This is a genomic window from Paenalcaligenes sp. GW821-LYS-B07-1 (genome assembly GCF_058803365.1).
Map to the genome: position 1 here is coordinate 2,915,524 of NZ_CM179516.1, position 57,408 is coordinate 2,972,931.

Below are 57,408 nucleotides of genomic sequence, written 5' to 3' on the forward strand. Positions count from 1 at the left end.
GCGTGGACGCCTAGCTTCAACTTGCTGGGTTACGAATCGTTGATTATGCAGCGTAGTGAAATCAGTTCGATTTCCCACGCGATCAAAGACTGTTTGCGTTGCGGTAAATGTAAGCCGGTCTGTGCCACCCACGTGCCACGCGCTAACTTGTTGTACTCACCACGCAATAAAATTCTGGCTACATCACTGCTGATCGAAGCCTTCTTGTACGAAGAGCAAACGCGTCGCGGTATTAGCCTAAAACACTGGGAAGACTTTGAAGGCGTAGCCGACCACTGTACGCTGTGCCACAAATGCTTTACCCCCTGTCCGGTAGACATTGACTTTGGTGACGTCACCATGGCGATGCGCGCCTTGCTGAACCGCATGGGCAAGAAATCGTCCAACCCCGGCTCATCGGCTGCCATGTTCTTCTTGAACGCCAAAGACCCACGTGTGATCAACACTACACGTAAAGTCTTGGAAGTGGGCTACAAAGCCCAGCGTATGGCGAACAACTTGCTCAGCAATGCGGCGCATAAACAAACCGAAGCACCTCCAGCGTCGGTGACTAAGCCTAGCATTCGTGAACAAGTCATCCACTTTGTGAACAAGAAAATGCCCGGTGGTTTGCCTAAGCAAACTGCACGTAAGCTCTTGGACATTGAAGATGCCGACTACGTACCTATTATTCGCAACCCAGCCACCAGCGCTGATAGCGAAGCGGTGTTTTACTTCCCTGGCTGTGGTTCTGAGCGTCTGTTCTCACAAGTTGGTTTAGCTACTCAAGCCATGCTGTGGCACGCTGGTGTACAAACCGTATTGCCTCCTGGTTACTTGTGCTGTGGTTACCCACAACGCGGTAGCGGCCAGAAAGACAAAGCTGACCAGATGATTACCGATAACCGCGTGCTGTTCCACCGCATGGCCACCACGCTGAACTACTTGGATATCAAAACCGTCGTTGTGAGCTGTGGTACCTGTTACGACCAGCTCTCTATGTACGAATTTGAGAACATCTTCCCCGGCTGCCGCCTGATTGATATTCACGAATTCCTGCTGGAAAAAGGTATTCAGCTAGAAGGTATCAACGGTACACGCTACATGTACCACGATCCTTGCCATACCCCAATGAAACGTCAGGATCCTATGAAAACCGTTAAAGCCTTGGTGGGCGACCAAACCATCAAGAGCGACAGATGTTGCGGTGAGTCGGGTACCTTAGCGGTCACACGCCCTGACATCTCTACCCAGATCCGTTTCCGTAAACAGGAAGAACTACAGAAAAACCAAGACAGCATCCGTGCTGACGGTTTTAGTGGCGAAGTCAAAATGCTGACTTCCTGTCCATCGTGTCTGCAAGGTTTGTCCCGTTACCAAGACGACACTGGCGTAGAAGCTGACTACATCGTAGTAGAAATGGCTAAGCATATTTTGGGCGCAGACTGGCTACCTAACTACGTGAAATCGGCCAATAACGGCGGTATTGAACGCGTACTGGTGTAATCACCTCCTTTCCCAGAATAGCCTCTGTGAGTTTTCTGGGAAATTATGCACAAAATGAGCATTATGCAGAGAAATGCAGGTAGACTGTAGTTCTCTGCATGATGCATTTGGTGTGTAGTTCACGATGAATGTCCCGTTTTCTCCAGTAATTACGTCGTTGCTGGAAACTGATCTCTACAAATTTACGATGTGGCAGGCCATGCTGCATCGCCATCCAGCCACTCAAGCACGCTATGAGTTCTTGTGCCGTAACCAGACTGCCTATCCTATGGCTGAGCTGGCAGAAGAAGTAGAGGCGCAACTAAATCACCTGTGCAGCCTGCACTTCAGCCAAGAAGAGTTAGACTATCTGAGCCAACTGCGCTACTTGAAGTCTGACTTCATCGATTTCCTGTCACTATTTCGCTTTCAACGCCGTTTTATCCGCGTAGAAACCGATGGCGAACGCCTGATCATCATTGCCGAAGGCCCACAAGTACACGTGATGGGCTTTGAAATCTTTGTGCTCGCCATTGTGAACGAGCTGTACTTCAGACGCTTTGATCCGCTGACATTGCTGACTGAGGGCCGCCAACGTCTGGCAGACAAAATCCAACGCCTGAAACGCTTTGGCCAAGAAAAACAAGAAACCTTCAGTTTTGACGTATCGGATTTTGGCTTACGTAGACGCTACAGTGCCGCATGGCACGATGAAGTCATCGGCACCTTGGCTCGCCAAGTACCTGAGTTTTTCAAAGGTACCTCTAACGTTTACTTAGCTAGAAAACACAACTTGGTGCCCATCGGCACCATGGCACACGAATACTTCCAATCCTTCCAAGCTTTTGGTTCTGTGCGCTTACGCGACTTTCAAAAAGCAGCCATGGAAGACTGGGTACAAGAATACCGTGGTGACTTGGGTATAGCGCTTACCGACACCGTAGGCATGCAAGCCTTCCTCAACGATTTCGACCTGTATTTCGCCAAACTGTTTGATGGTTTGCGCCATGACTCTGGCGATCCATACTGGTGGGGCGATCTAGCCATTCAACACTACCGAAAACTGCGTATAGACCCTAAATCTAAACGTCTGGTATTTTCGGATGGCCTGACTATAGACAGCGCCATTGAACTGTATAGATACTTCGGTAGCCGCATACAGGTTGGTTTTGGTATAGGTACCAGCCTCACCAACGACATGGGCACACAACCCCTAAACATCGTTATGAAACTGGTCAGCTGCAACGGTGCATCTACCGCAAAACTGTCTGACTCTGCAGGTAAAACCATGTGCGACGATGAAACCTTCCTCGCCTACCTGCGTCAGGTGTTTAACCACTACCAGTAAGTACGTGCTGGCTTTTCCATTAAGCGCTTATGTCTACACATCAAGTTTTTTTGGATTCGCTGTACCAGTTGCTGCAACAGCAGCGACTGGCTTCATTAGGCACCTTAACTAACCAAGGGCTGCCTTTTGTGTCCATGGTGCCCTTCGCACTAGACGCAGAACATGGCCGACTGCTGATACATATCAGCGACATGGCCGCACACACACGCTACCTCAAAGAGCGTCCGCAAGCCTCGCTGATGATTTGCCAAACACCGACTGAAGATGCCGGTGTGCACGATCTGCCCAGAGTCACACTACAAGTAGAAGCCACCCTACTAGAGCGCAACACCCCAGAACGTGAAGCTGCCCGCGACACCTACTTGGCACGCTTCCCTGATGTTGCCTTTATGACAGACTTCACCGACTTCCATTTCTTTGCACTTACCGTACAGCGTGTACGACACGTAGCAGGATTTGGTGCTGCCCGCACACTCAATGCGGAAGACGTTTGCGCTCGTATACGCCAAGGTGCGTGAGGTGTTGGCGATGAATGTGGCACCGACGTACTCACCACTGGCTGATGTAGCTAGCACTGCGAAAAGTATTTTTTAATTTGACCACCAAATAAAAAAATACTTTCCTCCGTTTTCCCTTCATCGCTTACAACGGTTTTTAGTGTGGTTGCCATTGAGGCTAATGCGTACTTCTGTGACAGATAAAAGAGCCCCCCCTTACTGGCCCTTTAAGAACCCGATGAACGCTATGCAAGATGCCACAAACAACAAACCCCCGGCAAAACCAGGGGTTTAGTAGCTAACATCAGATCAGCCAGCCTACACCGGCAACCTTTATGTATTACTGACCGGGTAACGCATCCGGATCAGGTAGCGACTCATCAAACTCACACACGGTGTACACCGGCAAGCCTGTTTCGCGCACACCCGCTGAACCGCCCAAATCAGGCAGATCAATGATGGCAGCCGCTTCAATCACGTTAGCACCCAAACGTTGCAACAAACGAGATGCTGCAATCATGGTGCCGCCAGTAGCGATCAGGTCATCAATCAGCAAGACGCGTTGGCCGGGACGTACTGAGTCAGTATGCATTTCAACGGATGCATTACCGTACTCCAAGGAGTACTCTTCAGCGACGGTCTGGAAAGGCAATTTGCCTTTTTTTCGTACGGGAACAAAACCCAGATTCAGTTCGTAGGCCAATACAGACCCAACAATAAAACCACGCGCATCAATGCCAGCAACTAGGTCCAGACGCTGACGCATGTAGCGGTATACGAATAAATCAATCAGTACACGGAACGCTTGAGGATCTTGCAACACAGGCGTAATGTCACGGAACATCACGCCTGGCTTTGGCCAGTCCGGTACGCTGCGTATCGTGTTACGGATGTAATTAGCGGGATCAGTATGCATGTTTCTACTAACTCTAGACACAAAAAAGGCCACAGCGCAGGATGCACTGCCGGCACATCTGCAGTGTACACAATAGCACCAGATAAAACCGGGAACGTATCCTAAAAGGAACGTTCCCTAGGCGACCCGCTGCAATGTCTCACCTTGCACTTGCCATTCTTGTTCAAAGCATCCCTCAGGCACTTCGTCATGACTCACCATGATGACGCTACGCGTACCGGCAAACTGCAACACGTCTTGTAGCAAGGCATGCGCGTTGGTTCTATCGAGGCCGCTGGTAGGTTCATCTAAGAACCACACACTCGCCGAAGCCAACACAATACGCGCCAAACACAGCCTGCGCGCTTGGCCTGTAGATAAGGTATTACCGCCTTCACCTATCCAACTGTCTAAGCCTTCTGGCAAGCTGCGCACGAAGTCAGCGAGACGTACACGCTGTAGCGCATCCCACAGTTGTTCATCTGTGGCATTTGCACAGCCCAACGTCAGGTTATAACGTAGGCTACCCATGAACACCGTAGAGTGCTGCGACAGCAAGGCAAACCGTTGGAAACGCTGATCTGTAGGACTTTGCTGCACATCAACTCCACCGTACAGCACTCCCCCAACCAACGCTGGTTGCACACCCATCAAGGTTTGCAGCAATGTGGTTTTTCCTGAGCCACTGACGCCACGTATTAAACACCTACCACCTTGTGGAATGCGTAATGTCACGTCTTTCAACAACGGTACTTTCACATCAAAACCCACATGCAGACTCTGCGTAAACAGCACGCCGTGATCAGGTAACGGGGTAGAACCAGAAGGCATTTTCTCGCCAGCACTACGCAGCATACCCAAACGCGACGCCGCCGCACTAGCTACCCCCAAACCGGCTGCACCACGCATCAAGGGGGCCATAATTTCGAACAGCCCCAACGCCCCCAGCAGCAACCCCACCCACATTGGGCCGGTAAGTAGTTCTTTGCTGTACGCATCCAAACCAATCACCACCAACGCCACCAAGGTCAGTGCCATGCAACACTGCTGCCACAAGCTGCCCAAGCTAGCCATAGCAGCCAATTTTTCGCGTTGCTTAGATAACGACTGGCTTAACTGTTCAAAACTCGCTTGTGCTTTGTCAGTGGCATTAAACACCACCACATCCACGTGTGCTGCAATCGTATCGTGTAACACGCTACGGGCTTGGGCTACTTGTGCCGCCAATTGCATCCCACCCGCCGCCGCTCTACGTGCTACTACATAAGGCACTAATACAGCAGCGATCAAAATAACCAACGCCAGAGCCACCCCGCCCCACGGCATTTGGGAGCCGGTTAAGAGCGCATACATACCACCGCCTAGCAATGCGGTGCACGTTGGTACTACCAACAGCAAATACACACTATCCAAACGCTCTACGTCGTTCACCAAGCGAGCTACCAAGTCACCATCACGGTACTTAGCCAACTCAGACGGTGGTAGTTGCATCAATTGCGCAAAAGTTTGTGCGCGTATTTCTGCTTGCAATTCCAACGTAACCGTGTGGCCTGCAATACGCTCTACGTAGCGCGAGGCAATACGCCACATGGATAAACCACGTACCAATGCCGACGGACCAAACAAATTAAAGCTGGTCATAGAAGCAGCAAGAAACGCTCCTGTCAGAAACCAACCTGCTACGGCAAGCAGCCCCACCCCAGCGACGACAGTTCCCAGCGCCACCAAGATGCTGCCCACTACTAACCAACGACGTCGCAACAACCAATCACGACACAATCCCCACCATAGCGTCATGATTGCACTCCTACCAAGGTTTGATCTTGCAGACTCCATTGCTGCTGCAAACGCGCCGCGACAGCTGGATCGTGTGTGGCAACAATCAATGCTCTGTCAGCACAAAACGCCAAGATGGCATCTAGTACTTTGTCGCGGGTGTGGGTATCTAAGTGAGCGGTAGGCTCATCCATTAATACCAATTCCGGATCGCACAAGAACAACCTAGCTAAGGCAATACGCTGCAACTGCCCACCCGACAAACCGTAACCTCGCGTACCTAACAAGGTTTGTAACCCTGCATGTTGTGCACGCAGCACCTGTGCCATATCTACCTTTTCTAAGGCTTGCCACAGTTGTTCTTCGGTAGCATCTGGCGCTGCCAACTTAAGCACTTGCTCTACGGTTTCACCCGATAAAAAAGGATGCGCACTCAATAAGCACACGCCTGGCAAAAACCCTTGTTCATCATCCGTTTGTTTGTCGGCAGTATATAACCGCACCTCACCACCGTGGCGAGTACGCAGCCCCAATAAACTTTCCAGCAGTGTTGTTTTACCACTGCCACTACTACCTTGCAGCGCAACGGATTCGCCCTTGTTCACGGTAAAAGACACCGATTTCAACAATACTGCATTCGTCCCCGGCGCCACTAAACTAAAGCCTTCTGTTTGCAATATAGGCGTATCGCCCAACGCATCAGTCATAGGGAAACGTACACTCACGCCCTCCCACTTTTCAGTAGACACCTCTGTACTGGTGTGATCTGCCTTTTTAGATGGCACAGCGGGCAGTGTTTTAAAAATGCCTTCTAAGGAAGTAACCGCCGATTTAGCCTGAGCGCGGTCGTGATAACTAGCAGCCATCTGACGCAATGGTTGGTATACCTCGGGCGCTAAAAACAAACAGAACAAACCTTGCTGTAGCGTCATACCGCTAAAGCTCTCGCCCAACATGCCTAAATAGCTCAGACCTATATATACCGCCACACCCGCTACACCGAGTGCGGCGAACAGTTCCAACACCGCCGAGGACAAGAAGGCAATACGCAACACCTTCATGGTGGTTTTGCCTAAGTCTTGGCTCGCTTGTTGCACTGCCTCTACTTCTTCCTTGGCTCTACCAAACAGTACCAAGGTAAACACGCCTTTGACGCGGTCGCCAAAAACGCCAGATAAACGTTGTAAGGCTTGATGGTATTTTTGGTTGGCAGCTTCTGCTCCCCAGCCTACCAGTGCCATAAAGACGGGAATCAATGGGGCGGTTAGCAATAACAGCAGCCCCACAACAATATCAACGCCCATCGCTACAACAGCTAACAGCAACGGTAAAAACACCGCCGCCACGGCTGCGGACATGTAGCGTTGCAAATAGCCCTCTAAGGCTTCCACGTGGTCTATTAATGCGGTGGTCAGTTCACCCGATGGATGCTGTCGAGACCACGCCGGCCCCTTATTCAGCAAACGCTGCATCAAGGTAGTTCGTAGCCAATGTTTAATGTGTTCGGCACCTGAGTTAGCCGCACGCTCACCAGACCAGACCAGTAAGGCTCTGACTAATAAGAGTCCTGCCACGATACTGATGGCGGGCCATAACTGCTGTAGCGCGGCATGACCAATCACGGCTCGGTCCAAAACATCTGCCAGCCACCAGGCCTGAAACAAAAATAGCACCCCTGCTAACAAAGGTGCACATAATGCCCAGAGCATACGTCTGGGGGCTAGTCGCCACGATTGCGCTAGCCACCCCCCGCTACGTTTCGTGCGGGGGGAAGAAACAGCCAATGGTTTAGTCACAGTTACTCATTAGACAGCGTTGACGTATCGTTCTGTTGTCTACTCTGTGAATTCACTACCCTTAATTCAAACCACATGGCATTCAGGATAGAGAACGCACAAGCTAGACTCAAACCCAATATCCAAGAAAAGTACCACATAATACAGCCCTCGCAAATCAATAGGAATGGGGAGCGTTATGCACGCTGTCTGCCGTTACCTTGCCACGCATGACACTGTATACCCAGCTAGTGTATGCAATGATCATTGGTAAGAAGATGCAAGTAACCAACAGCATCACCCATAGTGTGAGGTGGCTCGCGGACGCATCGTAGATCGTTAAGCCGGCATCGGGTTGAGACGACGATGGCAACAAGAAGGGAAACAACGCGAAACCAAAGGTCAGCACAACAGCGATCACAGACACTGACGAGCAGAACACTGCTAACAGTGCGCCGCGCGGAACTAAGAAAATGGCAACCAGTGCTGCCAATACCGCAATCATGGGGGCTAACCACATCCAACTGTAAAGGCTGAAGTTCAACATCCAACCACCCGCTGCTGTCACTTCTACTGTTTTACTCAATGGGTTAGAGAATGCGCCAGGTTCAATAGCAGAAGTCACCACTTGACCTTCTAAGCCTGTAGCTACCCACACACCAGCACCAATAAAAAGCAGCAGCATTAGCAAACCAGTAACTCGTGCGCAACGTACCGCACGCTGCGCAATCAGCCCTTCGGTTTTCCACGACAGCACAACAGCACCTTGGAAAGCCAACAGCAAGATACTGACCACACCAGTCAACAAGGCAAAGGGAGTAAACAAGCCAAAGAAACTACCGGTATATAACGGACGCAACGTTTCCGGATCAAAGCCAAATGGCACGCCCAACAACACGTTACCAATCGCCACCCCAAACACCAGTGCAGACACCACGCCACTCAAGCACCAGATCGCATCCCAACGGTTACGCCACTGCTGCGACTCCATCTTGCTGCGGTATTTAATCGCTACTGGACGTACAATCAGCGCGACTAACAGCAGCAGCATCGCAAGGTAGAAACCCGAGAATGCCATCGCATACAGCACTGGCCATGCGGCAAAGATCGCACCACCGCCTAGAATCAACCATACTTGGTTACCTTCCCAAACAGGGCCGATCACGTTGTACAGCACACGTCGTTCATCATCGGTTTTGGCTACAGCTGGCAATAGCATCGCCACACCAATGTCCGCCCCGTCCATCACTGCGAACAGTGCTAACAATACGCCTAGCAGCAACCACCAAATAATGCGCAGGGTATCGTAATCAAACAAAATAAATGAATCCATGGTTTTCCCCTTATTACTCCGCGCCTAGCACACTATTCTGTGGTGTGAGAGGTACATTAGGCTCAGGACTGTGCTCATCTGGACCTTTACGGATGGAGTGCAACATCACCTTGACACCAATCACAGCCAACGTGGTGTACAGACCCATAAAGACAGCCATACTGATCACCAGATCTGTCACGCTCAAGCCCGAGGCAGCGTAGTAAGTAGGCAGTACCCCTTCAATAATCCATGGCTGACGACCAAACTCGGCCACAAACCAACCACACTCAATCGCAATCCATGGCAGAGGAATAGTCCATAGCGCCACTTTGAGGAAACGTTTGCTATTGGTGATGCGGTCTTTGGAAGCCAAGAAGAAAGCCACAGCAAAGAAAACAATAAAGTAGAAACCCAATGCCACCATGACTCTGAAACTCCAGAACAGCGGCGCCACCTGTGGAACGGTATCCCACGCAGCTTGTGCAATTTGCTCATCGGTTACTTGAGCCATATCGCTGACATGACGTTTAAGCAGCAGGGCGTAACCTAGGTCTTGCCAGTGAGCATCAAACACAGCACGTGCTTCACTATCGGTTTTATCAGCACGCACTTTTTGCAAAGCGTCATAGGCTAACAAACCATTGCGTATACGTACTTGTGCATGAGCAACTAAGTCATTAATACCTGCCATTTCGGTACTCAAGGAACGTGTACCGATAATGCCCATCGCCCATGGAATATCCAGCGCTACAAGGTTTTCACGTTTTTCCTGATCTGGAATCGCAAATAATTTGAAGCTAGCAGGTGCAGGCTCTGTTTCCCACATCGCTTCCATCGCCGCTACTTTCATTTGTTGGTGTTCTGTAGTGAGGTAACCACTTTCGTCCCCCAGCACAACCACAGACAAGGAAGCAGCCAAACCGAAACTCGCAGCAACAGTCAGGGATCTACGTGCGATTTCCAGGTGACGTCCGCGCAAAACGTACCAAGCACTTACCCCTACCACAAACGCTGCGCCCAACACATAGCCGGAGCTAACCGTGTGTACAAACTTCGCCTGTGCCACAGGGTTAAACAGCACATCAGCAAAGTTGGTCATTTCCATACGCATGGTTTCAGGATTGAAAATAGCGCCTACTGGGTTTTGCATCCAGCCATTAGCAATCAGAATCCACAGTGCGGAGAAGTTCGCCCCAAAAGCCACTAACCATGTCACTACCAAGTGGCTTACTTTGGACAGCCTATCCCAGCCAAAGAAGAACAACCCCACAAAGGTTGCTTCCAAGAAGAAGGCCATCAAGCCCTCAATGGCCAGCGGCGCACCAAAAATGTCACCCACGTAATGACTGTAGTATGCCCAGTTCATCCCGAACTGGAACTCCATCACTACCCCGGTCCCCACCCCTAGCGCAAAGTTGATACCAAACAGCTTGCCCCAGAACATGGTCATGCGGCGCCAAATGGCTTTACCTGTCATGACGTACACGCTCTCCATAATGGCAAGCAAGAACGATAACCCTAAGGTTAAGGGAACAAAAAGAAAGTGAAACATTGCAGTGGAGGCAAACTGCCACCTCGACAATGACACCACGTCTAAATCAATCATGTTGATCTCCGGATAACTTCACACTTTTTCGGACCTTGCCCACTAGGCCCAACACCTTCTGTACCTTGGAGCCAAGTTTCATCAAGCTCTGCAAGGTTTCTGGCGGCAAATTCTGGATCTCGTCAAACCAGCCCGTAGCCAGCTCTATCAGTTCCAACATTGCCGCAATTCGTTGATGTTCGTATTCCTCACGCGCGCCGTCTGGTTGCTCCATCAGCATGGAACGCAACAGGGTCAGCGTAGGATCAATCTCGCGCTTACGTTTTTCCTCAACCAAGATGCGAAAAATTTCCCAAACATCTTTGGGTGATTCAAAGTAATCCCGGCGATCACCCACTTTATGGGTCAGCAACACCAGTCGCCAAGACTGCAACTCATGCAGACTCATGCTCACATTGGAGCGTGAGATTTTTAAGGTTTCTGCGATCTCTTCTGCGTGCAAAGGCTCAGGAGACAAAAACAACAATGCGTAAATCTGCCCTACGGTTCGATTTACGCCCCAGCGCCCACCCATTTCACCGAAATGCAAAATAAAGCGTTCGGCCTGCGGGTCCAATACCATCTCTAACTCCTGAAGTTTCAGTAATTACTGAAATTGCAATAATTACCGAATCATAGTCCTATGCACTGGCCTATTCAAGCCTCAAGCTTTAAATCATTACTTCTCCGCAAGCAGGCAAAGACCGGCTAAAATACGCGATTAGGGTAGAATTTTGCTATGAGAGCCTTCATCACACCGGATCCAAAACGCGTTATTGCTTCGGCTCAGCGCACATTCGATATAGAGACTCATGCTTTGCAAGCATTGCGAGGCAGGCTGAATGACAGCCTCGTCAAAGCGGTAGGTCTGTTGCTGAATTGCAAAGGTAGAGTGGTAGTCACAGGCATTGGCAAATCTGGCCATATTGCGCGGAAAATCGCTGCAACCTTAGCGTCCACCGGTACCCCTGCTTTCTTCATGCACGCAGCAGAGGCCCTGCATGGCGACTTGGGCATGATTACCGAAGACGACTTGGTGATTGCCTTATCCTATTCAGGCAAAGCGCAAGAGCTCATCACTATACTTACCGTGACTCGACGTCTAGGCATCAAATTGATTGCCATGACAGGTAACGACCAGTCCGAATTAGCACAAAGTGCAGACCTACATTTAGATGTACATATAGATCAGGAAGCCTGCCCTCTGAATTTAGCTCCTACTGCCAGCACCACCGCCTGCTTAGTGTTAGGCGACGCGTTAGCAGTAGCCTGTTTAGAGGCTCGTGGTTTTAGCACTGAAGACTTTGCCCGTTCCCACCCCGGTGGCGCACTAGGCAAACAATTACTGACGTTTGTTCGTGACGTCATGCGCCAAGGCGATGCGCTACCTATAGTACATACCGACACGCTAGTTACCGATGCTTTGGCAGAAATGTCAGCCAAAGGTATGGGTATGACCATCGTGGTTGACGCCCAACGCCATCCTGTGGGTATTTTTACCGACGGCGACCTACGTAGGCTAATTACTAAGCAAGGCGATATACGCGAGGCTACCGTTTCCGCCGGTATGACCCCCACACCGCGTCAAATCTCTGCCCAAGCTTTGGCTATAGAAGCTGCCCGCATGATGGACGATAACCGTATTCATCAAGTACTTATCACAGACCAGCAAGGCCAACTACTTGGCGCACTGCATATGCATGACTTGCTGGCTGCGAAGGTGATCTAACATGTCTCAAAACACACTACTCACCGCTCCACACCCTGTAGAAGCCTTGATCTTGGCTCGTGTAGATGCGTCACTGCAGCAACGTCTCAAAGCTATCCGACTGATGGTATTTGATGTTGATGGTGTACTGACTGATGGCCGCCTCTGGTATGGCGAGCACGGTGAAGCCCTCAAAGCCTTCCATGCTTTGGATGGTTTGGGTCTTCGTTTGCTCAAAGAAAACGGCGTACATGTCGCGTTAGTAACAGGCCGACAAGGTGCCATTGTTGCCCGACGCGCTGCCGATCTGGGCATTGCTGAAGTACACCAAGGTATTAGCGACAAACTGCCAGTGATCCAAGAAATCGCCACCAAAATGGGGATGAATCTTTCTGAAATCGGCTACATGGGCGATGACATTATTGATTTGATGGCGATGCAACGTGTGGGCTTTGCCGCGAGCGTACCGAATGCGCCCCCTTACATTTCACAAGTTGCCCATTGGGTAGCAACGCAAGCCGGTGGCTCAGGCGCTGTGCGCGAGTGCTGTGATCTGGTTTTGGCAGCACAAGGCAAACTGGGTGCTTGCTTACAACCCAGAACCTTTAACACTGCAGGTTCCATTCAGTAAGGCTTAGCATGCGCGAAAAACTGCCTTCACTCGTTGCGATGATACTGCTGACCATTTTGGTCGTAGGCACATGGTGGGCGGCCGACTATACGCACCGTTCCATTGAAGTAGATCCCCCACGACGTTTCACGCACGAACCTGACTCATGGGCAAAGAACTTTATCTTGGTGCGTAGTGACGAAGAAGGGCGTGCATTAAACCGTCTGGAAGGCAAACACATGGTGCACTTCCCTGACGACGACTCTTACGAAATCACTGATGCTCGTGCAGTTAGTAATCAAGTAGACTCCCCCATTATCATTGCCACGGCAAACACCGCCATCATGGATCAAGACGGTAGCCGCATCACCTTGGTAGGCGATGCCCATGCTCAACGTTTGCCTGATGCCGAACGTAAGCCCTTAGATGTACGCAGTGAAGTGCTGGTGATTCTGCCAGATGAAGACGTAGTACATACTGAAGAACCTGCCTTGGTCGTTAATGGTAATTCCACCATGCGCGGCACCGGCATGCGCTACAACAACACCACACGTCAGCTTGAGGTGTTTTCCGCCTCAGATGTCAAAATATCCGGCCAAGACCGACAAGAACGTCAGTCTTCCTCCAACCCTTGAAGACCTCTATGATTCCTGCACTTTCTACTCTTACGCTACGTCGCTCGCACCCATTACTTTGGTGTGCCGGAGTTGTTTTGGCGCTAGGTACTACGATGGCTGTGGCGCAAACTACGCCCCCTGCAGAAGAGCCTGACACGCTGATTTTGTCCGACACCCTGCACTACGATGACATCAAGCGCGAGAGTGTTTTTGTGGGCAACGTCACCATGACTCGCGGCAATATGACGCTATCGTCTGACCGTTTAACCATGCGTGAAGATGCTGACGGTTTTCAATATGGTACGGCCACAGTAGAACAGGCTGATCGCGTACACCTGCGTCAAGAAAAACCTGAAAAATTTGAGAACATCAAATCAGAAAGCCTGCGTGCCGAATACGATGGCAAGGCCAAACAACTGATTCTGATCGGCCAAGCTGTGGTTACTCGCTATGTATGCGGTCAACCTCAAGACAACATTCGTGGCGAACGTATCGTGTACCACCAAGATACCGACACCTACGAAGCCTTCGGTGGCCCGCAATCTGCTGGCCCTAACCAGCGCGTGCGCTCTGTGACGCGTCACCGTTCCAAATCTGATGCCGCGCTGGCCGAGTGCACTAACAAATCCTCTGCTGCCGCCAAACGCTAATCACGCATTATGGAAAACACAGTTTCTACCCCTCATGAGTCCACTGGCCACCTGATCGCCATTGGGTTAAGCAAAACCTACGGCAAGCGTACTGTCGTAAAAGATGTGTCCATTACCGTAAACAGCGGTGAAGTAGTGGGCTTGCTAGGGCCTAACGGGGCAGGTAAAACCACCAGTTTCTACATGATCGTAGGGATTGTGGCCGCTGACCGTGGCCGTATCGAAATTGATGGCACCCCTATTGCTGCGCTGCCTATGCACAAGCGCGCTCAGTTGGGGTTGTCGTACTTGCCTCAGGATGCCTCCGTATTTAGGCGCCTGACGGTAGAACAAAACATTCGCGCTGTTCTAGAACTGCAAGTTGACCGCCAAACAGGCAAGCGCTTTAACAAGGCTCAAATCAACGAGCAGCTAGAACGCCTAATTGATGAACTACAGATCGGCCACATCCGCACCAATACCGCATTGTCGTTATCCGGCGGTGAGCGTAGACGTGTAGAAATCGCCCGTGCATTGGCCACACAACCCCGTTTCATCTTGTTAGATGAACCATTTGCTGGTGTAGACCCTATTGCTGTGATCGAAATTCAGCGCATTGTGCAATATTTGAAATCCCGCCAAATCGGGGTACTCATTACTGACCACAACGTACGCGAAACACTGGGTATCTGTGACCGTGCTTATATTATTAGCGACGGTACTGTACTAACCAGCGGCCATCCTGACGAGATCATTAATAACGAAGCCGTACGTCAGGTATACCTGGGTCAGCACTTCAAAATGTAGGTACGGGAAAACACGGATTTTTGACCAGAATCATGCTCAAAGGCGTTGACTTATGTATACTGAAGTCATCAATAACAGATATGGAGAACACGCCTTACCTACTGTCCTTCGCACACGTACGCTGTGCATATTGACCTCACAGGAGAGCTTTATATGAGTCTGAGCATTACTGGTCGCAACGTAGAAATCACTCCAGCCATCCGCGAATACGTGGAAAACAAAATTGGGCGCGTCGCCAAACATTTTGATAGCGTCATCGGCATTCAGGTAGTTCTTTCAGTTGAGCGCGTACAGCAAAAAGCAGAGGTTACCCTGCGTCTAGCAGGCAAAGACCTACACAGCGAAGCTGCCGAAGAATCCATGTATGCTGCCATCGACGTATTGGCTGACAAGGTTGAAAGGCAAATTATCAAAGCCAAGGACAAAGTTGGTAATCACGCACACACGCCACATAAGCGTATGGAATCCGCCTCACTGTAAAGGCGCTTGCGTCAGAGTTCCTTTATAATCAGTAAGCCTATACGTTTCTGTATCTACCTAGCCCCGTAACATGGGGCTTTATTATTTCCGCAGTTTCGTATTAAATGGCGCTTAACTCTCATTAATGTGACGGTGCTCACCCGCACTAGTCTCTGTACTGTAAATCATGAACTTACTGTCGCGAATTCTGCCTCCCTCAAATGTTGTACTGGATCTGGTAGCCACCAGTAAAAAACGTGCATTTGAGCAAGCAGGTTTGTTATTCGAAAACAATCAGGGCATCGCACGCACGGTTGTTTTTCAAAGTCTTTTCTCACGCGAACGCCTAGGATCGACCGCGCTGGGTCACAACGTTGCCGTTCCACATGGCCGTATTAAAGATCTTAAAGAGCCGCTAGCGGCTTTTATTCGTTTATCAGAACCCGTTCGTTTCGACGCCTGCGATGGCCGCACTGCGAGTCTGTTGTTTATTCTGTTGGTTCCCGAAAATGCAACTCAGGTACACCTGGACTTGCTGGCTGAAATTGCCCGCCTGATGTCCGACCCTGATCTGCGCCACGCGCTGAACACAGAAACGGATCCTGCTGTCATCCACCAACTTCTCACCAGCCATGTGGATAAACCAGACCATGTTGACGATACAGGAACTTGTTAGCGATACCACTGAACGTCTGAGTTTCAAATGGCTGGCTGGTGAATTATCCGCCGCCCATATTCTGCTGGATCCCGGCATGGCTGCCGCCGATCTGCTTGGGCACTTGAACTTGATTCACCCAGCCCGTATTCAAGTCTTTGGTCTGGAAGAGCTGTCGTATTACCACCGCTTTGATGTAAAGCGACGTCAACACCATCTGGAAGAACTGGCTCAAGGCGGCGTACCTGCCATCATCATTGCTAGCAATGCGCCTGCTCCTGAAGACTTGGTGAGTTTTTGCGCACATCACCACGTTCCTCTACTGGCCTCCCCCTTGGATGCCGCCGAGATCATTGATCTACTGCGTGTGTACCTTAATAAGCGTCTGGCACCCAGCACCATTTTGCATGGTGTGTTCTTGGACGTTCTAGGTTTAGGCGTATTGATTACTGGCGAGTCCGGCTTGGGTAAAAGCGAGCTGGCACTGGAATTGATTTCTCGCGGACACGGTTTAGTAGCCGATGACGCGGTAGAAGTGTTTCGCACCGCCCCTAGCGTGATCGAAGGTCAATGCCCTGCTCTACTGCAAAACCTGCTGGAAGTGCGTGGTTTGGGCCTGCTGGATATACGTACTATCTTCGGTGAAACCTCTGTACGCCGCAAAATGAACCTCAAGCTCATTGTGCATTTGATGCGCGCTAACCCCGCCGACTTCGAGCGTTTGCCTATGCAAGATCGCACTCAATCCATTTTGGGTGTGGATATCTTACAAGTAATGCTGCAAGTGGCGGCGGGTCGAAACTTGGCCGTGTTGGTAGAAGCCGCTGTACGAAACACCATCCTGAAGATTCGTGGCATTGATACCATGCGTGATTTTATTGAGCGTCAGGCTCAAGCCATACAGGAAAGCAGTCAACAGCGCGTAGTATAGAATTGGTATGATAGTTGGACAGTCCTGGTGTAATGCCGGCCATTTTCTCCTTCTGTATGTCGCTGACCATCCATGCTGAAAGTCGTACTTATCACCGGGATTTCCGGTTCTGGTAAATCCGTTGCCCTACGTTTGCTCGAGGACACCGGCTACACCTGCGTAGACAATTTGCCGGTGCCCTTCCTGCAAGAATTCATCGCTCGTTCCGTTGAAACCCAGTTAGAGCGCGTCGCTATTGCAATTGACGTACGTGCCCCTGGTGATTTGAACAGCTTGCCTGGCATCCTCACGCAGCTACGTAATAGCGGTGTGGCATTGCGCGTTATTTTCCTAGATGCTAACGACCATACGCTGAAACAGCGCTATTCTGAGTCCCGCCGTCGCCACCCTCTGACTGACCGCCTTCGTCAAGACAATCAAGCCCCTTCGCTGCAAGCGTGTATTGATGCCGAGCGCCAAATGATGGCGGCTCTGCGCGAACAAGAACACGTGATAGACACCAGTGATTTGGCCCCAGGGCAATTGCGCGCTTGGGTACGCGATCTGGTTCAAGCCGACCGCTCCCCTGTGGTGCTCACATTTGAGTCTTTTGCCTACAAACGTGGTGTACCTGGTGATGCCGACTTAGTGTTTGATGTGCGTTGTTTGCCTAACCCACACTATGACGCTGAACTGCGTCATCTTACAGGTCGTGACGAACCCGTTGCTCAATGGCTAGACCGTTTTGGCAGCGTCCAAAACATGGTGGATGATATTGCCAGTTTTGTTGAACGCTGGCTGCCTCTTTACATGCAAGACACGCGAAACTACCTGACTGTAGCCATTGGCTGTACAGGCGGCCAACACCGTTCTGTCTATGTGGTGGAACAATTGGCCAGACGCTTCTCGCATCACTCGCCTTTGTTAGTACGCCATCGCAACCAACCACCCATCAATCCGGTGCCATGATACGCAGCAAACTTTTCTTCGTTCTTTTACTTAGCGCCATCCTTGCTGGATGCGGCACCACAAGCAAACGTGGCGGTGGTTACTATCAAGATGATGGCCCTGATATTAACCCACCCAAAAACCTGCAATCTATCCCCAATGCGCAGCCCCGCATTGAGCAACACGCCCCTGCCAACATGCGCCCTTACACAGTAATGGGCAAACAATATGTACCTATGACAGGCGATCAGCCCTTTAGACAAACGGGCACCGCCTCATGGTATGGCAAAAAATTCCACGGCCGGAAAACGGCGAATGGCGAAATCTACGACATGTATGCCATGACTGCCGCCCACCCCACACTGCCCTTGCCTAGCTACGCTAAGGTCACACGCCCCCAAACCGGACAGAGCATCATCGTACGTATTAACGACCGAGGGCCATTTCATGGCGGGCGAATTATTGACCTATCCTATGTTGCGGCCACAAAACTGGGGCTTATAGGGCCAGGCAGTGGTGCTGTGATTGTAGAGGCCATTACCCACGACGATATACGCACTGGTGCCTATGGCCAAGGTAGTCCCACACCAGTCACTACACAAAGTCCTGCTACGCTACAACCCGTTCAGCATGATTACCAAAGCGCGCCCTCCACAGGCAAGCTCACCACTATTAGTGAAAACAGTGGTGTGCCACAGGTATATCTACAATTTGGCGCATTCTCTGCACAGCAAAGCGCAAATTCGCTGGTGGATCATCTAAATCAGAAAATTAGCAGTGTGGAATTTCGTGAAGCCCACGTAGCACCGGCCAATGATTTGTATCGTGTACAAATAGGCCCTTACAACAGCCGCACCGAAGCTCTGGATGCTGGCCGTCGCATTGAGCAAGAGACCGGCATCGTATCCAGTTTGGCTATACGATAATTAGCCCTGTTCTTTTAAGTGTAATGCGCAGTCGTAGAGCGCATCACGCTTATACGAACTGGCTTGCCCCGCAAGCTTCACCACATCTTTCACCGATAACTGAGTGAGCAATACACGCATCCATTGTTGCGTAACCTCGTCAATATCAGACTCTTCTACAGCGCTCGCCAGAGCATTAGCATGCACCACCAACACAAACTCACCTTGCTCGTGGTGACTGTCAGCATCTAACCAAGCCTCAACCTCAGTCAACGCTAAGGTATGCACTTGCTCAAAGCGCTTAGTAAGCTCTCGTGCCACGCTCACCTGACGATCAGGGCCATACACTTCCAGCATATCTAGCAAGGTGGCACGTAAACGGTGCGGCCCTTCAAACATGAGCACAGGGCCATCAAACCTATCCCATTGCTGCAGCCATTTACGTCTGGCCATAGATTTAGGTGGCACAAAACCTGCAAAAGCAAAAGAGGGGTTTTCGTCTGTGGTTACACCCGTTGCCATCAGCGCAGTAATCACAGCGGAAGGACCCGGTAACGGCAATACCCTATAACCCGCCTCGCGTACTTTACGCACAATACGTGAACCGGGATCGCTCACGGCTGGCGCTCCCGCATCGGACACCAACGCCACTCGTTGACCCGCTTCTAGCTTTGCCACAATTTGCTGAGCAGCTTGTTCTTCGTTGTGACGGTGAGCGGCCATCAAAGGCGTATCCACCCCCCATGCTTGCAGCAACGGGCGAGTAGAACGAGTATCTTCGGCGGCAATCACATCACAACGACGCAAAGCTTGCCAGGCACGCAAGCTCATATCCGTCAGATTGCCTATAGGCGTCGCTACGACATACAGGCAGGATTCAGGCCAAGACTGCTCTTCTGTACGTTGCAACAGGCTCTGAACTGTCACTCCCATGCCCTGTTCTATCTTGATCTCATCCATACTACGTAGTCACCTTCTCAAATTATCCTTCACCATGAGCCAGCTACTTACCCCTGCCGCTCTGGCACGTCTTGCTCAACGCCGTGCACTGCAACGACGCACCCGAGGTGGTGCCACCCAACCTAAGCGCCTTCAGTTGTCCCCAACCCAGCGTGTGGGACAACGCTATGAAGATCGCGCCGCACAGTATTTGCACGAACAAGGGCTCTGCATACTGGCTCGCAATGTTTCTAGCCCTTTCGGGGAAATAGACATCATCGCTACCGATCAGCGCACGCTGATGTTCGTTGAAGTTCGCTATCGCCACCACGCTCACTTTGACGGAGCAGCCGCCAGTGTAAACCGAAGCAAACAACAACGTATCCGCCTATCTGCATCTTTCCTGCTTTCCCACCTTTGCCAACAACATTTCGGTGGAAAATTGCCACCTTGCCGCTTCGATGTTGTGGCTTTTACTGACTCAGAACTACTCTGGATTCCTGATGCGTTTACATAAGGTTGCGATTTTTTGTGTTTTCACACTATAACCTGCAGAAACCGCCCCCACTCTATGCGAGGGCATCCCCCATTACGCAGATAGAAGTGTCATAATCGTGGGAACCATTGCTACGGCATTCACCTCAATTCTTGATCATGCGATAATCAACATCATGGATCTGATCGCCAAAATGACTCAGCACTTCGACGATTCCGCCGAAGCGCTTTATCTCAGCGCACAGGAGCTCACTGAGCCTCTGGCTGCCTCTGTAGAACTTTTATTTGCCACACTGACCAACAATGGCAAAGCGCTTGCCTGCGGTAATGGTGGCTCGGCTGCTGATGCCCAGCATTTTATTGCTGAACTGGTAGGGCGCTTTGAACGCGATCGCCTGCCATTGGCGGGTATAGCCCTGAACACCGACACCTCTATTCTGACCGCTGTAGGTAACGATTACGGCTTTGATGCTGTGTTCGAACGCCAAGTCGCCGCCCTTGGGCAAACCGGCGACATTCTGGTGGCAATTTCCACCAGCGGTAACTCAGAAAACGTGATGCGTGCTATTCAGGTTGCCCACGAACGTGATCTGGTCGTGATTGCCCTCACCGGTAAAGGCGGTGGCAAAATCGGTAAGATGTTACGTGACACCGATATTCACCTGTGTGTTCCACACGAACGCACCATGCGTATTCAAGAAGTACACATGCTCATGCTACATGCAATGTGTGATGGTATTGATGCGCTCCTACTCGGAGATGTTGAATAATGTTTTTTTCTGTTCGTACTACCCGCCTTTCTCTTATCGCTCTAGGTTTAGCTGGCAGCATCACGCTTAGTGGTTGTGCTGCTATTGCTGTAGGTGGCGTTGCCGCTACAACGGCTAGCGTCGCAACCGACAGACGTACAGCTGGCGAGCAGGTTGAAGACCAGAGCATTGAACTGAAAGCGGGCGCCGAAGCCCGTAAACTGGTTGGCGAACAGGATGCACGCATCAACACCAACTCCTACGCTGGGCATCTGCTGTTGGTAGGTGATGTACCTACCGAAGAACTGCGCCAGCAAGCTGAAGCAAACGTTAGCAAAGTAGCCAAAGTACGCAAGGTCTACAACTACCTGCGCGTGGGTGATGTCACATCGCTAAGCGTGCGCTCGAACGATAGTTGGCTCACCACCAAAGTGCGTACGGCATTGATCAACACCAAAGAAGTACCTAGCCGTACTATCAGTGTCACCACCGAGCGTGGTGTGGTTTACCTGCAAGGTAAAGTCACTACCACCGAAGGCGAACGCGCAGCCTTAGCTGCTGCCGGCGTAGAGGGCGTGAACAAGGTTGTTAAGCTGTTTGAATATGTTAGTCCTGCCAGTGTGCAGCAAGAACAGAACCAAACCAGCACAAACAACTCTAACACCAGTAGCAATACCTCTACTCCACCCGCCTCATCCGGCTCGCTGGATAATGGCCCTGTCGCGATACCTGTTCAATGAGCAAGCTGTTTTCATTACTGTCTAAATTAATGCTGGTTGGCGTGCTAGGCTTCCTAGCCGCCTGTGGTGACTCTGACTCCGATTCCAGTACTAAAGCCCCTGATGTCACCTTCCACACACTGGAAGGCGAAGACATCAGCATGGCCTCCTTACAAGGTAAGGTAGTACTGGTGAAATTTTGGGCAACAGACTGTACTACCTGTGTAGCGCAAATGCCTGACACCAGCAAATACGCCACTGACTATGCCGATCAAGGCTTTGAAGTCATTGGTGTAGCTATGAAGCACGATCCCGAAGAATATGTACGCAACTTTACCAGCACACGTCAACTGCCCTTTACCGTTGCGCGCGATGCAGATGGCAACATTGCCAAAGCCTTTGGCGATGTACGCTTAACCCCCACGGCTTTCCTAATTGATAAAAAAGGGAACATCCTACGGCGTTATGTGGGAAATTACGACAAGCAAACCTTCATCAATACCCTTGAAAAAGCACTTGCCGGTTAAAATTTCCGTCATTTGGTAGTACAGTATTCATTCAGACCCCGGGCGCTAACGCTTCCCGGGTTTTCTTTCATCTTTGCATGTGAACACCGAGATGACCACTTCCAGCGAATCACCAAGTTCCTCCCCCACCATTAAAGCGGAAGTTCTTTCCGAGGCCCTGCCCTACATCCGTCGATTCCACGGTAAAACGGTAGTGATTAAGTATGGCGGCAACGCCATGACTGAAGAAGCATTGCAGCGCAGTTTTGCCCACGACGTGGTGCTACTGAAGCTAGTTGGCCTGAACCCTATTGTGATCCATGGTGGTGGACCACAAATTAACGACGCCTTAAAACGCGTTGGCAAAGAAGGTACCTTTATTCAAGGTATGCGCGTCACCGATGCCGAAACCATGGAAGTGGTGGAATGGGTGCTGGGTGGCCAAGTGCAACAAGACATCGTTATGATGATCAACGAAGCTGGCGGTAAAGCGGTGGGCTTAACCGGTAAAGACGGCTGCTTGATCCAAGTGAAGAAAAAATATCTGCCTGATGCAAACGATCCTGACAACATGATCGACATTGGTTTTGTGGGCGACATTACCCGCATCGAACCCGCCGTAGTTAAAGCCTTGCAAGATGACCAATTCATCCCCGTAATTTCCTCTATTGGTTACGGTGAAGACGGTCGTGCCTACAACATCAACGCAGACGTTGTAGCGGGGAAAATGGCTGAAGTGCTGGGTGCAGAAAAGCTGATTATGCTGACTAACACCCCTGGTGTACTGAACAAAAATGGTGAGTTGCTGCGTCGTTTGTCAGCACAAACTATTGATGAGCTGTTCCAAGACGGTACGATTTCCGGTGGTATGCTGCCGAAGATATCCTCTGCTCTGGATGCGGCCCGCAACGGTGTGAACTCTGTGCACGTGATTGATGGTCGTGTACCGCACTGCTTGCTGTTGGAAATCCTGACCGATCGTGGTGTAGGCACCATGATTAGCGCGCACTAATGCTGCATCCTCCGCAACGCCCGCTGCGTACGCGCAGTGGGCGGCATTATCCGCAAACAACGGCCCCACATACTGTCTGGCTCTTTGATCTGGACAACACCCTGCACAATGCCTCGCACGGTATCTTCCAAGCCATTGATCGCAGCATGACCGAAGCCGTAGCTGAGTTTGTGCGTGTAGACATGGATGAAGCCAATGCGTTACGTCAGAAGTACTGGAAGCGCTATGGCGCCACCATGATTGGCCTACACCGGCATCATGGCATAGACGCACATGCTTTCTTACACCGTAGCCATAACTTTGATTTGCAGCCGCTGCTGTCTGCTGAAGATGACATCATCCATCAGTTAAACCGCTTGCCTGGCCGCAAAATAGTGCTCACTAATGCACCAGAGCATTACGCACGCGACGTCTTACAGCTATTAGGTATGCAATCACTGTTTGATGAGATTTGGGCAATTGAGCATATGCAGTTGCAAGGCCGCTTCAGGCCCAAGCCTTCACTGGCATTGATGCAACAGCTACAAGCTCGTTTTGCCATCCCCGCTGAACAGTTTGTCTTAGTAGAAGACACCCTGCGCAATCTAAAAAGCGCCAAGCAATTAGGCATGCAAACCGTGCACATTTTCAACCCCGGCACACCGCATTCGGCGCTGCACCGTGGTAGAAATAGTTATGTGGATTTACGCATTCAAAGCATACGAGATTTGGCTCAACGCCATCGTAAGCTAAAACTGGTGGAGTACAGCAGCCGTTAATCTGGCTGCCCGCATACCTCGCAACCAGGGTCTTGCTGGAAGCGTATGCTGTGCCATTTGGCGGTTAACGCGTCAAAGCTCAGCAAACGCCCTACCAGCGGCTCACCGAACTCACCCAACACCTTCAGTGCCTCTGCTGCTTGCATACAGCCTATGGTACCTACAACAGGTCCAAACACCCCTGTAGTCGCACAACGCAGCTCTTCCACATCATCCGCTTCAGGAAATAAGCAGCTATAGCAGGGTGCAGTAGGTTGGCGCAGATCGTACACGCTGATCTGCCCTGAGAAACGTATACCTGCTCCCGACACCAGTGGCTTACGGTGACGCAAGCAACTACGGTTAATTGCATGGCGCGTAGCGAAGTTATCGGTACAATCCAGCACTACATCAGCCGCCATTACCAACGGCTGCAGCGCGTCTTCGTCTAAGCGCTGGCATACCGTATTAATCGTAATAGAAGGGTTCAGTGCAGTCAGACTGAGCTTGGCAGATTCTGCCTTATGCATGCCTATGCGATCAGTGGTGTGCAGAATTTGACGTTGTAGGTTACTTAACTCTACTTCGTCGTCATCCACCAATGTTAGGGTACCCACACCGGCTGCTGCCAGATAAAAGGCAGCGGGAGAACCCAGCCCACCAGCCCCCACGATGAGGGCATGTGAGGACACTATACGTTCCTGCGCTTCCACGCCAAATTCATTTAAGAGAATATGGCGTGCATAGCGCATCAAATGCTGATCATTCATTGCTGACTCAGCTTAAGGCTTGGCCGGCTCTAGTCCGTGAGGCGTGACTTTAAACCGCTCTGCCCCATCACTATTGCGCGTCGGCGCTACTCTTTTTTTTTGAGCATCGTCAGACTCAGCATCAGCTGGTGTCTCAACCACAGCGCTTGGGTCTGATTTTTTTACTTCACGGCCTTCCAAGAAGTTAACAGCCTGCATTAACTGGAAGTCGTCAGCACCACCGAACTCAAACATTTTAGGCTCAGCCACGTATTCTTGTGTGTCTTTCTGCTCATCTTCGTTGTCGCCGCTTTCATTATGCAAGTGACGCTGCAAATCAGCCTCACGTGGCAAGCGGAACAAATTACCTTGCGCAGTATCGTCTACCAAGATATCTGGCTCTACACCCGTAACCTGAATACTGCGGCCTTGTGGTGTGTAGTACAACGCTGTAGTCAGCTTGATACCGGAATCTTCGCCCAAAGGCAGCACGCTTTGCACTGAACCTTTACCGAAGGATCGGCCACCCAAAATCGTTGCACGATTGTGATCTTGCAACGCACCAGCCACAATCTCAGACGCCGACGCCGAACCTGCATTCACCAACACAACGATTGGGATTTCACGCAACCAACCCAGCGAGCGCAAGGCATCTGGATCACCACGCAAATCACTCAATACCGATGCCATAGGTTTAGCAAAGTATTCGCGGTTAGAGGATGGAATACGGCCTTTGGTAGAAACCACCAATTTGCCTGGTTCCACAAACGCAGAGGTCACACCAATAGCGCTTTCCAACAAACCACCTGGGTCGTTACGCAAATCTAGTACCAGACCACGTGGCGTGGAGCCTTCGCTCAAAGTGCGCAACTGGCGAATCAAGTCAGCGGCCGTACGTTCTTGGAACTGTGCAATACGCACGTACATCAAGTCGTTATCCAGCTTCTTACCACGCACGCTCTGTACTTTGATCAGATCGCGAACAATGGTGACGTCTATAGGCTTATCTTGCCCGGCACGTTGAATCGTCAATTTCACAGAGCTTTGTGGTTCACCGCGCATCAACTTAATGGCGTCGTTCAAGCTCATGTCTTTGGTAGGTTGACCATCAATTTGCGTGATGATATCGCCTGCCATGATGCCGGCTTTCGCTGCTGGGGAGTCTTCAATAGGAGAAATCACCTTAGGGCGACCATCTTCACTACCGATTTCAATACCCAAGCCACCAAAACCACCCTGCGTCATATTTTCCATTTCTTGGAATGCTTCGGCATCCAAATAAGTGGAGTGAGGGTCTAGTTCAGAGAACATGCCACGGATCGCATCGCCAATCAGTGCTTGATCGGAGACGGGCTCTACGTAGCTGCTTTTGATGGCTGAAAACACATTGGCGAACTGTTGCAGTTCACGCAATGGTAGCGGCTCACCTCTTTGGGCCACTGCACTGACGGTTAGGCTGATCAGCACTCCACCCAATGCACCTAAGCCTATTAATCCAATTCCGCGAAGCCTGCGATTAGCCATGTATTTCCTGTAATCTCGAATTATTTGGTATTGCCCTATGGGGCAGCGCTCGCACTATTTTTAAAGCTTGAGCAACAGACACTTCCTGCGTAGAGGTAAAGAATACCGCCATCTGCCTAGCCCCGCAACCATAGTTGAGGGTTAACGGGCTGCCCATTTTGACGGATTTCAAAGTACAAGCCGGGCTCAACTTGCCCCCCTGTTGCTCCTACTCTCGCTACCTCTTCACCAACGCTTACAACATCACCCACTTGCTTCAATAAGCTTTGATTATGCCCATAAACGGTGAGCAAACCGTTGCCGTGATCAATAATTAACAAATTCCCGTAACCGTTCAACCAGTTGGCATATACCACCTGCCCTGCCCCTACGCTTTTCACAGCACGGCCTTGATCTGCACGTATCATGATGCCGCGCCATTTACCTCCACCGTCTGGTCTATCTACACCAAAACGCCCCTGCACTGTACCTTGCACAGGCATAGGTAAGCCTTTAGACAAACCCTTGAAGCCACCACTAGGCACTTCGCGTATAGGGTTAGAAGGAGCAGGAGTAGGTTCAGGCGGTGCCGCACGTACCACTTCGCGCACAGGCGGAGGGGGCGGCGGTGTAGCCACTGGAGGTGTCGATTCTGTAATACGTATACGTTCACGCGGTGTTTCTGTCGCATCTACCGCCACCACGCCATCTCTGGGGCGTACTTGCACCACTTGCAATGGTTCACGAGCCTGTTCAGCACGACGGCGCTCTTCGGCTACACGTATTTCTTCTGCACGTCTGGCAGCAACTTCACGCGCTTGGCGATCTGCGGCCTGTTGACGTGCTGCCGCTTCTGCTGCTTCGCGGCGTTGACGCTCGGCAGCTTCTCGACGTCGCTGTTCAGCCTGTCTGGCCAATTCGGCTTGCCTAGCAATTTCCACATCTAAGCCGCTAATCAGCCTACCCAGACGTTCATCATTATTTTGCAAGCGCGACGCTTGTCCACGCTGTTGGTTCAACTCTGTCTGAACCCGCACCAAGACTTGGCTTCGTTCAGTTTGCTGAGCTACTAACTCTTCTTTCTTTTTCTCGCTTTCTTCACTGAGCTGGGCCAGCTCACGCTGTGATAACTGCACGTTCGCTTTCAAGCGCTCTAGGTTGCGCAACGTAGCGTGCAAGGCTTGAATTTTCTCTGCCTGCGCTTGTGAGACATACGACAAGTAACCGAGCTCGCGCTGTATAGCCTGAGGGTCATCACCCGACAATAATGCAGCCCATGGTGATAAACCACTGGCATACATAGCACGTAGTTGCTCTGCCAGTTCTTGTTGACGTTGGTCACGCAGTTTTTCTTGCTCACTGGTTTGTGCTTGCAACTCGCCTAAGTGTTTTTGCACCTGTTTGGAGCGCTGCTCTAGTTCCAGCAAACGTCTATCCGTGTCGGAAATAGCACTTTCCGTAGCACGCAGCGCCTGGGCTGCGTCTTGACGGGAAGTTTCCGCCTTTTCTATGTTTCGCTGCAACGATTGTATGCGTTGGCGTAGCTCTTGCTGCTGCTGTCTCGCCTCATTTTGTCGGGACTGTAAGTCTTCTGCCCCCACCGCTAGCGGGGAAACAGCCAATAATGACCACAGCAAGAGCACGCCACGACGCATATTATTTCGCCTTACCCTGAGCAGCTACGGCTTGCATTTGTGCCGCAATCGCTTCTTCGTCGCCCAGATAGTAGTGACGAATAGGCTTCAGGTTTTCATCCAGCTCGTATACCAGAGGTTGGCCTGTAGGGATGTTCAGGTTAACGATTTCTTCTTCGGACACGTTATCCAAGTACTTGATCAACGCGCGCAAGCTGTTACCGTGAGCAGTCACCAGTACGCGACGACCTGCACGAATAGCAGGAGCAATAGATTCGTTCCAGAAAGGAACTACACGCTCTACGGTTGTCTCTAAGCATTCTGTAGCAGGCAATTGCTCAGCTTTCAGACGGCTGTAACGGGGATCAAAACGTGGGTGACGAGGATCGTCTTCAGCGACTGGCTCAGGGCCGATGGAATAAGCACGACGCCAGATATGTACTTGCTCTTCACCGTACTTTTCTGCAGTTTCTGCTTTATTTAAACCCTGCAACGCGCCATAATGACGCTCGTTCAAGCGCCAACTCATGCCTACGGGCGTGTACATAGCATCCATGGTATCGAGAACGATCCACAGAGTACGGATGGCGCGTTTGAGCACTGAGCAGAATGCGATGTCGAACTCATAGCCATTAGCTTTGAGCAACTCGCCCGCTTGACGGGCCTGTTCACGGCCAGTTTCAGTCAGGTCTACATCTGTCCAACCGGTAAAACGGTTCTCCAGATTCCACTGGCTCTCGCCATGACGCATCAATACAAGTTTATACATGGTAAAAATACAGCCTCTACGTTAAAAATTGCTGTCCATTTTATAATTAAACCCTTCAACCATTCATTTCCGGCTTTCATCAGGATTTATCGTGGAATTCTTATACAGTCAAAACAATCTGCTAATTTTAGTCGTTGCCGTGCTCTCCGGCATCATGCTTCTATTACCAGCCTTCACTAAAAACCGTAATGGCCGCCCTATTGGTCCCTCTGAAGCCGTTGCTCAAATGAACCAGCACGATGCAGTGATCATCGACATCCGCTCTGCTGACCAGTTCAAAGCCGCTCATATTGCGCAAGCGCAAAACGTTCAGCTGGCTGATTTGGAAAGCCGTAGCAATCACTTTGCTAAAGATAAGCCTATTGTAGTGGTATGCGAGCAAGGCCGCACCTCTTCTAAGGCTGTTGCAACTTTGCGTAAACTGGGTTTTGATAAGGTATTTAGCTTGGACAAAGGCCTACAAGGCTGGATTGAAGCTGGCTTGCCTGTGCGCAAGTCCTAACACTTTTTTACGCTTGTTGACACTATCATGGCAAAAGTTCTTATGTATAGCACCGCCGTCTGCCCTTACTGCGTACGGGCCGAGATGCTGCTTAAACAGCGCGGTGTCGAACACATTGAAAAAATCCTGATTGATCGTGACCCTGAACAACGCTCCATCATGATGGAACGCACCGGACGTCGTACCGTTCCCCAAATTTACATTAACGATACCCATGTGGGTGGCTATGATGATTTAGCTGCCTTAGACCGAGCTGGCGAACTGGTGCCGCTGCTGGAATCCTAATAACTCAACGGTATCTGTAACTATCACTTTTTCTGGAGCTATCATGTCCGAACAGAACACACCCGAAAACAATGCGGCAGCCGCCAACGAACAAGCTGCACAACCTAGCTTCAGCCTGCAACGCACTTACGTGAAAGACCTTTCACTGGAAATGCCAAATGCACCGCAGATCTTCTTGGAACAAGAAGCGCCTAGCGTTGAAGTTGAACTGAAAGTAGGTGCTCAGCGTCTGGCTGAAAGCATTTTCGAAACCTCTGTCACGGCTACGGTTACCACCCGTATTCAGGGCAAAGTGCTGTACCTGATCGAAGCAACGCAGTCCGGTATTTTTGAAGCAGCAAACATTCCTGCTGAGCAGTTGGATCCACTGCTGGGCATCGTATGCCCAACTATGTTGTACCCATACCTGCGCGCTACCGTAGCAGATGCGATCACTCGCACCACACTGCCAGCCCTGCACCTGACTGAAGTGAACTTCCAGCAGATGTACGAGCAACGCGTAGCCGAAGCTCAACAGCAAGCTGCTTCCGAAGCACAAAACCAACCCATCCAGTAAATCGGATGCACAGTTCTGCGCCCCCACGCGTCAGCGTACTAGGAGCCGGTAGTTACGGCACGGCTTTAGCCGTGCTGTGTCACGCTAACGCTCCTACTATGCTTTGGGCACGTGACCCAGCCAGCGTCGCTGAAATCAACCAGCAGCATAGTCTTCAACGCTATCTGCCCGATATACAGCTACCAGAGGGTTTATCTGCCACCGCATCGCTAGCAACCGCCATGCAGCACGCCCTAGGAAACGATGAAAGCCCGGCTTTCATTATTTTGGGCGTACCGGTGGCAGGTTTGGCGCAGCTCTGTACCCTACTCTCTGCTTTCTTACCAAGCACTCGTAAACATCCTGTGCATTTGGTACATATTTGCAAAGGCTTTGATGCACAAAGTGGTGATCTGCCACACGTCATTGCTGAGCAGCACACCCCTAACCACGACTGGCTACACCACGGTGTACTCTCAGGCCCTTCTTTTGCTATCGAAGTCGCCAAAGGCCTGCCCGTAGCACTGACCATTGCCAGCAACAACAGCGATCTCATGCACTGCGCCGTCAGCTTGTTGCACGGTACGCAAGCGCGTATTTACAGCAGTCACGATGTTATTGGTGTGGAAGTAGGTGGTGCACTCAAAAATATTATTGCCATTGCCTGCGGCATAGGCGATGGTTTGGGCCAAGGCGCCAATGCTAGAGCGGCCTTGATCACCCGAGGCCTAGCCGAAATTCAACGCTTAGGCGTAGGGCTAGGCGGCTTGCCTGAAACCTTCCAAGGCTTAACCGGTTTAGGCGACCTCGTACTGTCTTCCACTAGTGACCTGTCTAGAAACAGGCGCGTGGGGCTGGCCATAGGCCAAGGCGAAGATCTGCAAAAAATATTAAGTTCCGGCATGACTGCCGAAGGGGTGCGCTGCGCGGAAGCCGCCCGCACCATCGCCTTGCGCTTGAATGTGCACGCCCCCATTACCGAGGCCGTCTATCAAGTGCTGCAACAAGGCTTGCCCCCCCGTCAGGCGGTACAAACCTTGTTAGCCCGTGATCCGCGCAAAGAAAGCGCGTAATTACACGTCGTATTCCACTTCCAGCGTTTGCCCTACCTCAATGAATGGGCTTTCGCTGGCTTGGTACAACGCCATATTAATCCCAAACAAGATCCCTGCCTCTGAGCGTCTAGAGCTAGCCAAGGCTTTACTTGGTTGATCTCCTACCTCGGCAGTTTCTGGATTCACGTTCGGCAACGGACAACGGGTGCAGTTTTTCAGGCGTGCAAAATAATGGCCACCACCTTGCAAACTTTGTACGTAGTCTTCCTCGTATGCGTCTAACCCTTGCACCACAATATTAGGCCTGAAACGATTGATGCGTATATCGCTACCTTGCTGTAGACGTATCTCGGTATTCAATTCGTCTAACGAGCTTTCATTGCAAATCAAAAAAGGAAAACCATCGGCAAAGCCGAACATTCCTTTCTGTAAAAACTCAGCGCTTTCGCCCGACCTATCAGCCCACTTACGTGACCATGTCGCACTCACCGCTCTATGCGCTGTAGGATGCACACGCAGTAACCTACATGACATGCCCAAGAAAGTAGATAGCCATTCAGCAACAGCATCACCTTCGTCTTGGCCGCGCGTCCAATCAGCCCAAATTTGCACATCCACAATGGGCGGCTGCTCTACACGCTGCAGGCTTACCAAAATATCTGGCATGCCAGGCGCTTGCAAACGCATATGCTCGGCTTCGATAGTAGGTTGTATTAAGGCCATGCGTGGAATGGTGCGTTGGGTCATTTTTTCACCCTCAGCATCCACCATCACCCATTGCCTGTCCCACTCTAACCCAGAGGGTGAAATAGCACTGCGCGAGAGTTGCACTGCTGCGCAGGATTTAATGGGATAACTGTATAACGCGCTAATACGAACACTCATGGCCTATTCCACCCAGAAAAGCATCAATCTTTACACCGCACCTTCGTAGCCCAACTGGCGCCATGCCTCAAACACAGTCACCGCTACGGCATTAGACAGATTCAAACTACGCTGCTCTGGGCGCATAGGCAATCGCAAACGTTGTTCTGTTGCAAACAGTGCCATTTGCTCCGCATTCATCCCGGCTGTTTCACAGCCAAAGACAAACACATCTCCAGCCTTAAACACTGGCTTGTTCAGTGTTTGACCTTTAGTGGTCAACGCAAAACAGCGATCTGGATTCGCACCTATGGCTTCCAGTGCAGCAGGTAGGTTTTCGTGTACTTTGACTTGCGCCCACTCGTGATAATCCAGCCCTGCACGCTTTAACTTGCTGTCTTCCAGTTCAAACCCCAATGGTTTAACCAAGTGCAATTGGGCGCCAGTATTAGCAGCCAAACGAATGACATTGCCCGTATTGGGCGGGATTTCCGGAGAAACCAGAATAATGTGGAACATAACAACCTGATGAATTCAAAAATAATCACGCCAAGGCGTACGTGCAACCAGTGCTGCATACACGCGGTACGCCCCTGCAAGCCGGCATAATTGTGCGGCATGCTGAAGTGTACTGCCGGTGGTAAGTACATCGTCAACTACTAATACGGTGCTGTCTGCTGGCAACGTCGCACATCGCCAAGCGGGCGCTGCAGCCCCCAATCGTTGCTGCCGACTACGCTGCTTCTGTGTGACAGTACCCTGTGCACCCACACTGTACAGCCCACCCACCAAATACGGTTGCCGTAATTGCTTTGCCACTAATTTAGCGATTTCAGCAGCAGGATTAAAGCCTCTACGAATCAACGCTGCTCTAGAGGACGGCACAGACAACACCAGCATATGCTCAGGCCTATCAACCCACTGCCTCACAATTTGCTGATGCACAGCATCTGCCATCACCGCTGCTAACCATTGCTGTTGACGAGCCTTATACGCTTGTATCAGCAGCTCCGCTGCATCAAGGTAGTCCCATGCCACAAACACCTGCCGCACGCCCAGAGGACGCGCCGTACAGTCTCTACAGCCGCCTACAGCCGGTAGCTGCACCCAACAACGCTCACAGCGTCTTCCTAGCTGCCGTTGTTGCTGAAGCTCATGCAAACAGGTTTGGCACACCCCGTAGCGCCATGCACGCTGCTCACACACCAAACACGGTCGTGGAATATGTATAACCTGACAGAGTGGTTGTAAAAGGTCGCCTAAGCGAAATGCATGCGCCATAATAGTGCCTTGCTCTAATCAAACTTACACTCTAGCGGCCATGCTTGGCTGACGGGGTTCTATTGCGCAATCATGTCACACCCTCTTCCTCTTAGCCTACAGCACGTACAACAACAATTTGATCGTCGTGCACCCTTAGATGCACCACAGTTCTTGTACGGTGAAATCGCCCAACGTATGTTGGCACGCCTTGGCTATGTACGCCTAGATGTACACACAGTGCTTGATGCAGGATGCGGTGCAGGGCACGCCATAGACCCTCTACGTTCACGTTACCCAGACATGGTGTATACCGGCGTAGATATCAGCCCGCGCTTGCTGGAAGTAGCCAAAGCGCGCCATACCCATCGCCCTGGTTTGTGGGAGCGCCTGCGTAATAAGCCAAGCACTAACAACAACTTTGTGTTGGCAGATATGGCCAATACGCAATTGCCTCCTGAAAGCCAAAATCTGGTGTGGTCTAACCTGTCATTACAATGGCAGCCAGACCCTCAAAAAGTATTCCAAGAATGGCGACGCATCTTAGCGTCTAACGGGTTAGTGATGTTCTCCGCGCCAGGCCCTGGTACCTTTTTAGAGTTGCGTAATGCTATGGAAGTCGCTGACGCACAAACCCAAACTTTGGCGTTTGTGGACATGCACGATTATGGCGACCAACTGCTGCAAAATGGCTTTACTGATCCCGTTATGGATCAGGAGGTCATTACCCTGACCTACCAATCGGCTGAAAAACTACTGGAAGACGCGTATGTACTGGGCGGTAATGCCAGCACTTTACGTAGAAAAGGCTTACCTGGAAAAGCGTGGTACAAGCGTTTAGTGGACGCACTCAATGCCCAGCGCCATATGGATGGCACTATTCATCTGAGCTTGGAGATTGCCTACGGGCATGCATGGCGCGCAACAACGTTGCGTGATGCACAAAGTGGTGAAGTGCGTATTCCTATTTCCAGCATTAGCCGCAAGCGCAGCTAATTCATAGAACCACACGTACATAACCGCGCCACTCCTAATAGGAATGGCGCGGTCAATTTATTCTGCATCGCTTACTGGTTATTGTGACTACGACGGCGAGCCGACGCATCAATACCCAGTTGCTTCAGCTTACGGTACAAGTGAGTACGCTCTAACCCTGTACGCTCTGACACACGTGTCATGCTGTAATTTTCACGGGCTAGATGGTATTCGAAGTAAATACGTTCGAACTCATCACGTGCTTCACGCAAAGGCAGCTCTAGCGAAATGCTACCCAAGTGTGAACCACCTTGCTCACCTTGTATGGCTGAAGCAGGCGCTTGCATGCGGTTTTGGGCATTGGCCACCACACCTACATCAGCACTTACCGCAGGCGCCCCACCAACACGTGGTGCAGCAGCCATGGCTGGTACTTTGGGCGGTACAACTACCCGTTCTAAACCGGAGGCCACTGTTTGCAATAGCTTCTGCATAGTGATGGGTTTTTCTAGAAAATCCACCGCCCCTATACGTGTAGCTTCCAGCGCTGTGTCAACGGTGGCATGACCACTCATCATGACTACAGGCATGTCTAGCAAACCTTGTGATGCCCATTCTTTCAATAGGCTAACGCCATCCGTGTCCGGCATCCAGATATCCAGAAGTACCAAATCAGGCCGCGCCCGTAAACGGGCAGCGCGCGCCTGCGCGGCATTTTCTGCGACTTCCACCGTATGCCCCTCGTCATACAGAATCTCAGACAAGAGTTCACGGATTCCGATTTCATCATCAACTACCAGAATTCTGGCCATAAACCGTCCCTACGAGCTTTTTACGCTATTATCATTACCTTCAACAGAATCAGCTACTACTTTTGATCCTGCCAAGCGGGCCAAGAGGATGGTGATGAGTGCGCCCCCTTCACGTTGATTCGTCACACTTATCTTACCGCCATGTTCCTCTATGATCTTTTTCACAATGGCTAGCCCCAAACCAGTACCTGTCGCCTTTGTTGTTACGTAGGGTTCAAATACTCGAGCCAACAATTGTTCATCAAAACCTGGGCCATTATCCGCCACCACCAATCGTACCCCATGTATGCCCTGTTCTGCATCATGAATGGTACAGGAGGTTTTTACTGTGATGACTCCCTCGCTAGGCTCACGCCCTTGAGTGGCCGCATACACAGCATTGGCCAACAGATTATGAATCACTTGACGCAACTGTGTTGGATCACCTTCTACGGCGGGCACCCCCGCTCCTAGCGATACTTCCCAGTTTACACGTCCGCTGTTTTCTGCAGAAGCACTTTCCGGATCCCATCCGTACAAAGTCAGTACTTCATGCAGTAACGCATTTATATCCAATTCCTGCATCTGCGCTTGTGGCACCCGAGCATACTCTCGGAAATCGTCCACCATCTGCTTCAGCGATCCCACCTGGTTCACAATGGTGGTGGTTGCACGCTTCAGCATCGCAGCATCGTTTTCATCCAGCTTAGGTTCCAGCTTTAAAGCCAAACGCTCCGCTGACAACTGTATGGGCGTTAATGGATTTTTAATTTCGTGTGCTAAGCGTCGGGCAACTTCCCCCCACGCGACTAGGCGATTGGCAGAAATAATATCACTGATATCATCAAACACCACCAAATAGCCGCTGGAACTCTTACCTATACGAAGTTCCATGCCACGCGCCAGCAAAGTAATAATAACAGCACGCATATCATGCCTACTGCCAAAGCTTAATTCAAATTGTTGCTGCCAATATTCTCTTGCACCAACGGCTGAGTGTTCTGCAAACGCATGGCGTAATTGAGTAGCGAAACCATTATCGTCAGCCACTTCCTCCAAGGGTTTGCCTTTAACTAAGTTCAAATCAGCACGCAAAATATTCTGTGCCGCTTGGTTGAACATCGTCACACAAAAGGCATCATCAAACACCAAAACGCCTGACGACAAACTACTCAACACTGACTCCAGATACAAGTTGGAACGTTCTAGTTGCAGACGGTTGCGTTCTACCGTGCGTCTAGCATCATCCAATTGTCGGGTCATCGTATTAAATGATCGTGTCAGTTGCCCCACTTCATCTTTATCAGAGTCCTCTGGCAAAGGACGATAATCCCCCACGCCCACTGCTTGCGTACCTGCTGCCAGCGCCAATAATGGACGCACCAACCGACGAGAAATCGCAATCGCGGCAGCCATCGCTGCAAACACGGCTAAAATCAGGGCTAGCGTTAAGATGATCCCATAGAGCTTGCGCAGACCTTGTCGAGACAAAGCTAATTCTTGATAGTCTCTATAACCCTCTTCCACCAGCATGGCATGACGTGCAATATTTTCAGGAACAGGCTCTGTCACCTGCAACCAGCGCTTATCACTAGATTGCGTAAACTGACCTAGATAACTGTTGCTGCTATCCAGTGGAATCACCACGCGTAAACGCAAGCCAGTAGAGCCCACACCTGGGCTGTCATCCAACTCTGCCGAGGCATACTCTTTGGCTATGCGTAGGTAGTTCTGCACATTTTGCTTGGGGATCTCAGGCAGCGACATATCAAAGCGGGTGGATGAATACGCAATCAATCTACCCGCACTGGTGAAAATCATCGCATCACCAATGTTCGTGCGCTCACGCAGACTGTTTAGCACCAAGCCTGGGTCCACATGGCTTTCGTTGAGCATTACCGCCAAACTGGCTGCACGTTTTTTCAGATCGCTTAATCGGCCATCCAGTGCTGCTCTACCCAAATCCAAACCCGACTCTAAGGCTCGATCTACCCGCACGTTAAACCACGACTCAATAGAGCGCGACATAAACTGTACGGACAACACGTAAATCAACGTACCTGGCAATATGCCTATCAAGGTGAAATACAGGGCAAAGCGTGCCGTCATTCTGGCGCCAAACTGCCGCTTCTTTACTTGCCTGACTAAACGACCACCCAGCAATACCACCCAAAAAATTAGGGCAACAGCCAAGATACCGTTGAGCACCAACAGCACATCGTAGTATTCGTTATAGCGCGAGGCATTTGCCGTAGACCACACCAATAAGCCCAGCAACGCCACTGCACTAATTGCAGCGATGATCAGGGCTATACGCAACACCCAGCGAATTACGGCTGGTGCTCGGCGTCGGAAATCGAAAAAGTGAAGTTTTTCCATGGGGTGGACAACGTCCAAGCGCGGCGATTCATCGCATCTACCTGGAAGGGCCTAGTCAATAAAGAGGTATCCAGACGCAAACGCATGCGTCCATACAGTTCGGTGTTTTTATCAAAATCACTTACTGGTGCCACAGCCCAGCCTCGGATATGGCGCAATGACGCCAAGGCTTCGTTGAGGCTGCTTTCCGGCAATAATAGCTCCCCCGAGCCCACACGCCACTGTCTGGTTAACGCATTGTAGGTGACACGCCAAGTTTGATTGGCATCCACTATTGTTTTATCGAACCACCACCAGCGTGTACTACGTATCTCCACATCTACCGTGAAGTACAGGGGAATCCCTTTATAGACTACGTCCTGAAGTTCAGGACTTAGCTCAAAATCCACATCGGCGTCTATATACAGACGTCCATCTCGTATTACAGGCTCTACACGTACTACTTCTTCTGTAGTGCCCTGCTGCCCCGTGTCCACCACTGTGGCCATCGTAGGCGTATCGTCAGTAACTGCATCAGTGACACGTAAACCTTGGGCAGAACCAACAGGCACCACAAGACACAAAGCTAATGCTAGCCCTGCCTTGCGAACTAACCGGTTGAAAGATCTACCCGCTCTCATGGTCGACGTTTATGCCTCTTTACGCAATAACTGATAAAAGAAACCATCACCACATGGCTGCCCACTCTCTACGGGCTGTGGCAATACTTGTCCTGGACTAGGCAGCGCAACCGCATCAGGATGCCTAGCCAAAAATGCTTTGCTTTGCTCTATACCCTCTTGAGGGAAGATAGAACACGTGACATACAGCATATACCCGCCGGGTTTTAAAGTCAGCCATAAAGCATCAGCAATATTGGCTTGCAAACCTGCTGTAGCCGCCACGTCTTGCGGGCGACGCAGCCAGCGTATATCGGGGTGACGACGCACAATACCCGATGCGGTACACGGCACATCTGCCAAGATCGCATCAAAAGGCTTACCATCCCACCACTGCTGTATGTCAGCAGCATCCGCTGCTTGTATTTTGACACGGTCTGAATCCAGACCCAATCTGTGTAGATTCTGCGGTACACGCTGCAATCGTGTGGCATCGGAATCCAAGGCCACCAACGAAATATCAGCACGCTCTAACAGATGCGCCGTTTTACCACCAGGAGCAGCACACGCATCTAATACATGCATGCCATCTTCTACCGGTAACAAGGCACCTGCTTGTTGAGCCGCGTAATCTTGCACTGACCACCAACCCTGCTCGAACCCAGGCAACTGCTGTACAGGCAATGCCTCTGCTAACACCACGGCTTGACCGCCCGGTGCCCAGCAGGCAATGCCGGCTTCTTCAAACAACGCCAGCAAACGCGCCACCGAACAACGTCGTTGGTTTACACGTAAGGTTAAAGGGCCGGGACGATTGGAGTGCTGCAAGATAGCTTCCCACTGCTGCGGGTAAGCCTTTTTGATTTGTTTAATCCACCAGTTGGGGAAGTTCCAACGTGCCGCAAGATGGCTATTCGCTTCAGCCAATAGCTCGGTGCGCTCTCGCAGATAGCGGCGCAACACGGCGTTAATCAACGCTTTGTACACACGCAATAAACGATGATCAGCAGCGGCTTGTACCGCCTGATTCACGACGGTGTGCGGAGCATAAACAGGAACTTCTGGCTGATCAGCAAAGGCGTCTTCGTTTTCTTGTACTTCTGCGGCGCTATCTAACACCGCTAACGACACCAGCAATAACGCTTCGGTTAACCCAGATGGTGCTTTATGGCTTACTAATTGGCTAAGCAACTGCTTTGCTAAGCCCAAACGTCGCAAACTGTGGAAACTCACTGCCTGAGCCGCTGCACGTACAGTAGCGGGCGTTTGCGTTAAGCATTCGGTGAGAGATTTCCCTGCCAAGACTCCTTGCACGAGCTGGGCGCTGGCCAGCAATACAGTGGAGAGAGAAGGAGTAGTAGAAGACATGGCAAAAAAATACTAAAAAAACAGCCTGCCCTTTTATAGTTGGGCACGAGAAACTGTAACATCTTTTGTGTAGTGCGATACAGCTTTTATACAGTTGGTGCTACGATCGTAGTTTGGTCCAATCTGGGAAGCGTGGCATGACACAATACAAACTTGATGATAACAGCCCTAACGTACATGACAGCGCCTATGTAGCCGAAGAAGCAATATTGATCGCAAAGGTGCAGCTTGATGCCCACACCAGCGTCTGGTCGGGTGCTATTTTGCGTGGTGATAACGAGCTTATACACATAGGTACGGGCTCTAATGTACAAGAAGGTGCAGTACTACACACTGACCCCGGCTACCCACTCACTATAGGCACGAACGTCACCATTGGCCACCAAGCCATGCTGCACGGCTGTACGGTAGGAGAAGGCAGCCTCATCGGCATTCAAGCCGTAGTGTTAAATGGTGCCGTCATCGGTAAAAACAGCCTAGTAGGGGCTGGCGCATTGGTCACCGAAGGTAAAACGTTCCCAGAACGATCCTTGATCATTGGCTCACCTGCTAAAGCCGTACGCACACTCAGCGACGAAGAAGTAGCGAACCTACAGCGCAATGCCAAGACCTACCAAGAACGTTCCGCACACTACAAAACCGCCTTACAGAAACTATGAAGCCTTACATCCTTGTGACGGGTGGTACCGGTTTTATCGGTAGCCACACCACTGTTGCCCTGCTACAAGCCGGCTACAACGTACTGATACTTGATAACCTAAGCAACAGCTCTGCTTCAGTACTGGATGCCATAGAAAAAATCGCTGACACCCGCCCTGACTTTGTACAAGGTGATATACGCGACGCCAATCTACTCAAAGAACTGTTCACGCGCTACAGCATACAAGCGGTTATGCACTTTGCTGGGCTTAAAGCAGTAGGCGAATCCGTACAGTTTCCTCTGCGTTATTACGACAATAACGTACATGGCTCGGTACAACTGCTACAAGCCATGCAAGACGCCAACGTGCGCACCTTTATTTTCTCTTCCTCGGCAACGGTCTATGGCGATCCTAAGTTCTTGCCCTTGACTGAAGACCACCCACTATCCAGCACCAATCCTTATGGTCATAGCAAGCTGATGGTGGAAGAGATTTTGCAGAATCTTTATAAAAGCGAAGAAGGCTGGAAAATTGCCTGCTTACGCTACTTCAACCCCGTAGGTGCACACCCAAGTGGCCTGATTGGTGAAGCCCCGCAAGGCATTCCCAACAACCTCATGCCGTACGTGGCTCAAGTCGCCATTGGTGACAGACCACACCTTAGCGTGTTTGGTGATGACTACGACACGCCAGACGGCACCGGGGTACGTGATTACATTCACGTGATGGACTTAGCTGATGGCCATTTGGCCGCGTTGAAATACTGCTTAAACAATGACAGCGAGTTGCTTGCCGTTAATTTGGGCACAGGTACAGGCTATTCAGTGTTGGATATGATCTCGGCGTTTGAACGTAGCAGCCAACGCCATATTGCTTACCAAATTGCTCCACGCCGCCCTGGTGATATTGCATCGTGCTGGGCAGACACCGCCTTGGCTAGAAAAAAACTGGGCTGGACGGCGTCGTCAGGTATTCAACAAATGTGTGATGATGCATGGCGGTGGCAGTGTCATGCCGCTTCTGCAAACAGCTGATATTTTGCGACGGAGCAAAGCATTCATTGCACACGCTGGGGGACTGCAGGAAAGCTTTTTGTGATTTGAGACACCAAATCACAAAAAGTTTCCTCTCCGTCCCCCGACGGTTCTAGCATCTGATAGGTTTACAGCCCTTTTTACTGTAGCGCTGCAATAAAGACTTCTAGTAGCGACATGCGTTCTTATCTGTCATGTCACAGAAAATGAAATACCTAGCAGCAACCACCAAAACAAAAACCGTTGCAAGCGACGAAGGAAAGGCGGATGGAAGTATTTTTTTATTTGGTTTACAAATTAAAAAATATTTTCGCAGCCTTAGGCTACAGCAGACAGTGGTTGATCAGTAGGCTTTTAAGCCTCTCTTCTCATGGACCGCACGCCATCAAGAATCAGCAGCAAAATAGCCGTCCACACGCACCCATACGTGATCCACTGCATATTTTCTATGCGCTCACCTAGCAACAGGGCCACCACGACCAACAAGGCAGGCTCGACATAGGCGAGTAGCCCAAATAGTCCCAGCGGTAAACGGTGATTAGCCAATACCATCAAGCCCAACGACGTGGCACTCAAAACACCCAAGCCCAGAATCAACCACAACAGGGTGACAGTAAAGGTGCCGTCAGGTAAGGCTTTACTGGTTTCCACAACGAACCAGGCTGCTACAGGTGCACTCAATAGCAAATCAAACCACATGCCACCTAAGTTGCTGGTTTTGAGGATGCGACGTAAAGCAAAGTAAAACGGATAGCCTAGTGCCACCATGAAGGCAGGCCACGACACTTGTGGCGCAAACAATAGCTCATTGGCTACCCCTACGCCTGCAATGGCACACACTATTTTCTGTAGCGTTGTGATGCGCTCTTTAAACACCAATCTGCCGGTTAGCACCAAGGTGAGGGGCAGCAAGAAATAACCCAGCGACACATCTAAGGCATAGCCGTTTACAGGTGCCCATAGAAACAGCCACAACTGCACACCCACCAAGAAAGACGATACCGGCAACGCCAACCACAACCATGGCTCGTGTTTTAACCGTTTCCAAATGGCGGTCACGTCTTTGGCCTGGCGTGTCAGGATTAGAAAAAGAGTTAGACAGGGGATGGTAAGCAGAATGCGCCAACCATAGATTTGTATGCCGTTTAACGGCGCCAACAGGGTGGAATAGTAGTACAGCACTCCAAAGAGCACGGAGGACGAAATAGAGAAAATAACGCCTGCTATAGAAGCTGGATTATGGGTACTCACGCCACACACCTTGTTGAACAATTATTCATTAGTAAAGCCATTGATTATGGTGTCCCACCAAGGGCCATGCAAGCCAGATGCCAGAATGCCACAACCTCAACAACACACTGCGCAGCACTCAGCAATTACCCAGTAACCTAAGCACGCGCTGTCTGTCTGCACCGTCACAACAACAACAACAACAACAACAACAACAACAACAACAACAACAACAACAACAACACACTACACAGCAGCACTCAGGCACTCAGGCACAAAAAAACCTGCCCGCTTAAGCGAGCAGGTTTTTAATCACACAGTGATGAGGCTTAAATGCCGCCCATCAACATGTATTTAACAGTCATGTAATCGTCCAGACCGTAGAAGGAACCTTCACGACCTACGCCAGACTGTTTCACACCACCAAATGGAGCAGCTTCGTTAGACAAAATACCGGAGTTAATACCGATCATGCCGTACTCCAGACCTTCAGCTACGCGCCATACACGGCTCAAATCGCGGCTGTAGAAGTACGCTGCCAAACCGTAGATAGTGTTGTTCGCCAGAGCGATCACTTCTTCGTCTGTTTTGAAGCGGAACAATGGTGCCAAAGGACCAAATGTTTCTTCGCCAGCAACGATCATGTCTGCTGTAGCGTTAGCCACAACGGTAGGTTGGAAGAACAGGCCGCCTTTCTCGTCGGACTCACCACCAGTCAACACTTTACCGCCTTTGGATACAGCGTCAGCAATGTGTTCACGGATTTTATCTACAGCGCTTTGCTCGATCAGCGGACCTTGGGTCACGCCGTCATCCATCCCGTTACCTACTTTCAGTTTTTTCACTGCGGCAACGAATTTCTCTGCAAACGCATCGTACACACTGTCGTGTACGTAGAAGCGGTTTGCACATACGCAAGTTTGTCCGGTGTTACGGTATTTGCTGGCCATCGCGCCTTCAACAGCAGCGTCCAGATCCGCATCTTCAAATACGATGAAAGGAGCGTTACCACCCAATTCCAACGATACTTTTTTGATCTGCTCAGCACTTTGCTTCATTAGCAAACGGCCGATTTCTGTGGAACCAGTGAAGCTCAGTTTGTGCACAGTTGGGTTGGAGGTCATTTCGCCACCGATAGCGGAAGCGGAACCAGTCAACACAGAGAACACACCAGCAGGCACACCAGCTTCTTCAGCCAACACAGCCAACGCAAAAGCGGAGTACGGTGTTTGAGTAGCAGGTTTCACAACGATAGAGCAACCAGCAGCCAAAGCAGCAGCCACTTTACGTGTGATCATGGAGGATGGGAAGTTCCAAGGAGTAATCGCTGCACATACACCGATTGGCTCTTTAGTTACCACGATACGACGGTCGCCAGCAGGGCCAGGGATCACATCACCGTAAGCACGTTTAGCTTCTTCACCGTACCATTCCAAGTAGGAAGCACCGTAAGCAATTTCACCACGAGACTCGGCAATAGGCTTACCTTGCTCGATAGTCATGATTGTTGCTAGGTCTTCTTGGTTTTGCATAACCAAGTCAAACCATTTACGCAGAATGTTTGCACGCGCTTTAGCAGGTTTAGCACGCCACAATTTGAACGCTTCAGCAGCGCCCTCGATTGCGCGACGTGTCTCAGCAGCACCCATTTTAGGGATAGTGCCGATAACTTCAGCGGTTGCGGGGTTTTGCACTTCCAGTGTCTCACCGGAATCAGCGTTTACCCACTGGCCATTAATATACGCTTGCTGCTTAAACAGCTCAGGACGCGTCAGTTTCATTTGTGTACTCCACGAGCAAAAATCAATTTCATTATTTACTACTACCTACCCCTAGCTACATTGCATGTAACTGGCGGATTGAGCAACTGGCCTACATTGATACACCAGAATAGGCAAATAACCTAGAGCCATTGGCTCAACGATTCACAGTGCCATTCCCAAGTACCTGATATTTCTACCTATGCGCTGTGGGCCTTACAACGCTGCTTTTATCAATTCTGCCAACTGTGCAAAAGCGGGACGAATGTCGTCTTCATTTTCTACCGCTGCATATCCAAAAAGCAAGCCTGGCGATTTGCGCTCGCCCGCGTAATAACGCGTTAAGGGTCGCACCCAAATGCCTGCCTCGTGGGCGGCTTTGGTAATGGCCTCATCATCAGTACCTTCTGGCAAATGCATCACTAGATGCAAGCCAGCCTCTTGGTTAGACAACGGCCATTGCGGTCCAAAATGCTCGCTAATGGCATCTCGTAAGATAGTTTGACGTCTGGCATACACCGCTTTCATTTTGCGAATGTGCGCGGCATAGTGCCCTTCAGCAATGAAGTCCGCCAATACGGCTTGTTCCATCAACCTACCTTCACGGTACAACTCAGACAGTGCTACCGATGCTGCCCTAGCAATAGCTTTGGGCAACACCATGAACCCCATGCGCATGCTAGGGAACAAGGTTTTGGAAAACGTGCCTAGATAAATGACCCGGTCGTAACTATCCAACCCTTGCAAGGACGCAATGGGACGCCCGCCAAAGCGGAACTCACTGTCGTAATCATCTTCAATAATCCACGCGCCACACTGGTTAGCATATTCCAGCAACATGCGGCGTCTGGCCAAACTCATCACATTACCCAGCGGGTACTGGTGCGAAGGCGTCACGAAAATAAACTTAGGCACGTCTTGCTGCATTTGCTCAGGCGTAGGGCTCATACCCTCTTCATCCACATTAATGGAACGCAAATGTATGCCCGCCGATGTCAGCACGGTGCTGGCCCCCCAATAACCGGGGTTTTCCATCCATGCTAGACACTCTTTGTCGCCTAACAACTTAGCAATTAAATCCAGCGACTGGTGAATGCCTGAAGTAATCACCACTTGTTCAGGGTCGCACTGCACCGAACGCGCCAAGCGCAAGTGTTCGCTTAAGGCTCGACGTAACGGCTTATAGCCTGCGCCGTGCGCATAGGTCATCAACGATGGAATAGGCTCACGCCAATAACGGCGCTGCAAACGCATCCATACTTTGCTGGGAAACATCGTGACATCCGGCACACCCGGAATAAATGGCCCCCACTGATGGCGTGAGGCTTGAGCAGTACTTACTAATGCAGAACCACGCTCAGACAATAGCCCATCACCCGTGACTGGCTGCACCAGTTCGGCATCTAAGGGCATGACCTGCCCCACCATCACCGGCACGGTGTCGGACACGAAGGTACCACTACCCGTGATCGTGATCACATACCCTTCGGCATTTAACTGTTCATACGCCGCAATAATTGTGTTGCGGGACAAGCCCATGTCTCTGGCCAAAACACGGCTAGCGGGCAACTTTGTACCCGCACGCAGATCACCCTGCAAAATTAATGCGCTAAACGCCTCATAGACCTGACGGGATAAAGGCTTCCCGCTATCTCGCTCCAGACGTTGTAAAAGCAACTCATGCAATACGCTTGCGATCATTTTTCTGTCTCATCACACATACGCTTTGGGGGACAGGTATCACCTATGGAAAACACCATGCACCTTTTTTGGTGATTTTCCATTAAACTGGTCTTGTGGCCTGACCACCTGAATACTAAACCTAAACTCCACATCAGAGAATGCGTTGTCTATGAATAGAAACGCTTTCTATTTGTGATGGTTGAAGGTTATAAAAATCATACCACCCTAAATGGCCCCATGACTGAATGCAAAAAGCTTTTTTCTTCAGCACCATGCCCATGATGTAGAAAGTGATTACCAACCAAAGGACAGTCTATGAACCAGCAACGACCAGCAGCCCGCCCTACCGTACAAATTGACAACGACTTTACGCGTGTCACCGAATGGTACTTCGAGCCCGGTGCCGAAACCGGCTGGCACGGCCACGACATGGACTATGTAGTAGTACCAATGACTACCGGCACTCTGCAGTTGGAACTTCCTGACGGTACTCGTCATAGCAATGCTCTTACTCAGGGTCAAAGTTATTGCCGGCAAGCCGGCGTGCAACACAACGTTATTAATCCTGGTCCCGAGCCATTTGTATTCGTAGAGATCGAGTTCAAACGCTAGGAATCATCGTTTTTTTTGCAGCAAGGAAAATCTCATGACCGACATCACCTCCCTAAACATCAACGGCGAACGCCTCTGGCAATCGTTGATGGATCTGGCCAAAATTGGTGCCACACCCAAAGGCGGTAACTGCCGTTTGGCGTTGACAGCACTGGACGGCCAGGCACGCGACATGGTTTGCGGCTGGATGCGTGAGGCGGGGATGACCATTACCGTCGACCAAGTGGGTAACATCTTTGGTCGCCGCCCTGGCCGTAACCCAAGCCTCCCCCCCGTTGCCACAGGTAGCCACATCGACACACAGCCCACCGGCGGCAGGTTCGATGGTTGCTTTGGTGTAATGGCTGGTTTGGAAGTCATGCGCACCTTGCACGAGAACAACATCGAAACCGAAGCTCCAATGGAGTTGATCATCTGGACCAACGAAGAAGGTACACGCTTTGTGCCTGTGATGATGGGTTCCGGTGCATTCTGCCAAGTATTCCCTATTGAAACTGCGCTGGACGCCGTGGATCTGGATGGCAAATCGGTACGCGAAGAACTGAAAAACATCGGCTACGACGGTGACTACCCCGTACCTGGCCACGCCTTTGGCAGCTACATCGAAGCTCACATTGAGCAAGGTCCTGTATTGGAAGCTAACGACAACGTAATCGGTGTGGTCACAGGCTCTTTGGGTCTGCGCTGGTATGACGTAGCGGTAACTGGAATGGAAGCTCACGCTGGCCCTACACCTATGGAATTGCGTAAAGATGCGTTGTACTCCGCGTCTTACATCGTTCAAGGCGTAATTGATATCGCCCGTGAATACGCCCCTCAAGGCCGTGGTACCGTTGGCGTGTTGGATGTATACCCATCTTCTCGTAACGTTATTCCTGGCAAAGTGAGCTTCAGTGTTGACCTGCGCCACGAAAACAGCGCGTTGCTAGACGAAATGGAAGCACGTTTCCGCAAACTGTGCGCAGACGTAGCCCAAGGTGAGCACACTGGTTACACCACCGATATCACTATCACTGATATCCAACAGTTCCCACCAACCCCATTTGCGCCTCACCTGATCAACAGCGTGCGTGCACAAGCCGAGGCTCGTGGTTACTCTCACCAAGATATCGTGACTGGCGCTGGCCACGATGCGGTGTTCGTTGCAAGCAAACACCCCACATCCATGATCTTCATCCCTTGCAAAGACGGGATCAGCCACAACGAAATCGAAGACGCCAAACCTGAACACGTAGCCATCGGTGCCAACGTGTTGCTGGGCGCAATGCTGGAGCAGGCTAAAGTCTGCTAATTATTCGGGCTGCCCACACGGCAGCCCTTTTTGCTCTACGGAAGTTATACATGACTACACCCCTCACCCTGCAGGACTGGGAACAACGGGCAGCCCAGTTGTCGTTCCGCAGCCAAGCCATCATTGATGGTAAAGCCTACCAAGGCAATGGCGACGTTCTGGACATTGTTAACCCTGCTAGCGGCCAAGTTCTGGCCCAAGTTGCCTCCTGCAACGAAGCGGATATTGATGTAGCCGTTCAATCTGCTCGCCGCGCCTTTAAATCTGGCGTTTGGCGCAACATGCCACGCGTGCAGCGCAAAGAAATCCTGCAACGCTTGGCGCAACTGATTCGTGAAAACCTGGATGATATCGCGCTGTTGGAAACGCTGAACATGGGTAAACCCATCAGTGAAACCACACAATTTGATATTCCAGAATCCGCCACCGCTTACGCCTGGTACGGCGAACTCATCGACAAACAATACGATGAAATCGCCCCTACCGATAACAATGCTCTAGCCACCATTACACGTCATCCCTTGGGCGTAGTGGCTGCTGTGGTGCCTTGGAACTTCCCTCTGATGATGTCATCGTGGAAAGTGGCTCCTGCACTAGCAGCGGGTAACAGCGTTATCTTGAAACCTGCTGACGCTACACCGCTGACAGCTATTCGTTTGGGTGAGTTAGCGCTGGAAGCTGGTTTGCCTCCAGGCGTGCTGAACATTGTGCCCGGCACAGGCCCCGGTGCAGGTCAAGCATTGGGTTTGCACCCAGACGTAGATTGCCTGACATTTACCGGCTCCACCATGACCGGTAAACGCTTTATGCAGTACTCCGGTCAGTCCAACCTAAAACAAATCTGGTTGGAGTGTGGTGGTAAATCTCCACACATCGTGTTTGATGACTGCCCAGACTTAGACAAAGCCGCTCTGATGGCTGCTGTGGGCATTTTCAACAACCAAGGCGAAGTATGTATTGCAGGTTCACGTCTGTACGTACAACGTGGCATCTACGAAAGCTTCAAAGAGAAGCTGATTGCTCACGCCAAAACCATGCAGCCGGGTAATCCTTTGGACCCCAAAACTGCGATGGGCGCTATGGTGACACAGCAGCACATGGGCACAGTGATGAACTACATTGCGTCTGGCTGCGAACAAGCCACGCTGCTGACAGGCGGCCAGCAAGTTCGTACCGAAACTGGCGGCTACTACATTGAGCCCACCATTTTTGAAGTGCCCTCACAAGATGTACGCATCATTCGTGAAGAAATCTTTGGGCCTGTGTTGGCCGTAACGGTATTCGACACTGAAGAAGAAGTTCTGCACATGGCGAATGACCACGAGTTCGGCTTAGGTGCCGGCCTGTGGACCAGCAACATCAGCCGAGCGCACCGCATGGGTCGTGAATTGGAAGCTGGTTTGGTCTGGGTAAACTGCTACTTCAATGGCAATATTGCTATGCCATTTGGCGGTGTGAAACAGTCCGGCTTTGGTCGTGACAAGTCCATACACGCGATAGACAAATACACCAGTTTGAAATCCACATGGATTGATCTGACAGTGTAAGTAGTACCCATGCTTTCGTGCGAGAGACCTTGCACGAAAGCATGCCTTTCTAAGGCCTATTCTGCGCCTCTACAGCACGTTTTAATTTGTGCTGACACACACACCCTTCCAGCGCTCCCCTTATCGTCATAGCAACGTCTCACCAGCCTAACTGAGAAGATGTTGTGCTTGCCGTAACCAGCAACACGCTAAGAAACGAGGCCCTGTTCATTGTCTACGCCCACAAAGAAAAAGCCCGAACCTGCTTTCACAGATTCGGGCCGTTCCTAGGTGCTCAACAGCTTTTAGCCGTAGTGTGGCAAGGTTCATCGCTCTTCGGCGATTGGCTGCACCTTATGCTACAGACTCTGGCAATGCCAAAGCCTGATCCGTCACGATCTGCAGAATTGCAGGTCGTTTTTCTTCCAGAATTGCTTTGAACGCGGCTTCTACAGCTGCTTCAATTTGGGAGTCATCGGTAATACGCGCGCCGTATGCACCAAAAGCTTGTGCCAACAATTCACAATTAGGGTTCTGCAACTGCGTACCCGACACACGGCCTGGGTAGTGCTGCTCTTGGTGCAGACGGATAGTGCCGTACTGCTGGTTATCCATCATGACTACCAAGATTGGCGCGCCGTAAGTCACTGCTGTGGACAGCTCAGCTTCGTTCATGAAGAACTCACCGTCACCAGCAATCACTACCGACACACGCTCAGGCGATTGCAATGACGCCACGATACCGGCTGGAACGCTGTAGCCCATCGCACCGTTACGAGCGCTCAATTGGCTTGGGAATACGTTGGTAGGCAAGTAGCGCTGCGCCCAAATGCAGTGGTTACCTGCACCAAAGCTGTATACCGCATCGTCAGGCAAGCGTTTAACAATAGCTTCCATCAGCGCTGTCATGTGTGCTGTACCAGGTGCAGTACGTGGCAGCTCTGTTGGGAAACGGGAGTATTCGCGCTGAACAGCGTGGCAACGGTCAAACCATGCTTGACGCTGCTCTGCACCGGCCAACTCCAGTGTTTCTACGGTACGAGCAAACACTTTAGGGTTTGCCAAGATTTGGTGAGTCATTGCACCGCTGCGACCACGCAAGCTGGTGTCCAGATTCACTTGGTATGTAATAGCAGAGGTATCTTGACGCAATGTGTAGCCATCAGTAGATACGTCGCCAGGTACTACGCCTACAGCAACCAGCACGTCGGATTCAGCGTACAACGCAGCAGTTGCGTCATCACGGCCATAACCCAAGTAACCAGCGTGCGCAGGTGAGTTAAAAGGAATACGGTCAGCAGCACGCCAATCGTGCAGCACAGGAATACGGTTTTGCTCAGCGAAGTGAGTCAATTGACGGGATGCTTCGCTATCCCAGTTCTGACCACCTACGAACAACATTGGTTTTTTAGCGGATGCCAACGCTGCTGTCAGCGCTGCCAATTCGTCTTGGCCTACAGCACCTTGCGCCACTGGCAACACAGGCTGCAACTCACGTGTAAATTCTTCACGGATGATGTCTTCAGGCAAGCCAACCACCACTGGGCCTGGGCGACCTTCCATAGCGGCGAAGAATGCTTCAGCAACAACTTCAGAGGCACGCTCGGCGCTATCCAATACAAACACACGTTTGCACTGTGAACCAAACCACGCTTTAGGATCAAATTCTTGGAACGACTCGCGCTCACGGTCTGCTACAGGGATCAAACCTACGAACAACACCATAGGCACGCCATCTTGCCATGCTGTATGAATACCAGTGAAGGCTTGAGCGGCGCCAGGGCCACGAGTCACCATGGCAACACCAGGCTTGCCAGTGAACTTACCGTACGCATCAGCCATGTAGGCTGCAGCGGCTTCATGACGGCACACCACGCTTTGGATGTTTGTGTCGTACAAACCATCCAGCACGGCCAGGTAGCTTTCACCCGGCACTACAAACACACGATCAACTCCATGTAGGGCCAAGCTCTCTGCGATGGCTTTACCAGCGTGACGGTTATTGCTCATTTCCATTCCCTATAAACAATGATGGCTACCGCTGCTCTACCGGTACGCCATGGCATATTCTTACAAGTGGCCTAGTGGCCAGACCACCTTAATTACAATCATAGCAGGTTTGTTTGCTACAACGTATAAAAAAACCTGTTAATTACGCTAAAGCCTGCAAGGACTGAGGCGTTAGCGCCCCTGCACGGTTATGTTCAACACATACAGGGGCTTCGTACTACTTATAAGTGGTCAGGCCAGTTAGACCCCGCCACGTACATCCTGCTCATAGCCGGCAAACAGCGCAGCGCGCATTACTACACGTCTTGCCGTTGCGGCTACCGGACCATCTACCCATTGATCATCCGGTGTGGAAGCATCTTGGCTAGCTGCTTTAGCAAGCAACGCTTCAGCCGCTGCCACGTCTGCAACCGAGGGAGAGAAGTACTCGTGCACCACGGGTGTTTGACGTGCATTCACTACACATTTAGCTTGCAAACCTACGCTACGAGCCCAAGCCAGATCAGCTTTGAATGCTTCTTCATTTTTGAAGTTGAAGGGGCAATCAATAGCGACCACGCCTGCGGCACGACATTCGATCACAAAGCGTTGACGAATGGCGTATAGCGCCGTGCCTGTAGCACTACGTTCCAACCACAAGTCAGCACTAAGGTCTTCTGCTGCCAACAAGCAAGCCGATACACGTGGTGAGGCTTTCAGCACTGCCGTGCAATTCACCAATGCCAACGCAGATTCCAACGTAGGAATGATCTCGGTTTGGCCTGCTGTCAGACCAAACTTAGCTTCCCACTCAGTAATGGCTGCATCCAATGCAGCGATCTGTGCAGCATGCTCGGAGTGAGGCAACAAAATAGCTTGCGGTGCCGCAGCCATAATACCTGCCAAATCTTCGTGACCGTCTTCTTCCAACTTATTAATACGCACTGCAGCAACCTTGCCCGCCGCTTTGCAAGCGGCGAACAGGTCATGCAGACGTTGGCGTGCTACGGGTCTGTCTTCTGGACGAGTGAACTCCTCCAGATCCGCCACCACCACATCAGCCATGCCTTCTACAGCAGCTTGGTGGGCTGCTTGGTCCATACCTGGCACAAACTGCCAGGAACGACGCAATGCAGGCGGACGACGTAACAATGAGAACGCTTGTGTCATGCTTGGTCTCCTACGCTACGGTGTTCGGCAAGAACATCACCAGGGATGGCACGAACATCAACAGCATCAAGACGGACAACATCGCCAACACCATCCACGACAGCGGACGCAAGGTTTGCACCATACGAATACCACCGATTCGACACGCTGCCAGCAAGTCCACACCCAACGGCGGTGTGTTAGCACCAATCGCCAAGTTAACCACCAACAAAATACCAAAGTGCACAGGATCAATACCGAAGTGGTGAATCGCAGGCATCACAACAGGAGCCACGATAATAATCAGCGCGATAGCTTCCATGAAGGTACCCAATACCAGCAGTACAGCCATGATCAACAGCAATACGCCGTATTTGCTATCAGTGAAGTTCACCAAGAATTGAGCCAAGCTGTGTGGCAACTGTTCTGCAATCAGAATCCATGCGAACAACGCTGCTGCACCGATAATCAACAGAATAGATGCGCTGATTTCAGCTGTAACTTTCAGGTCGTTCCACAGTTTTTTCAGGGACAGAGAACGGTACCAGAATGCACCAATCAGCAGGGCGTACACAATCGCGCTGGATGCAGCTTCAGTTGCGGTAAAGATACCGAACCTAATACCACCAATAATCAGCACAGGCACCATCAATGCAGGCAATGCATCAATGAAAGAGGTACGCAGTTCTTTGGCGTTGAAAGGTTGACCACCACTCCAGCCGTGTTTACGAGACATCCAGATCGCAACCACGATCAAGGACAAGCCCAGCAACAGACCTGGAATAATACCAGCCATGAACAGTTTGCCCACGGACGTATCGGTAATCGTGCCGTAGACAATCAGCACAATGCTAGGAGGAATAATGGTGGAGCTCGCCCCAGCACACCCGATCAGCGCTGCACTAAAGCCACGATCATAGCCACGCTGCGCCATCGTTGGCAGCATCAAGCTACCAATAGCTACTACATCAGCCACGCCCGAACCGGACAATGCACCAAACATCATACAAGCCAGAACAGCCACGATCGCCAAGCCACCGGGTACATCACCCACGATGGCTGCACACAAACGTACGATACGTTGTGTCAGACCAGCACTGTTCATCAACTGCGCCGCCAACACAAACAGCGGGATGGCGAGCAATGTAAAACTATCTAAACCGGAAACAAACTGTTGGGCGGCAACCATCGTAGGTGCGGCATCAAACAACAGCAAGTAGGCTACGGAAGCCAGTACCAGGCCGAAGGCCACTGGCACGTCGATTAATAGGGTTACAGCAAAAATACCAAGAAGCGCTAAAGCACCTAACGACATGATCAGCTCTCCTTCGCTTCATCCGAAACCAGCCCGAACAATTGTCCCAGCTGAACGATCACCATGGCAGCACATGCCACGGGTAATGCTAAGTAGACATACCCTGCATCCACGCCAATGGCGGGTAAAGGTTGTCCCATTGTCAATTCACTCAGTTCCCAGCCGGCGTAACCCAATACGGCCAGACCAAAAATCATGGCGACATCCCCAATCTTGCGCACGAAATCTTGCAGTGGGCCATCAGGTAGGATGGTGGACAGCAAACCTGCTGTTAAATGAGAACGACGGTACGTACATGCCACGCCGCCCAAGAAAGCACTCCATACCAAGATGAAGCGAGGCAATTCTTCTGCCCAATGTGGGGTCTGATGCCAGCCGAAACGCAGCACCACCACATAACTGATCAACACCGCCATTAGGGCTGCCCCAAGCGCTGCCAAGTACAGGCAGGCGTGGGACAAACCGGCGATTAGTCGCCGTATAACCATTATTTAGTTCTCCTGACGGTATTTCTGCAAAGTATCCATCAGGTCTTGACCAAATACTTTCTCGTACTCAGCCCACACTGGTTGTACCGCTTCCATGAATGGAGCTGGGTCAACCGTATTCACTTTCATACCTTTTTCTTCTAACAGACGAACAAATTCCAATTCGCCTTCTTGAACCATCTCGCGCTGTTTGTCACGCCATGTAGCGGCAGCTTCCAAAATGATTGCTTTGTCTTCGTCAGAGATTTTCTTCCAGATAGGTTTGGAGATAATCAAGCTGGCAGGACCCCATACGTGGCCTGTCAAAGAAGCGTACTGCTGCACGTCAAAGAAAGACGATGTGTAGATGATGGACAGAGGGTTCTCTTGTGCATCAAACACTTTTTGCTGCAATGCGGAGTACAACTCACCGAAAGCCAAAGGAGCTGGGTTTGCGCCTAACGCTGTGAAGGTATCCAAACGCATTTTGTCTGGAGTCACACGTGTTTTCAGGCCAACCATGTCAGCTGGTGTGTTGATAGGGCCGCGGTTGTTTGTCATGTGACGGAAACCGTTTTCCCACCAAGATACGATAACCAGGTTGCGTTTGTCGGCCAATTCAGCCAATTGCTCACCCAGTTCACCGTCGTACGCGTTGTACGCTTGTTGAACGTTAGCCCATGTGTAAGGCAGTTCTACGATACCGAATTTGGCATCAATAGGTTGCAGGGAACCGCTACCGATAATCGCTGCGCCTTGGCTACCAATTTGCAGACCTTCCAGCATGGTTTTTTCATTACCAAGCTGACCGCTAGGGTAAGTCACGAAATTAACGCGACCATCTGTACGCTCTTTAACTTCTTGAGCGAACCCGTCTGCAGCCACACCCCAACTATGGTTAGGTGCCAACACGTGGCCCAGTTTGATATCCAATGCGTGTGCTGGAGCCATCGCCAACAGCGATGCACCTGTCATGACTAAACCGAATAAGGATTTCTTCAGTCTCATTCCCTTCTCCTAAGAACAGCCTAAATAAGGCGGCTAACCTATACCTTCATTTCCAAAATCAACGCGTAAACGCGCCAAGATGCTAACCAAGTGGTCATGCATCGCAGATCGAGCTCGCACTTTGTCGCGAGACTTGATGGCATCCAAAATACGGCCATGTTCCATTTGGGCTTTTTCCCAAACATTGGCATCTACAAAATGTTTTTCCATGCGCGAGAACATAGGACTGTGTAATGCCAGTTCCCATACGTGCGCGATAGTGGCTGCCAAGGCACTGTTGCCACAGGCCGCGGCAATGGCCATATGAAAAGCCCTGTCTTCGTGCGCCGGCGTGGAACTACCTTCCATGCTTTCGTACGCAGCCTGAATGGCTTGCAGTTGTTCTTCCGTGGCGAGCGCAGCAGCCAATTCGGCACTTTCCGGCTCTAACAACAAACGGGTTTCCAACAAACCAAAGGGGCCAAAATCATTGTCTACTTGAGCAGGCTGACTCACATCGGAGCTTTGATTCAGGTGACGTTGCTGGTCGCTCAGTACAAATACCCCTGTACCCACGCGTACCGCTACATACCCTTCTAATTCCAATGCAATCAACGCTTCGCGGATGGAGGCACGGCTAACTTGTAGCTGCTCTGCCAATTCGCGCTCAGACGGCAGCCTACTTCCTACAGGAAACTCGCCCTGCTGGATTTTTGAGGCAATTTGATCGGCGATAACCCGATACAAACGCGGCACTGCGACGGCTTCAAAAACGCTCATGATTGTTCCACATTATTCTGGCCTAGTGGTCAGGCCACTAAGCTACCTGATACCACGGCAATTAATCAAGAAAAAAAAACCAAACCTAGGGTTAACCATCAGTACCTAATGGCACCTTCACCTCACTCTGAGTCAGAATCATAACGAAAAAAGAGGAATCTCCGCAGGTTTGACTGAAATCTGTACACAAAGTGCGCAAAAAAGCCCCACAACAGAAGTCGTGGGGCAACCTAACTAACGGACTAAAAAGGTTGAAACTGGTCAGGCCAGAGAGATGGCTAGATCAACATACCACCATCAATGGCATACACAGACCCTGTGGTGTAGCGTGCGCCAGCCAAATACACCACCAAATCGGCTATTTCATCAGGCGTACCTAAACGCCCCATAGGCTGGCGAGCAATAAACGCCGTCATGGCTGCATCGTAATCGCCTGTAGCAGCCAAACGCTGGTCTAACGACGGACTTTGCACCGTGCCGGGGCAAATGGCGTTACACCGTATGCCTTGGGTGACATAATCGGCCGCTATGGACTTAGTTAAGCCTATCACCGCCGCTTTGGTTGTTCCGTAGGAGCAGCGATTAATTACCCCCTTCAATGAACTGACTACTGAGGCCACATTGATGATGCTGCCATCACCCCGTTCCAGCATGCCAGGCAGCACCGCTTGTACGGTGCGCACCATAGATTTCACGTTCAGATCAAAGGCCACGTCAAAATCTTCTTCCGTCGCCTGCAACACGGTGCCATTTTGCACATAACCCGCACAGTTAAACAGTATGTCCATTGCCCCTATGCGTTTTACTACGGTATCAATTTCGTTTCGGTCACGCACATTCATACGATAAGTAACAATAGAGGAGCACTGTGCACGCAATACCTGCAATGCGTCCTCATCTATATCGGTGGCATACACAGTGGCACCTGCTCGCGCCAATGCCAACGCCGATGCCTGACCTATACCGTGTGCCGCTGCCGTCACCAGTACTACTTTTCCTTGTAGACTCATTTTGCACTCCCACAGGTAGCCGATGCCTTACACATCGGCTAGTTCGGATAGATTACTGGTTACGAATAGCAGCTAAAGACTCTTGCACGCGCTGTACTACGTCTTCACCAATTTCAGCTTTGTGCTTGTCGTACACCACCTGTGATTTTTCCAACATACGTTTCTGCTCGTCGGGGGTTAACTCGTTAACCTGTACACCTGCCGCTTTAATAGTGGCTAAAGACTGCGCCGACAACTCTCGAATTGCTTTTCGCTGTACATCGCGCCCCACAATCGCGCATTCACGCAAAGCGGCTTGTTCTTCTGGCGAGTATTTATCCAAGATACGTTTAGAGAACAACACCAAGAACGGCGTGTAAGCATGGTTAGTCACCGACACGTATTTCTGCACTTCAAAAAACTTTGATGTATCAATGGTCACGAAGGGGTTTTCCTGACCATCAATCGCCCCCGTTTCCAGAGCCGAGAAAATCTCGCCAAATGCCATAGGCGTTGGATTGGCCCCTAAGTTGTTAAAGGTATCCAAGAAAATATTGTTCTGCATCACACGCAGTTTGATGCCATTGAAGTCTTCCCATTTCTCGATGGGGCGCTTGGAGTTGCTGA

59 protein-coding genes and 1 pseudogene (2 of these 60 cut by a window edge) are annotated in these 57,408 nt (G+C 50.9%); 30 read left to right on the forward strand and 30 right to left on the reverse strand.

Features of this window, described 5'->3' with window-relative positions; genetic code table 11:
- The 3 genes from AC3QL0_RS14035 to AC3QL0_RS14045 form a co-directional block, all read left to right on the forward strand.
- Positions 1-1,485, forward strand: the end of a protein-coding gene (locus AC3QL0_RS14035; protein WP_493009030.1) for a DUF3683 domain-containing protein. Its footprint begins 2,451 nt before the window's first position; only the last 1,485 of its 3,936 coding nucleotides appear in the window; the start codon falls outside the window, past its left edge; it ends in the stop codon at positions 1,483-1,485.
- 124 nt (positions 1,486-1,609) lie between these two features.
- Entirely contained in the window at positions 1,610-2,812 is a 1,203-nt protein-coding gene (gene pncB, locus AC3QL0_RS14040; RefSeq protein WP_135865067.1) for a nicotinate phosphoribosyltransferase, read from the forward strand.
- A 29-nt stretch (positions 2,813-2,841) separates the two neighbouring features.
- Positions 2,842-3,330 carry a HugZ family pyridoxamine 5'-phosphate oxidase gene (locus AC3QL0_RS14045; protein WP_493009031.1) on the forward strand — a complete coding sequence of 163 codons (489 nt, stop codon included), beginning with the start codon at positions 2,842-2,844 and terminating at the stop codon, positions 3,328-3,330.
- A 319-nt stretch (positions 3,331-3,649) separates the two neighbouring features.
- Here AC3QL0_RS14045 and AC3QL0_RS14050 read toward each other — a convergent pair whose 3' ends face one another.
- From AC3QL0_RS14050 to AC3QL0_RS14080, 7 genes and pseudogenes are all read right to left on the reverse strand, one after another.
- On the reverse strand, positions 3,650-4,225 hold the full coding sequence (locus tag AC3QL0_RS14050; protein ID WP_493009032.1) for an adenine phosphoribosyltransferase: 576 nt from the start codon (positions 4,223-4,225) through the stop codon (positions 3,650-3,652).
- A gap of 117 nt (positions 4,226-4,342) precedes the next feature.
- On the reverse strand, positions 4,343-6,001 hold the full coding sequence (gene cydC / locus AC3QL0_RS14055; RefSeq protein ID WP_493009033.1) for a thiol reductant ABC exporter subunit CydC: 1,659 nt from the start codon (positions 5,999-6,001) through the stop codon (positions 4,343-4,345).
- Positions 5,998-7,776, reverse strand: coding sequence for a thiol reductant ABC exporter subunit CydD (gene cydD / locus AC3QL0_RS14060; protein WP_493009034.1), 1,779 nt, complete (start codon positions 7,774-7,776; stop codon positions 5,998-6,000). Before cydD ends, cydC begins: the two co-directional genes overlap by 4 nt.
- A gap of 59 nt (positions 7,777-7,835) precedes the next feature.
- Positions 7,836-7,916, reverse strand: a pseudogene (gene cydX / locus AC3QL0_RS14065) (cytochrome bd-I oxidase subunit CydX); the annotation flags it as partial.
- Between the two features lie 17 nt (positions 7,917-7,933).
- Positions 7,934-9,088, reverse strand: a complete 1,155-nt coding sequence (gene cydB, locus AC3QL0_RS14070) for a cytochrome d ubiquinol oxidase subunit II (RefSeq protein WP_493009035.1) — start codon at positions 9,086-9,088, stop codon at positions 7,934-7,936.
- A 13-nt stretch (positions 9,089-9,101) separates the two neighbouring features.
- Complete coding sequence (locus AC3QL0_RS14075) at positions 9,102-10,676, reverse strand: cytochrome ubiquinol oxidase subunit I (RefSeq protein WP_493009036.1); 1,575 nt, start codon at positions 10,674-10,676, stop codon at positions 9,102-9,104.
- On the reverse strand, positions 10,669-11,238 hold the full coding sequence (locus AC3QL0_RS14080; RefSeq protein WP_493009037.1) for a GbsR/MarR family transcriptional regulator: 570 nt from the start codon (positions 11,236-11,238) through the stop codon (positions 10,669-10,671). The genes AC3QL0_RS14075 and AC3QL0_RS14080 overlap by 8 nt, the downstream gene beginning before the upstream one ends.
- Before the next feature lie 156 nt (positions 11,239-11,394).
- Here AC3QL0_RS14080 and AC3QL0_RS14085 point away from each other — a divergent pair, with 156 nt between their 5' ends.
- The 10 genes from AC3QL0_RS14085 to AC3QL0_RS14130 all read left to right on the forward strand — a co-directional run bounded on the left by AC3QL0_RS14085 (position 11,395) and on the right by AC3QL0_RS14130 (position 18,924).
- Entirely contained in the window at positions 11,395-12,384 is a 990-nt protein-coding gene (locus AC3QL0_RS14085; protein ID WP_493009038.1) for a KpsF/GutQ family sugar-phosphate isomerase, read from the forward strand.
- Between the two features lies 1 nt (position 12,385).
- Positions 12,386-12,994, forward strand: coding sequence for a KdsC family phosphatase (locus tag AC3QL0_RS14090; RefSeq protein WP_493009039.1), 609 nt, complete (start codon positions 12,386-12,388; stop codon positions 12,992-12,994).
- An 8-nt stretch (positions 12,995-13,002) separates the two neighbouring features.
- Positions 13,003-13,608, forward strand: coding sequence for an LPS export ABC transporter periplasmic protein LptC (lptC, locus tag AC3QL0_RS14095; protein WP_493009040.1), 606 nt, complete (start codon positions 13,003-13,005; stop codon positions 13,606-13,608).
- An 8-nt stretch (positions 13,609-13,616) separates the two neighbouring features.
- On the forward strand, positions 13,617-14,240 hold the full coding sequence (gene lptA, locus AC3QL0_RS14100) for a lipopolysaccharide transport periplasmic protein LptA (protein ID WP_493009041.1): 624 nt from the start codon (positions 13,617-13,619) through the stop codon (positions 14,238-14,240).
- 9 nt (positions 14,241-14,249) lie between these two features.
- Positions 14,250-15,026 carry an LPS export ABC transporter ATP-binding protein gene (gene lptB / locus AC3QL0_RS14105; RefSeq protein WP_493009042.1) on the forward strand — a complete coding sequence of 259 codons (777 nt, stop codon included), beginning with the start codon at positions 14,250-14,252 and terminating at the stop codon, positions 15,024-15,026.
- A gap of 153 nt (positions 15,027-15,179) precedes the next feature.
- Entirely contained in the window at positions 15,180-15,506 is a 327-nt protein-coding gene (gene hpf / locus AC3QL0_RS14110) for a ribosome hibernation-promoting factor, HPF/YfiA family (RefSeq protein ID WP_166407370.1), read from the forward strand.
- A gap of 166 nt (positions 15,507-15,672) precedes the next feature.
- Positions 15,673-16,161 carry a PTS sugar transporter subunit IIA gene (locus AC3QL0_RS14115; protein ID WP_135863084.1) on the forward strand — a complete coding sequence of 163 codons (489 nt, stop codon included), beginning with the start codon at positions 15,673-15,675 and terminating at the stop codon, positions 16,159-16,161.
- Positions 16,136-17,071: an HPr(Ser) kinase/phosphatase gene (gene hprK, locus AC3QL0_RS14120; protein ID WP_493009043.1), complete on the forward strand. Its 936-nt coding sequence runs from the start codon at positions 16,136-16,138 to the stop codon at positions 17,069-17,071. The genes AC3QL0_RS14115 and hprK overlap by 26 nt, the downstream gene beginning before the upstream one ends.
- Positions 17,072-17,143: 72 nt before the next feature.
- The gene (gene rapZ / locus AC3QL0_RS14125; protein ID WP_493009044.1) at positions 17,144-18,019 is read left to right on the forward strand and encodes an RNase adapter RapZ; all 876 of its coding nucleotides are present in this window, start codon (positions 17,144-17,146) and stop codon (positions 18,017-18,019) included.
- Positions 18,016-18,924 carry a septal ring lytic transglycosylase RlpA family protein gene (locus tag AC3QL0_RS14130; RefSeq protein ID WP_493009045.1) on the forward strand — a complete coding sequence of 303 codons (909 nt, stop codon included), beginning with the start codon at positions 18,016-18,018 and terminating at the stop codon, positions 18,922-18,924. Before rapZ ends, AC3QL0_RS14130 begins: the two co-directional genes overlap by 4 nt.
- Here AC3QL0_RS14130 and rsmI read toward each other — a convergent pair whose 3' ends face one another.
- Positions 18,925-19,863 carry a 16S rRNA (cytidine(1402)-2'-O)-methyltransferase gene (rsmI, locus tag AC3QL0_RS14135; RefSeq protein WP_493009046.1) on the reverse strand — a complete coding sequence of 313 codons (939 nt, stop codon included), beginning with the start codon at positions 19,861-19,863 and terminating at the stop codon, positions 18,925-18,927.
- Positions 19,864-19,897: 34 nt separating this feature from the next.
- On the opposite strand from rsmI, the gene AC3QL0_RS14140 reads away from it, so the two are divergent.
- The 6 genes from AC3QL0_RS14140 to AC3QL0_RS14165 all read left to right on the forward strand — a co-directional run bounded on the left by AC3QL0_RS14140 (position 19,898) and on the right by AC3QL0_RS14165 (position 24,081).
- The gene (locus AC3QL0_RS14140) at positions 19,898-20,359 is read left to right on the forward strand and encodes a YraN family protein (protein WP_493009047.1); all 462 of its coding nucleotides are present in this window, start codon (positions 19,898-19,900) and stop codon (positions 20,357-20,359) included.
- A 154-nt stretch (positions 20,360-20,513) separates the two neighbouring features.
- Positions 20,514-21,107 (forward strand): phosphoheptose isomerase, encoded by a 594-nt coding sequence (locus tag AC3QL0_RS14145; protein ID WP_493011003.1) that lies wholly within the window; start codon positions 20,514-20,516, stop codon positions 21,105-21,107.
- Positions 21,107-21,826, forward strand: coding sequence for a BON domain-containing protein (locus tag AC3QL0_RS14150; RefSeq protein WP_493009048.1), 720 nt, complete (start codon positions 21,107-21,109; stop codon positions 21,824-21,826). Before AC3QL0_RS14145 ends, AC3QL0_RS14150 begins: the two co-directional genes overlap by 1 nt.
- Positions 21,823-22,332: a peroxiredoxin family protein gene (locus tag AC3QL0_RS14155; RefSeq protein WP_493009049.1), complete on the forward strand. Its 510-nt coding sequence runs from the start codon at positions 21,823-21,825 to the stop codon at positions 22,330-22,332. Before AC3QL0_RS14150 ends, AC3QL0_RS14155 begins: the two co-directional genes overlap by 4 nt.
- A 91-nt stretch (positions 22,333-22,423) precedes the next feature.
- On the forward strand, positions 22,424-23,323 hold the full coding sequence (gene argB, locus AC3QL0_RS14160) for an acetylglutamate kinase (protein WP_493009050.1): 900 nt from the start codon (positions 22,424-22,426) through the stop codon (positions 23,321-23,323).
- Positions 23,323-24,081, forward strand: a complete 759-nt coding sequence (locus AC3QL0_RS14165; protein ID WP_493009051.1) for a pyrimidine 5'-nucleotidase — start codon at positions 23,323-23,325, stop codon at positions 24,079-24,081. The genes argB and AC3QL0_RS14165 overlap by 1 nt, the downstream gene beginning before the upstream one ends.
- On the opposite strand, the gene AC3QL0_RS14170 is transcribed toward AC3QL0_RS14165, so the two are convergent.
- From AC3QL0_RS14170 to gpmA, 4 genes are all read right to left on the reverse strand, one after another.
- Entirely contained in the window at positions 24,078-24,830 is a 753-nt protein-coding gene (locus tag AC3QL0_RS14170) for a HesA/MoeB/ThiF family protein (protein ID WP_493009052.1), read from the reverse strand. The genes AC3QL0_RS14165 and AC3QL0_RS14170 overlap by 4 nt on opposite strands.
- Before the next feature lie 12 nt (positions 24,831-24,842).
- A complete protein-coding gene (locus tag AC3QL0_RS14175) occupies positions 24,843-26,333 on the reverse strand; it encodes a S41 family peptidase (RefSeq protein ID WP_493009053.1) in 1,491 nt (496 codons plus the stop codon).
- A gap of 116 nt (positions 26,334-26,449) precedes the next feature.
- On the reverse strand, positions 26,450-27,967 hold the full coding sequence (locus tag AC3QL0_RS14180) for a murein hydrolase activator EnvC family protein (RefSeq protein ID WP_493009054.1): 1,518 nt from the start codon (positions 27,965-27,967) through the stop codon (positions 26,450-26,452).
- 1 nt (position 27,968) lies between these two features.
- The gene (gene gpmA / locus AC3QL0_RS14185) at positions 27,969-28,715 is read right to left on the reverse strand and encodes a 2,3-diphosphoglycerate-dependent phosphoglycerate mutase (RefSeq protein ID WP_493009055.1); all 747 of its coding nucleotides are present in this window, start codon (positions 28,713-28,715) and stop codon (positions 27,969-27,971) included.
- Between the two features lie 91 nt (positions 28,716-28,806).
- Here gpmA and AC3QL0_RS14190 point away from each other — a divergent pair, with 91 nt between their 5' ends.
- Genes AC3QL0_RS14190 through AC3QL0_RS14205 form a run of 4 tightly spaced genes read left to right on the forward strand, consistent with a single transcriptional unit; the run spans position 28,807 to position 31,110 of the window.
- Positions 28,807-29,217, forward strand: coding sequence for a rhodanese-like domain-containing protein (locus AC3QL0_RS14190; RefSeq protein ID WP_493009056.1), 411 nt, complete (start codon positions 28,807-28,809; stop codon positions 29,215-29,217).
- A gap of 27 nt (positions 29,218-29,244) precedes the next feature.
- On the forward strand, positions 29,245-29,502 hold the full coding sequence (gene grxC, locus AC3QL0_RS14195) for a glutaredoxin 3 (protein WP_135867043.1): 258 nt from the start codon (positions 29,245-29,247) through the stop codon (positions 29,500-29,502).
- A gap of 43 nt (positions 29,503-29,545) precedes the next feature.
- Positions 29,546-30,058: a protein-export chaperone SecB gene (gene secB / locus AC3QL0_RS14200; RefSeq protein ID WP_493009057.1), complete on the forward strand. Its 513-nt coding sequence runs from the start codon at positions 29,546-29,548 to the stop codon at positions 30,056-30,058.
- A 5-nt stretch (positions 30,059-30,063) separates the two neighbouring features.
- Complete coding sequence (locus AC3QL0_RS14205; protein ID WP_493009058.1) at positions 30,064-31,110, forward strand: NAD(P)H-dependent glycerol-3-phosphate dehydrogenase; 1,047 nt, start codon at positions 30,064-30,066, stop codon at positions 31,108-31,110.
- On the opposite strand, the gene AC3QL0_RS14210 is transcribed toward AC3QL0_RS14205, so the two are convergent.
- The 3 genes from AC3QL0_RS14210 to AC3QL0_RS14220 are packed head-to-tail and all read right to left on the reverse strand — an operon-like array spanning position 31,111 to position 33,237.
- A complete protein-coding gene (locus AC3QL0_RS14210; protein WP_493009059.1) occupies positions 31,111-31,977 on the reverse strand; it encodes an MOSC domain-containing protein in 867 nt (288 codons plus the stop codon).
- Between the two features lie 30 nt (positions 31,978-32,007).
- Entirely contained in the window at positions 32,008-32,475 is a 468-nt protein-coding gene (locus AC3QL0_RS14215) for a tRNA (cytidine(34)-2'-O)-methyltransferase (RefSeq protein ID WP_493009060.1), read from the reverse strand.
- A gap of 15 nt (positions 32,476-32,490) precedes the next feature.
- Positions 32,491-33,237 carry a ComF family protein gene (locus tag AC3QL0_RS14220; RefSeq protein ID WP_493009061.1) on the reverse strand — a complete coding sequence of 249 codons (747 nt, stop codon included), beginning with the start codon at positions 33,235-33,237 and terminating at the stop codon, positions 32,491-32,493.
- 72 nt (positions 33,238-33,309) lie between these two features.
- Here AC3QL0_RS14220 and AC3QL0_RS14225 point away from each other — a divergent pair, with 72 nt between their 5' ends.
- The gene (locus AC3QL0_RS14225) at positions 33,310-34,212 is read left to right on the forward strand and encodes a methyltransferase domain-containing protein (protein WP_493009062.1); all 903 of its coding nucleotides are present in this window, start codon (positions 33,310-33,312) and stop codon (positions 34,210-34,212) included.
- Between the two features lie 71 nt (positions 34,213-34,283).
- Here AC3QL0_RS14225 and AC3QL0_RS14230 read toward each other — a convergent pair whose 3' ends face one another.
- The 4 genes from AC3QL0_RS14230 to rsmB all read right to left on the reverse strand — a co-directional run bounded on the left by AC3QL0_RS14230 (position 34,284) and on the right by rsmB (position 39,328).
- Positions 34,284-35,003 carry a response regulator gene (locus AC3QL0_RS14230; RefSeq protein WP_135861812.1) on the reverse strand — a complete coding sequence of 240 codons (720 nt, stop codon included), beginning with the start codon at positions 35,001-35,003 and terminating at the stop codon, positions 34,284-34,286.
- Between the two features lie 9 nt (positions 35,004-35,012).
- Complete coding sequence (locus AC3QL0_RS14235; protein ID WP_493011004.1) at positions 35,013-37,313, reverse strand: sensor histidine kinase; 2,301 nt, start codon at positions 37,311-37,313, stop codon at positions 35,013-35,015.
- The gene (locus AC3QL0_RS14240) at positions 37,313-37,912 is read right to left on the reverse strand and encodes a DUF4390 domain-containing protein (protein ID WP_430222672.1); all 600 of its coding nucleotides are present in this window, start codon (positions 37,910-37,912) and stop codon (positions 37,313-37,315) included. Before AC3QL0_RS14240 ends, AC3QL0_RS14235 begins: the two co-directional genes overlap by 1 nt.
- Before the next feature lie 78 nt (positions 37,913-37,990).
- Entirely contained in the window at positions 37,991-39,328 is a 1,338-nt protein-coding gene (gene rsmB / locus AC3QL0_RS14245) for a 16S rRNA (cytosine(967)-C(5))-methyltransferase RsmB (protein ID WP_493009063.1), read from the reverse strand.
- Between the two features lie 137 nt (positions 39,329-39,465).
- Between rsmB and AC3QL0_RS14250 the strand changes: the two genes are divergently transcribed.
- A complete protein-coding gene (locus AC3QL0_RS14250; RefSeq protein WP_493009064.1) occupies positions 39,466-39,987 on the forward strand; it encodes a gamma carbonic anhydrase family protein in 522 nt (173 codons plus the stop codon).
- Entirely contained in the window at positions 39,984-41,003 is a 1,020-nt protein-coding gene (galE, locus tag AC3QL0_RS14255) for a UDP-glucose 4-epimerase GalE (protein ID WP_493009065.1), read from the forward strand. The genes AC3QL0_RS14250 and galE overlap by 4 nt, the downstream gene beginning before the upstream one ends.
- A 354-nt stretch (positions 41,004-41,357) precedes the next feature.
- Here galE and rarD read toward each other — a convergent pair whose 3' ends face one another.
- Entirely contained in the window at positions 41,358-42,254 is an 897-nt protein-coding gene (rarD, locus tag AC3QL0_RS14260) for an EamA family transporter RarD (protein WP_493009066.1), read from the reverse strand.
- Positions 42,255-42,331: 77 nt separating this feature from the next.
- Between rarD and AC3QL0_RS14265 the strand changes: the two genes are divergently transcribed.
- Positions 42,332-42,529, forward strand: a complete 198-nt coding sequence (locus AC3QL0_RS14265; RefSeq protein ID WP_493009067.1) for a hypothetical protein — start codon at positions 42,332-42,334, stop codon at positions 42,527-42,529.
- Between the two features lie 33 nt (positions 42,530-42,562).
- Here the strand turns inward: AC3QL0_RS14265 and AC3QL0_RS14270 are convergent, their stop codons facing one another.
- Together AC3QL0_RS14270 and pdxR are read right to left on the reverse strand one after the other, a co-directional pair.
- A complete protein-coding gene (locus tag AC3QL0_RS14270) occupies positions 42,563-44,014 on the reverse strand; it encodes an NAD-dependent succinate-semialdehyde dehydrogenase (RefSeq protein ID WP_493009068.1) in 1,452 nt (483 codons plus the stop codon).
- Positions 44,015-44,209: 195 nt separating this feature from the next.
- Positions 44,210-45,694, reverse strand: a complete 1,485-nt coding sequence (pdxR, locus tag AC3QL0_RS14275; RefSeq protein WP_135861803.1) for a MocR-like pyridoxine biosynthesis transcription factor PdxR — start codon at positions 45,692-45,694, stop codon at positions 44,210-44,212.
- Positions 45,695-45,991: 297 nt separating this feature from the next.
- Here pdxR and AC3QL0_RS14280 point away from each other — a divergent pair, with 297 nt between their 5' ends.
- The 3 genes from AC3QL0_RS14280 to AC3QL0_RS14290 are packed head-to-tail and all read left to right on the forward strand — an operon-like array spanning position 45,992 to position 49,126.
- Positions 45,992-46,288 carry a cupin domain-containing protein gene (locus AC3QL0_RS14280; RefSeq protein WP_135861802.1) on the forward strand — a complete coding sequence of 99 codons (297 nt, stop codon included), beginning with the start codon at positions 45,992-45,994 and terminating at the stop codon, positions 46,286-46,288.
- A gap of 34 nt (positions 46,289-46,322) precedes the next feature.
- Positions 46,323-47,579, forward strand: a complete 1,257-nt coding sequence (locus AC3QL0_RS14285) for a Zn-dependent hydrolase (RefSeq protein ID WP_493009069.1) — start codon at positions 46,323-46,325, stop codon at positions 47,577-47,579.
- A 50-nt stretch (positions 47,580-47,629) separates the two neighbouring features.
- On the forward strand, positions 47,630-49,126 hold the full coding sequence (locus AC3QL0_RS14290; RefSeq protein WP_493009070.1) for an aldehyde dehydrogenase: 1,497 nt from the start codon (positions 47,630-47,632) through the stop codon (positions 49,124-49,126).
- Positions 49,127-49,459: 333 nt separating this feature from the next.
- On the opposite strand, the gene AC3QL0_RS14295 is transcribed toward AC3QL0_RS14290, so the two are convergent.
- From AC3QL0_RS14295 to AC3QL0_RS14330, 8 genes are all read right to left on the reverse strand, one after another.
- The gene (locus AC3QL0_RS14295) at positions 49,460-51,115 is read right to left on the reverse strand and encodes a thiamine pyrophosphate-binding protein (protein ID WP_493009071.1); all 1,656 of its coding nucleotides are present in this window, start codon (positions 51,113-51,115) and stop codon (positions 49,460-49,462) included.
- 240 nt (positions 51,116-51,355) lie between these two features.
- Positions 51,356-52,264: an HpcH/HpaI aldolase/citrate lyase family protein gene (locus AC3QL0_RS14300; protein ID WP_493009072.1), complete on the reverse strand. Its 909-nt coding sequence runs from the start codon at positions 52,262-52,264 to the stop codon at positions 51,356-51,358.
- A 10-nt stretch (positions 52,265-52,274) separates the two neighbouring features.
- Positions 52,275-53,558: a TRAP transporter large permease gene (locus AC3QL0_RS14305; protein ID WP_493009073.1), complete on the reverse strand. Its 1,284-nt coding sequence runs from the start codon at positions 53,556-53,558 to the stop codon at positions 52,275-52,277.
- Positions 53,559-53,560: 2 nt separating this feature from the next.
- Positions 53,561-54,046, reverse strand: coding sequence for a TRAP transporter small permease (locus AC3QL0_RS14310; protein ID WP_430220948.1), 486 nt, complete (start codon positions 54,044-54,046; stop codon positions 53,561-53,563).
- 3 nt (positions 54,047-54,049) lie between these two features.
- Positions 54,050-55,033, reverse strand: coding sequence for a TRAP transporter substrate-binding protein (locus AC3QL0_RS14315; RefSeq protein ID WP_430220949.1), 984 nt, complete (start codon positions 55,031-55,033; stop codon positions 54,050-54,052).
- A gap of 33 nt (positions 55,034-55,066) precedes the next feature.
- Positions 55,067-55,792, reverse strand: coding sequence for a FadR/GntR family transcriptional regulator (locus AC3QL0_RS14320; RefSeq protein WP_493009074.1), 726 nt, complete (start codon positions 55,790-55,792; stop codon positions 55,067-55,069).
- A gap of 278 nt (positions 55,793-56,070) precedes the next feature.
- On the reverse strand, positions 56,071-56,802 hold the full coding sequence (locus AC3QL0_RS14325; RefSeq protein ID WP_493009075.1) for an SDR family oxidoreductase: 732 nt from the start codon (positions 56,800-56,802) through the stop codon (positions 56,071-56,073).
- 52 nt (positions 56,803-56,854) lie between these two features.
- Positions 56,855-57,408, reverse strand: partial view of a TRAP transporter substrate-binding protein gene (locus AC3QL0_RS14330; protein ID WP_493009076.1) — the 3' portion only. 454 nt of this gene lie beyond the right edge of the window; 554 of the gene's 1,008 nt are visible here — the last part of the coding sequence; its start codon lies beyond the right edge, outside the window — the gene reads right to left on this strand; its stop codon occupies positions 56,855-56,857.

Coding starts and splice junctions, on each gene's coding strand:
- AC3QL0_RS14290 (WP_493009070.1), top strand. CDS start 47,630: ATGACTACACCCCTCACCCTGCAGGACTGGGAACAACGGGCAGCCCAG.
- AC3QL0_RS14205 (WP_493009058.1), top strand. CDS start 30,064: ATGCACAGTTCTGCGCCCCCACGCGTCAGCGTACTAGGAGCCGGTAGT.
- AC3QL0_RS14225 (WP_493009062.1), top strand. CDS start 33,310: ATGTCACACCCTCTTCCTCTTAGCCTACAGCACGTACAACAACAATTT.
- AC3QL0_RS14080 (WP_493009037.1), bottom strand. CDS start 11,238: ATGGTATTGGACCCGCAGGCCGAACGCTTTATTTTGCATTTCGGTGAA.
- grxC (WP_135867043.1), top strand. CDS start 29,245: ATGGCAAAAGTTCTTATGTATAGCACCGCCGTCTGCCCTTACTGCGTA.
- AC3QL0_RS14220 (WP_493009061.1), bottom strand. CDS start 33,237: ATGGCGCATGCATTTCGCTTAGGCGACCTTTTACAACCACTCTGTCAG.
- AC3QL0_RS14165 (WP_493009051.1), top strand. CDS start 23,323: ATGCTGCATCCTCCGCAACGCCCGCTGCGTACGCGCAGTGGGCGGCAT.
- AC3QL0_RS14075 (WP_493009036.1), bottom strand. CDS start 10,676: ATGATTGATTTAGACGTGGTGTCATTGTCGAGGTGGCAGTTTGCCTCC.
- AC3QL0_RS14280 (WP_135861802.1), top strand. CDS start 45,992: ATGAACCAGCAACGACCAGCAGCCCGCCCTACCGTACAAATTGACAAC.
- AC3QL0_RS14170 (WP_493009052.1), bottom strand. CDS start 24,830: ATGAATGATCAGCATTTGATGCGCTATGCACGCCATATTCTCTTAAAT.
- AC3QL0_RS14265 (WP_493009067.1), top strand. CDS start 42,332: ATGCCAGAATGCCACAACCTCAACAACACACTGCGCAGCACTCAGCAA.
- AC3QL0_RS14210 (WP_493009059.1), bottom strand. CDS start 31,977: ATGAGTGTTCGTATTAGCGCGTTATACAGTTATCCCATTAAATCCTGC.
- galE (WP_493009065.1), top strand. CDS start 39,984: ATGAAGCCTTACATCCTTGTGACGGGTGGTACCGGTTTTATCGGTAGC.
- AC3QL0_RS14175 (WP_493009053.1), bottom strand. CDS start 26,333: ATGGCTAATCGCAGGCTTCGCGGAATTGGATTAATAGGCTTAGGTGCA.
- AC3QL0_RS14050 (WP_493009032.1), bottom strand. CDS start 4,225: ATGCATACTGATCCCGCTAATTACATCCGTAACACGATACGCAGCGTA.
- AC3QL0_RS14310 (WP_430220948.1), bottom strand. CDS start 54,046: ATGGTTATACGGCGACTAATCGCCGGTTTGTCCCACGCCTGCCTGTAC.
- AC3QL0_RS14140 (WP_493009047.1), top strand. CDS start 19,898: ATGAGCCAGCTACTTACCCCTGCCGCTCTGGCACGTCTTGCTCAACGC.
- secB (WP_493009057.1), top strand. CDS start 29,546: ATGTCCGAACAGAACACACCCGAAAACAATGCGGCAGCCGCCAACGAA.
- AC3QL0_RS14320 (WP_493009074.1), bottom strand. CDS start 55,792: ATGAGCGTTTTTGAAGCCGTCGCAGTGCCGCGTTTGTATCGGGTTATC.
- rapZ (WP_493009044.1), top strand. CDS start 17,144: ATGCTGAAAGTCGTACTTATCACCGGGATTTCCGGTTCTGGTAAATCC.
- AC3QL0_RS14230 (WP_135861812.1), bottom strand. CDS start 35,003: ATGGCCAGAATTCTGGTAGTTGATGATGAAATCGGAATCCGTGAACTC.
- AC3QL0_RS14155 (WP_493009049.1), top strand. CDS start 21,823: ATGAGCAAGCTGTTTTCATTACTGTCTAAATTAATGCTGGTTGGCGTG.
- AC3QL0_RS14295 (WP_493009071.1), bottom strand. CDS start 51,115: ATGAGCAATAACCGTCACGCTGGTAAAGCCATCGCAGAGAGCTTGGCC.
- AC3QL0_RS14300 (WP_493009072.1), bottom strand. CDS start 52,264: ATGACACAAGCGTTCTCATTGTTACGTCGTCCGCCTGCATTGCGTCGT.
- AC3QL0_RS14250 (WP_493009064.1), top strand. CDS start 39,466: ATGACACAATACAAACTTGATGATAACAGCCCTAACGTACATGACAGC.
- cydC (WP_493009033.1), bottom strand. CDS start 6,001: ATGACGCTATGGTGGGGATTGTGTCGTGATTGGTTGTTGCGACGTCGT.
- AC3QL0_RS14215 (WP_493009060.1), bottom strand. CDS start 32,475: ATGTTCCACATTATTCTGGTTTCTCCGGAAATCCCGCCCAATACGGGC.
- gpmA (WP_493009055.1), bottom strand. CDS start 28,715: ATGTATAAACTTGTATTGATGCGTCATGGCGAGAGCCAGTGGAATCTG.
- lptA (WP_493009041.1), top strand. CDS start 13,617: ATGATTCCTGCACTTTCTACTCTTACGCTACGTCGCTCGCACCCATTA.
- AC3QL0_RS14085 (WP_493009038.1), top strand. CDS start 11,395: ATGAGAGCCTTCATCACACCGGATCCAAAACGCGTTATTGCTTCGGCT.
- AC3QL0_RS14305 (WP_493009073.1), bottom strand. CDS start 53,558: ATGTCGTTAGGTGCTTTAGCGCTTCTTGGTATTTTTGCTGTAACCCTA.
- rsmB (WP_493009063.1), bottom strand. CDS start 39,328: ATGTCTTCTACTACTCCTTCTCTCTCCACTGTATTGCTGGCCAGCGCC.
- lptB (WP_493009042.1), top strand. CDS start 14,250: ATGGAAAACACAGTTTCTACCCCTCATGAGTCCACTGGCCACCTGATC.
- cydB (WP_493009035.1), bottom strand. CDS start 9,088: ATGGATTCATTTATTTTGTTTGATTACGATACCCTGCGCATTATTTGG.
- AC3QL0_RS14130 (WP_493009045.1), top strand. CDS start 18,016: ATGATACGCAGCAAACTTTTCTTCGTTCTTTTACTTAGCGCCATCCTT.
- AC3QL0_RS14315 (WP_430220949.1), bottom strand. CDS start 55,033: ATGAGACTGAAGAAATCCTTATTCGGTTTAGTCATGACAGGTGCATCG.
- lptC (WP_493009040.1), top strand. CDS start 13,003: ATGCGCGAAAAACTGCCTTCACTCGTTGCGATGATACTGCTGACCATT.
- AC3QL0_RS14115 (WP_135863084.1), top strand. CDS start 15,673: ATGAACTTACTGTCGCGAATTCTGCCTCCCTCAAATGTTGTACTGGAT.
- rsmI (WP_493009046.1), bottom strand. CDS start 19,863: ATGGATGAGATCAAGATAGAACAGGGCATGGGAGTGACAGTTCAGAGC.
- AC3QL0_RS14045 (WP_493009031.1), top strand. CDS start 2,842: ATGTCTACACATCAAGTTTTTTTGGATTCGCTGTACCAGTTGCTGCAA.
- AC3QL0_RS14270 (WP_493009068.1), bottom strand. CDS start 44,014: ATGAAACTGACGCGTCCTGAGCTGTTTAAGCAGCAAGCGTATATTAAT.
- pncB (WP_135865067.1), top strand. CDS start 1,610: ATGAATGTCCCGTTTTCTCCAGTAATTACGTCGTTGCTGGAAACTGAT.
- AC3QL0_RS14285 (WP_493009069.1), top strand. CDS start 46,323: ATGACCGACATCACCTCCCTAAACATCAACGGCGAACGCCTCTGGCAA.
- hpf (WP_166407370.1), top strand. CDS start 15,180: ATGAGTCTGAGCATTACTGGTCGCAACGTAGAAATCACTCCAGCCATC.
- AC3QL0_RS14090 (WP_493009039.1), top strand. CDS start 12,386: ATGTCTCAAAACACACTACTCACCGCTCCACACCCTGTAGAAGCCTTG.
- AC3QL0_RS14145 (WP_493011003.1), top strand. CDS start 20,514: ATGGATCTGATCGCCAAAATGACTCAGCACTTCGACGATTCCGCCGAA.
- argB (WP_493009050.1), top strand. CDS start 22,424: ATGACCACTTCCAGCGAATCACCAAGTTCCTCCCCCACCATTAAAGCG.
- pdxR (WP_135861803.1), bottom strand. CDS start 45,694: ATGATCGCAAGCGTATTGCATGAGTTGCTTTTACAACGTCTGGAGCGA.
- hprK (WP_493009043.1), top strand. CDS start 16,136: ATGTTGACGATACAGGAACTTGTTAGCGATACCACTGAACGTCTGAGT.
- AC3QL0_RS14325 (WP_493009075.1), bottom strand. CDS start 56,802: ATGAGTCTACAAGGAAAAGTAGTACTGGTGACGGCAGCGGCACACGGT.
- AC3QL0_RS14150 (WP_493009048.1), top strand. CDS start 21,107: ATGTTTTTTTCTGTTCGTACTACCCGCCTTTCTCTTATCGCTCTAGGT.
- AC3QL0_RS14180 (WP_493009054.1), bottom strand. CDS start 27,967: ATGCGTCGTGGCGTGCTCTTGCTGTGGTCATTATTGGCTGTTTCCCCG.